Raw genomic sequence first — 57671 nt, 5'->3', positions numbered from 1 at the left:
GGGGGTGCTCCTCGGTGGGTCGGGTTCAGCGGGTGACGAGTACGCCGTGGACGGCGCGGACGATCAGGGCGAGGGAGTGGGCGCCGGCGTCGGGGGTGCCGAGGGACCGCTCGACGTGCGGGCGGGCGCGGCCGATCCGGGGGACGAGGTCGGCGGTGGCCTTCGCGGCCTGTTCGGCGGCGGTGGCGGCGCGGTCCCACGCGTCGGCGAGGGCGGCGCCCTCGGCGGTGGCGTCGGTGAGGGTCCGCGCGAACGGGACGAGGACGTCGACCATCGTCTTGTCGCCGACCTCGGCCCCGCCCAGGCGCTGGACGGCGGCGGAGGCTTCGGCGACACCGTGTGCCACGGTCCGCGCGGTGGGCTTCTCGGTGTCCCCGAGCGCGGTGCCGACGGCGTGCAGCAGGACGCCCCACAGGGCGCCGGAGGTGCCGCCGGCCCGGTCGGACCAGGCGTCGGCGGCGGCGTTGACCGTCGTACGGGCGCCGGCGCCCGCCCCGGCGGCGGCGACGGCGGCGAGCCGGGCGGCCTCGGAGCCGCGGCGCATGCCGATGCCGTGGTCGCCGTCGCCGGCGACGGCGTCGATCCGGCCGAGTTCGTCGGCGTGGGTGTCCACGATCTCGCTGATGGCGGTGAGTGCGGCGAGCGCGGTGGCCGCCGCCGTGCGGGACTCCTCGGTGGCGGCGGGGATCCCCGCGTCCGCCTCGCCCGTCGCGTCGGACGGTGCCGGGTCCGCGACCGGAGCGGCCTGCGCGGTGACCGCGCCCTTGCGGTAGGCGGGAGTGTCGGCGCCGGCGGTCCACAGGGCTTCGAGGTCCTCGTCCAGCCAGCAGAGCGTGAGCGAGATGCCCGCCATGTCGAAGCTGGTCACCAGCTCGCCGACCTCGGGTTCGACGGCCTCGACGCCGGCCTCGGCGAGAAGCTGTGCGACCCGGCGGTAGACGACGAACAGCTCCTCGTACTTGACGGTGCCGAGGCCGTTGAGGATGACGGCGGCGCGCGCGCCGCGCGGCCGGTCGACGCCCTCGGGGAGTTCGGCCAGCAGCGTGGAGACCAGCAGTTCGGCGGCCTCGTCGGCGCTCGGGACGTCCTGCTCGCCGATGCCGGGCTCGCCGTGGATGCCGAGGCCGACGGCCATCCGACCCTCGGCCACGGTGAACAGCGGGTCCTCGGCGCCGGGGAGCGTGCAGCCGCCGAAGGCGATGCCGAAGGAGCGGGTGCGGGCATTGGCGTGCCGGGCCGCCTGGACCACCTCGTCGAGGGAGCGGCCCTGTTCGGCCGCCGCGGCGGCGGCCTTGAAGACCGGCAGGTCTCCGGCTATGCCGCGGCGCTTGTCGCGCTCGTCCGCGCTCGCGCTGGAGATGTCGTCGGTGACGGCGACCGTACGGGTGTCGACGCCTTCGGCGGTGAGCTGCTGCGCCGCCTGTCCGAAGTGCAGTACGTCGCCCGCGTAGTTGCCGTACATGAGGACCACGCCGCCACCGGCGTGGGCGCTCTGCGCGACGGTGCGGACCTGCCGGGCCGACGGCGAGGCGAAGACGTTGCCGACCGCCGCTCCGTGCGCGAGTCCGGGGCCCACCAGCCCCGAGAAGGCCGGGTAGTGGCCCGAGCCACCGCCGATCACGACGGCGACCTGTCCCGGCGCGGTCGGCGCGGACCGTACGACACCCCCGGAGACGGGGCGCACCCAGCGGCGGTGGGCCGCCACGAACCCTTCGAGCGCCTCGTCGGCGAAGGCTTCGGGAGCGTTGAACAGGCGGGTCATGTCAGTGCACCTCAAGAAGCGGCTGGTCCGCGGGGTCGGAGGGGTTGGCGGGCCGGCGCCTGGCGAGCACGACCATCAGGACGGCCGACAGGAGCATGAAGCCGCCCACCACGAACATGGAGAGGGTGTACGAGCCGCTGAAGTCCTTGAGCCAGCCCGTGACATAGCCGGCCGCGAAGCCGCCGATGTTGCCCGCGGTGTTGATGAGGGCGATGCCCGCCGCGGCGGCGGCGCCGGTCAGGAAGCGGGAGGGGATCGACCAGAAGACGGGCAGCGCGGCGAAGATCGCGCACGCCGTCACGGTGATCACGGCGATGGTCGCGGCCGGGGAGTCCATGTAGAGGGCGATCGGGATGGAGACACCGCCGACGACGGCCGGTCCCGCGACGTGCCAGGTCCTGGTTCCGTGCCGGGTGGCGTGCCGGGACCAGAAGAAGAGGACGACGGCGGCCGGCAGGTACGGGATGGCGGTGATCAGCGCCTTGTCCATCACGCTGAAGGAGGTGCCGAAGCTCTCCTGGAAGCCCTCGATGATCGTGGGCAGGAAGAAGGCGAGCGCGTACAGGCCGTAGATGAAGCCGAAGTAGACCATCGCGAGGATCCAGACGCGGCCGTTGCGGAACGCCTCCTTCAGCGCGGCGCGGCCGTGGCTCTGGTCGGCGCCCGTCTTGGCGGCGTTCTCCGCGGCCAGCTCGGCGGTCAGCCACTCCTTCTCCGCCGGGGTGAGCCACTTGGCGTCGGCGGGCCGGTCGATCAGGTAGAACCAGGCGACGACGCCGAGGAGGATCGCGGGGATCGACACGAACAGGAACATCACGCGCCAGCCCTCAAGGCCGAACAGCCCGTGGTGGCCGATGAGCCAGCCCGCGAGCGGGGCGCCGAAGACCGTGGTGAGCGGCTGGGCCAGGTAGAAGAGCGCGAGCACCTTCGTACGGTGCCGGGTGGGCACCCACTGGCTCAGGAAGAGGATCGCCCCGGGGAAGAAGCCCGCCTCGGCGACGCCGAGCAGGAAGCGCAGCGTGTAGAGCTGCTCGCTGCTCTGCACCCAGGTGAACAGCAGGGACACGATGCCCCAGGTGACCATGATCCTGGCGAGCCAGCGGCGGGCACCGAAGCGGTGCAGCGCCATGTTGCTGGGGACTTCCAGAATGATGTATCCGATGAAGAAGACCCCGGAGGCGAATCCGAACTGCGCCGCGGTGAGCGCCAGGTCCTGTCCCATACCGTTCGGCTCCGCGAAGGAGACCGCCGTCCGGTCGAGATAATTCACGAAAAACATCAACGCGACGAACGGGACGAGCCGGATCGAGATCTTCTTGATCGCGGATCGCTCGACGGCGGATGACGCGGATGGCAACGCGGTGGCACCCATGGTGACTCCCTCGGCAGCGCCGGACAGCTCTGTCCGGACTCGGGTCACAGTCGGCGGCGATCATGGCTGAAACAGAGCGCAGCACCCGCTCCACCGGCTGATGTGTCTTCAACGTAACCCCCAGAAGAAAATTGGTCACCAATTGACCAATGTGGCGAGCGTCACTCTTAAAGTGATGCACGCCACTCTTGACAAAGGGCGGGGCGACTCGGCTACAGGCGGGTTCAGGACACCTTTGAACAGCGGGAACACCCATCTGGTGTACTGGTGACCGTGACCAGTCAGCCTGATCAGCAATCGCCCGCCTCGCCGGATCTCGCCCAGCTTCTGCGCCCCGTCGTGCGCGAGTCATCGGTGAGCGAGGTCGCCAAGCGGCTTCTCGACCACCTCTCCGCGGGCGACATCAAGCCCGGCACCCGGCTGCCCGCCGAGCGTCAGCTCGCCGAGGCCCTGGGGGTCGCGCGGTCCAGCGTGCGGGGCGCCCTCTCGGCCCTCGACGTGCTCGGCATCATCGAGATCCGCCCGGGCTCCGGCTCGTACGTGCGCGAGGGGACCTCGGAGTTCCTGCCGCGCGCCATCAACTGGGGGCTGATGCTCGGGCAGCGGCGCACCCAGGACCTGGTGGAGGTCCGTACGCACATGGAAGGTGTGTCGGCGCGGCTGGCGGCGGAGCGCGCCACCGCGCAGGACGTGGCACGGCTGGAGGAGCATCTGCGGCGGATGCGGGACGCCGGCACGGACGTCGCGGCGTTCATCGACGCGGACATCGCCTTCCACCTGGAAACGGCGAGCATCGCCAGGAACTCGGTGCTGAGCGACATCCTGCACTCCATCCGCGCGCTGCTCCAGGTGTGGATGGAGCGGGTCAGCGATCTGGAGGGGACCGTGAGCGGCACGCTGTGCGAGCACGACGCCGTCCTGGCGGCGATCCGCGCCCATGATCCGGACGCGGCCAACGAGGCGATGGCCGAGCACATGCGGATGGCCAGCGCACGACTGCGGGAGTCCATCGGCACGGCGGACGGCGCGGCGGAGCAGGACGCGTGAAGCGCCGCCCCGCGGCAGGCGGGGCGGCGCTCCGGAACACGGATCACCGAACGGCGGTCAACCGGGTGACCGTCACCAGTCGTACGGACCCCTGGGGCCCGCGCCCCGGTGCGACCCCGGCGCCGAGGTGGGCGCCGGTGGCGGGGTGTACGTAGGCGCCGGGGTGGGCGCCTGGGCCCTGCCGCCGTTCACGTCCCCGTACGCCGGCGGCGGGACGGGCCGGGACCCGGCACCGTTCCGTACGGGCTTCTTGCCCATCGGCCGGTCCCACTCGCCCTCGCCCAGGACGAGGAGAGGGTCGAACATCACCACGACGCCCGCCAGCACCAGAAAGACCGCGGGGCCGAGCAGCAGCGGGAACATGATCGAGGCCGGTGAACCGCCGCCCGCGGAGCCACCGGTGGCGCCCTGGAGGTGCACGCTGATCGCCGCCATGCCCGTGTAGTGCATGCCGGTCACGGCGACGCCCATCACGAGGCTCGCGCCGAGGCTGGGCAGGAAGCCGTGGATCGACACGGCGGCCCAGAGCGCGGCCGTCGCGGCGACGACGGCGATGACGACCGAGAGCACGACGGTCGTCGTCTCGTAGTCCAGCCGTCCGTGCAGCCGCATCCCGGACATGCCGATGTAGTGCATGGCCGCGACGCCGAGGCCGGTGATCGTGCCGGCGGTGGTCAGCGTGGCACGGGTCGCCCCTCGGTAGCCGACGATGAAGATCCCCACCCCGACCATGACGATCGCCACGAACAGGCTGAGCACGGTCGTGGGTACGTCGTAACCGACCGGCGCCTCCTCGACCTGGAAGCCGATCATGGCGATGAAGTGCATGGTCCAGATGCCCGAACCGATGGATGTCGCACCGAGCGCCAGCCAACCGGGCTTCCAGCCCTGCTCGGTGCGCAGGGACCTGGTGGTGCAGCGGAGCCCCAGGGCCCCGCCGAGAACTGCCATGAGATACGCCGCCACCGGTGTGACGACGCCGTAGTTGAACCCATCGACGGTGCCCTGCATACGTGAGCGCCCTTCCCCCGTGAGATTTTTGTGCAGAAAACGTGTGCACTCGTGGCGAGACTATGACTATGAGGAGTGGCGCAAAACATCCGCCCCATTACTTGTTGATAAAGGTGCATGGCCCCGGAGAGCCCAAGAGCCTCTATATCGGCCGATATCGGCACGTGTCCCGCACCCCGCTCAGTCCCGGAACCCTGGCCGGAATCGGCACCCCGGCCGGTCCCGGCACCCCGGCCGGATCCGGATCGACGGTGCGTCAGAAACCCTCGGTGCGCAGCCGGGACAGCGCCGCGGCCGTCATCGCCGTAATGCCGGTGGGCAGCGCGGTGCGGAGGTCGGGGGCGAACTCCGGGGAGTGGTGGGGCGGGAGGACGGCGAGCTTTTCCTCGGCCGTGCCCGGCGTCCGTGCCCACACCTTCGGGCCCACCACCCCGAACATCCAGTACACCAGCGCGATCCCCTCCTCCCCGTGGACGGGGAGGCCCGCGTCCCCGTACAGCGGAAAGTCCTCGGTCGCCATGGACGGGGGCCAGGACGCCACGCGCTCCGGGCCGAGGAGACGTACATGGGCGTGGCGTACGACGGCCGTGGCCGCCGGGTCGGGATGGGTGACCGGGGAGCGGGAGACGGTGCGGATCTCCGGGTCCCCGGGGCAGCCGGAGGCGGCGCACTCCGCCCGGACGATCCGCTCCACCGAGGCCGTCATCCGGTCGAGTGTGCGCTCGGACAGGGCGCGGACCGTGATGCCGAGCGTCGCCCGGTCGGGGACGAGGTTGCCTGCCGTTCCGGAGTGGAGGGACCCGACGTTCAGCAGGGCCGGTTCGGTCGGCGCGCACTCGCGGGAGACCACCGTCTGGAGCCGCAGCACCGCCGCGGCGGCGGTGACCAGCGGATCGACCGCGAGGTGCGGGGTGCCCGCGTGACCGCCCCGGCCGTGCACGACGGCCTCGATACCGGCGCTCCCCGCCAGCATCGGTCCGTACGCGTGGGCGACCATGCCGGCGGGCAACAGGGCCGTGTGCTGGGCCAGTACGGCGTCGGGCCGCCCGAACCGCTCGTACAGCCCGTCCGCCAGCAGGGCCCGCGCCCCGGCGAGGGTCTCCTCGGCGGGCTGGCCGACGACCACGACGGTGCCGCGCCAGCTCTCCCGGCCGCGGGCCAGCAGGGACGCGGCGCCCGCGGCGGCGGCCATGTGGAGATCGTGGCCGCAGGCGTGCGCGACGGGGCCACTGCTCGTGTACGGCAGGCCGGTCCGCTCGGTGACGGGCAGCGCGTCCAGTTCCGTACGGATCATGACGCGGGGGCCGTCGCCGTTGCGCAGCACTCCGACGACGCCGTGCCCGCCGATGCCGCCCGTCACCCTGTACCCCGCCCCGCGCAGCCACTCCCCCAGTCTTGCCGCCGTACGGCGCTCCTCGCCGGAGAGTTCGGGGTGCTGGTGCAGATCGAGACAGAACGCGACGGCGGGGCGCAGGACGTCCCGCAGTCCGTCCAGGACGGGGGTGTTCTCTCCGGGGTACGCGACGGGGCTCACCCGGTCCATCGTGCGGTGCCCCGGCCGCGTACCGCGTACAGACCGCTGACACGACCGGTCAGTGGAAGACCCGCCGGGGTGGCAGTGGGTTGGCAGTGGGGTCGGCTGGAATACGAGGGCATCACGGCACCGCCGCGGAGCAGCACGGCACAGGACCACCGGGGAACCCCTCGGGGCCTGGCGTGGAAACCAAGGAGTCACCATGGCCGACAAGAACGCCCTCGCCTCGCTCGCCGACGAGATCATGGAGCTGGAGTCGGAGACCTTCGAGATCTCGGACTACTCGGACGCCAGCGAGGTCGTGCTCGCGGGCTCCACGAGTTGCAGCTCCACGTCGACGTGCTCCTCCACCACGAGCACCACGTCCTGCAGCGCCTGATCCAGGCCGCGCCGTGAACCGGACGGGCGGCACCCGCGATCTTCCGCGCGGGTGCCGCCCGTTCGTGTGCGTGCGTGCGTGCCCCGGCGGCCTCTCAGGGGAAGGGGTGCGGCACGAGCCGGATCTCCCGCTCGGTCAGCTCCCGAGTGCGCAGCCCCGCCCGGTGGGCCGCGGTGCGCAGTCTCGGCATGCCCGGGGCCCGTCTGCGTGACCAGCCGAAGTCGATCGGCAGCAGACCGGGGACGACGGTGGCCACCGTGCGCAGCCCCATGCGGCGCTGCTCCGGTGTGGTCTGGTCGACGACGATCACGTCGTGGCCCGCGCGGACGAGTTCGTCGCGGCAGTGTGTCACGTCGTCGAGCAGGTCCCCGGTACGGGGGCGCAGCCGCTCCTCCCAGGTCCGGTAGATCTCGTCCGCCGGGCGGACGGCGGGCGGTTCCAGGTAGCCGCGGACGTGCTCGGCCATCCGCGGCAGCCCGTAGAGCTGGGCGTGGTCCTTCAGGTGCAGGACCTTCCCGAAGTCGTCGGCCATGGCCTCCAGTTCGGCGCGGCGCTCCGTCACCTGGCGGGGCAGGTGCGGGATGTAGGTGAGCACTTCGGAGAGGGCGCCCTCCAGGGCCGCAGCCGGGTCCAGGCTCGCGCCGGCGCCGAAGGAGAAGGTGCCGGGGCCGCCGTCACGCCGTACCGCGAGACCGGTGACGACCGGTACGGCGAGATCGATCCGGTTGTCGAAGGCGTGGACGTCGTAGCCCTGCGCCGCGGCCCGGTCGATCATGGTGCGTACCGTACGGTCCCGTACCGAGCCGAGGTCGATCTCGGTGAGCGGGGTGGCGCCGTACCAGGCGAGCAGGAAGGCGTCCCGCTCGATGAGTTCGAGGAGACCGCCGAGGATCGCCTCCTCCAGGCTGCCGCCGATGGCGCAGCCGTTGGAGCACTCGAAGACGAAGTTGTCGGAGGCGAGGCCCGCGCTGTAGTGGACGAGGCGGGCCGGGACGAGGATCGGGCGGTGGTCGCGCAGGGAGTGCCCCCGGACCCAGGGGATGGGCCGGTCCGGGTCGAAGGGGCTGACCAGCGGGTCGTCGCGGTAGGTCTCGGGCGGGTAGAAGCCGCAGTCGGCGGGCGAGAGGGCCGTGTCCCCGAGGTCGCGGTAGGCCGCGACGACGGGGGCGCCGCCGGTGCGCCGGTGGGTGCCCGCGTACCGTTCCAGACCCTCCAGGAAGGCGAGGTCGCGGCTGGCGTCGAAGCCGTTGGCCTGGCCGCTCCAGGTGACGTCGGTGAGGCCCGCGTAACCGCGCATGAAGACACTGCCGGCGACCGGTGCCGTGGTGGGCGAGGTGACATTGATCCAGGTGCCCGCGCCGAGCACCCCGGTGACGGGGTTGGCGAGCGCCGTCACCGGCATTGGGTACGCCGACGCCGGGCGCAGCCGGTAGACGCCCGGGGCGGGTTTGGGCCGGCTCACGAGGGTGAGCGGAGCCCCGCCGTCGGAGTCGGCGTCCGTACCGGCGGCGCGCGGCCCGCAGTGCGGGCAGAGCGGATCGGCGAGCAGGGGGTACGTCCGTACCTCCAACGTGGCCAGATCCAGCCGTGACACCTGGGGCAGGGACCGGTCGGCGGCGCCGGGCCCCGGCGGGGCCACCCGGTCCGAGAGGACGGCGGCGCGGTACAGCGCGTCGACCGCGTCGAGTAGGTAAGGGGTGAGATCCGGCCAGGGCCCGGCCGCGCGGGTGGCGGAGCCGGTTTCCAGGGCGTCGCGTTCGGTACGGGTGCGCAGCCGCTGCCAGCGCATCGCCAGGCACTGGCCGCAGGCGGGCGCGGTGCCGTCGCCGCCCCAGGGGCCCACCAGTACGTCACGCGAGGTGAGATGGACGGTGGCGGCGGGGCGGACCGCGGCGAAGGGGTCGCCGCCGCGGTGACCGAGGACATCGGCGGCGCCCAGCGGAACCACCGTGGGCGGCACCGGCACCGGCACCGGACCGGGCACGTGCACCGCGCCCGGTCCGGCGGCCGGCGTGTGGCGCGCGGTGAGGGCCCGCTGGAGCCGGAGGCGCGCCGCCGCCAGGGGGGTGCGGTCGCCGGGGGGCGACTGCGAGGGGCCGGCCGCGGCGCCCGCCGTCCGTACCGTGTCGGCCGTCATGCCGCGTTGCTCCAGCGGAACGTCTTCAGCGCGAGCGCCCCGAAGACCACGGTGAACACGGCCAGTCCGCCGCAGCCCAGGGCGATGTCGCCGCGGTCGCCCCGGCCGGTGAGGGCCGCGGACGCCGCGTCGTTGAGATAGCGCAGCGGCAGGACCCGCGAGAAGGTCTGGAGCCAGGACGGCATCATGTCGAGCGGCAGGAACGAGCCGGAGACGAAGGCCATCGGCACCATGAGGCAGTTGGCGACGGCCGCGACCGCCTCGGGGGTACGGGCGTACGAGCCGATGACCACGCCGATGGTGAGGAAGGCGGTGATGCCGAGCACCAGCACGGGCAGCGCCAGCGGCCACCGGGCGTCCAGCTCCAGGCCGAAGAGCGGCAGCATGGCCACCACGACGAACACCACCGCCTGCACGACGCCCACCCCGAGGGCGAGGACGTAACGGGAGGCCAGGACCGAGAGGAGCGGGGTCGGGGTCATCCGGATCAGCCGGAGCAGATCGTCACGGCGCCACTGCATGAGGGTGAAGGCGATGCCGAAGACGGCGGCGTTGGCGACACCCCAGGACATCACGCCCGGCGCGATGTACGAGATGTACGGGCGGCCGGTCTCCTCGACCTCCTGGCCCCGGAAGATCAGCCCGAAGACGACCAGGAACAGCAGCGGAAAGGCGAAGGTGAAGAAGAGGGTGGCCTTGTCCCGGATCTGCGCCCGGTAGCCGGCCCCCGTCAGGCTTGCGTACGCGCTCATCCCTGCTGCTCCGTCGTGTCGGTGTGGGTGGTGTCGGTGTGCGCGGTGTCGGTGTGGGTCGTGTCGGTGTGGGTCGTTCCGGCGGAGGTCGTTCCGGTGTGCTCGGCGCCGGTGAGCTGGAGGTAGACGTCCTCCAGCGTCGCGGTGCGGGTCTGGACACCGTCCAGGCCGATGCGCGCGTCGACGGCCTGGAGGACCTTTCCCGACGACGCCGTCTCCAGGACCAGGGAGCCGCCCTGCACGGTGACCCGGTCGACGCCCGGGAGGGCCACCGCGTCCTCCTCGGTCATCCGCTCGACGGGGATCATGAGGCGGGTCGGCGTCGCGGCGGCGGTGACCAGGCGGTGCGGGGAGTCCAGGGCGACGACGGAGCCGCCGACGAGGATCGCCACGCGGTCGCAGAGCGCTTCGGCCTCGTCCAGGTGGTGGGTGGTGTAGACGATGGTGCGGCCCTCGCTCTTGAGTCCGCGCAGCACCTCCCACAGATCGCGGCGGGCCTGCGGGTCCAGCGCGGCGGTGGGTTCGTCCAGGAAGATCAGCTCGGGCCCGTGGACCAGGGCGGACGCGATGGCGAGGCGCTGGCGCTGGCCGCCGGAGAGGTCCTCGACGCGTACGTCGCGGCGGTCGGTCAGCCCGACCGTCTCCAGGGTGCGGTCGGCGTCCTTTCGGCCGGCCCCGTACAGGGCGGCGACAGTACGGAGGTGTTCGCGGGCGGTCTGGCGTACGAAGAAGGCGGACGACTGGGTCTGCACCCCCAGCCGGGGAAGCAGGGCGACATCCCGGGGCCAGGGGGCCCGGCCGAGCACCGTGACGGTGCCCGAGTCCGGACGGCGCAGGCCCTCCATGATCTCGACCAGGGTGGTCTTCCCCGCGCCGTTGGGGCCGAGGAGCCCGAAGAACTCCCCGCGCCCGACGCGCAGGGAGACGCCGTCCACAGCCTGGTGGCCGCCGTATCGTTTACGTATCTCCTCGACGACGATCGCCGGATCGGCGGCTGACTCGTGCGGCACGGACGCCATGGTCCTGGCCTCGCTCATGTGGTTCTGCGCCCCTCTGGGGTTGTGGTTCGGTGAACTGGTGGTTCGGTGAACTGGTGGTCCGGTGAACTGGTGGTCCGGTGAACTGGTGGTCCGGTGAACTGGCGGATCAGTGAAGTAGCAGGAGAACGAGCCCCGTTGTCAGGGCCGCCAGGATGAGTGCGACGAGCAGGGCCGACCCCACGGCATAGCCGAGGTAGAGCGTCCTGGCCCGGCGCGGATACGCGGCGGCGTCCGGTCCGCCCCGCAGGCGCAGCCGCAGATAGCGCCCGCTCTCCGGGGCCAGAGCGGAGACGCGCAGTGCGTGACCGAGCATCGTGTAGCCGTCGAGCGGTGGCAGCGGAAGGAAGTTGACGAGTGCCTGGACGCTGCCGAGCAGCAGCAGTCCCGACAGGACGCGGCGGGTCGGGTCCCCCGGCGGGAGCGCGGCCCACCAGGCGAGGAAGGGCAGCAGGAACAGCAGATTGGCGAAGGCGCCGGCGCCCGCGACGGCCATCTGGCGCCGACGGCCGCGCAGATAGCGGTAGTTGTCGACCGTGCAGTACATGAGGGCCACCGGCAGCCGCCAGCGCACTCCGATCTCGCCGACGGTCCCGCCGTGGTGCCGTGCGGCGACTCCGTGGGCGAGTTCGTGCAGCGCGGTGGAGAGCCAGAGCAGGGTGCAGACGGCCACCAGGGGGACCGGCTGCCGGACCAGCCACCAGGCGTCCCGGGCCAGTTCGGGCAGATGGGTGGCGAGCAGGACCTCCATCGCGACCGTCAGGGCGGCGAGCGGGAGCAGGACGGGGGCGCGCAGCGCGGGGCGCAGCAGCCGGTGCAGCCGGGTGGTGGTGGCGTGGGCGTCGGCGACCAGCCGCAGGGTGCCCCGCAGCACGGTGCCGTCGAACGGCCCGCCGGTGGGGGGTTCCGGAGCCGGCCGGGGCGGTCCTCCGGCCAGCAGACCCCGGGTGCCGAGCAGGTGGAGCAGCCGCTGCCAGTGCGGGGCGGCGAGCCGTCTGCCGTATGTCCGGGCGTACTCGTCGCCGATCTCCGCGAGGCTGCGGACACCGTCGAGCCGGGAGATCAGGAAGTACTCCTTCTCCCCGACCTCGAACGACGCGCCCGCCGCGGGCTCCTTGATGAGGTGCACGGTGGCGGGGCCGTGCAGCAGTGCGGGACTGAGGAGGATGTCCGGTCTCAACGCCGGTCTGTGCGAGAGGAGTTCCCCCGGGGGCGTACTCATCGGACCGCCGCCCGGCCGCCCGGGCCGGGAGTCCCGTCGGGGGCCGTGTCGGGAGCCGCCCCCTCGCGCAGGACCCGGCCGAGGACGTGCGACAGGTACGCCTCGTCGCGGATGGTGACATGAAGCCGGTTGTTGGTCATGTGCATGTACGGGGACAGCAGCAGCGGCAGTGCGACGGCGGGGTCCGTCACCCGCTCGTCCCGTGTGCCGTCCCAGGAGCGGAACACCAGCTCACCCTGGACCGTCAACTCCTCGGCACGGGCCCGTAGTTCGAGGCAGTGGGCGGCCCAGCCCCGCAGGAGGACGGGGAGCCGGTCCAGCTCGCCCGTACGGACGGCGTGCCGAATGCCGGAGAAGCGGCGGGCGAGCCCGGGGGCCATGTCCGCGTAGTTCCGGTCGTACTCCTTCGAGCCGATGAAGCCGGTGCCGGGGAACGCGGTGTGCCAGAACTCGTAGTAGCGGTCGAGATAGGCGCCGAGTTCCTCCCGCTCGGGCAGGAAGCAGCCCGCCATGACCATCATCAACTGGGCGGCGGTGCCGAGCAGCACGGTGCGCAGATGAAGGTTCATGGTGTGGAAGGCGTCCATGACGAGGGTGCTGGAGTGGGCGAAGTGCCATTCGGCCAGCTCGATCCCGGCGGGTCCGCCGTACTTGCCGTACTCGGGCTCGTACGGTTCGTGGGAGAAGGAGTTGTTGGGGCGGAGGTTCATCCGGCCCTCGGCGTCCATGAACGCGCCGCGGTCGCCCTCCGGGAACTCGATCTCGAACAGGGTGTTGTAGAACTCGTTGAGGAAACCGGAGTCGACCTCGTAGAGCGCGGGCCGGGTGCGCAGGAAGCCACCGATGGCCTCCTCGGCCCGGCGGACGACCTCGGGGGTGGCCGCCGCGTCGGCGGGCTTGAGCCGGAGCCTGACGTGCGGGCCCTCCAGCCAGTAGTTGATGAAGAAGTGCCCGGCGAGCAGGCCGTCGGCGGTCAGTTCCGCGACCAGGGGCCGGACACATCTCACCAGCAGGGGCTGCGGGTTGGCCGCGTAGAAGATGTGGAGGGCCTGCCAGTCGCCGGAGGGGCCGGCGCCGGGGGCGGGGGTCAGCTCTGGCATGTCGGTGTGCCCTTGGTCGGTCGGTCCGGGGTCGAGGCCGGGTGCGAATGAGCAGTCGTGGTCGTGGGCGCAGTCACGGTCGTGGCCGTGGTGAAGGTTTCGACGGCCAGTTCCGCGACGTGGTGTCCGCGCGCCGAGCGGACGTGCAGACCGTCCTCGGAGGGGAGCATCTCGCGCAGGACGATCCGGTCGTCCGGGTGGTTCGGCAGTGCCTCGAAGGCGGTGAGCGAGAGCATGCTGTCGAAGTCCACGTACTGCGGTTTGGCGCCCGCGCCGCCCCGGGGGCCGCCGGACACCGTCGCGAAGACCCGGTCGGGCAGTGCGTGGGCGCGCCGCCAGCGCTGCCAGTCGAGGAACCGGTCCTGGTCACCGGAGCCCGAACCTGAGCCTGACGCCGAGCCGGAGCCCGACCCGGAGCCCGACCCGGCAGTGGCGCCGAGGCCGGGGCGGCGTACGGGCAGCGCTCCGGCCGTCGTGGCCCAGCTCCGGCGGCTGAGGACGACCTCGCCGTGCGTCACCCGGGGCCGCGAGGTGACCCCGTCCCGCGCCACGCCCTCCGGGACGCCGCCCCACACGTCCAGGGGCGCCATCGAGGTCGGCGACATCAGCAGCAGGGTGCGCGGTATCTCGGGCAGGGCGAGCGGCACGAGGTAGCCGAGGTACACGGGGATCACCTCGCGGCCGAGCCGTGTGGAGCGCAGGACCAGCCGGTCCGTGGCGGTGTCGTGCTCGACGTACAGATCGTCGAGGTGGATACGGCGCTCCACCGGGACGGAGCTGGACTCGCCGGGGCAGACGATCTGGTGACTGGTGAGCGGGCTGTGCAGATTGAGGTTGCTGGTGACCGCTCCCCCGGTGATCTCGGCCAGTACCGCGCCGTCGGGGGTGACGGCGGAGGCGGTGTCGCGCAGCCCTGCGGAGAACGCGCCCGGCCGCCCCGTCCCGTCCGGTGTGTCGTAGACGTGGGTGAAGCGGCTGAAGGGGAAGGAGAGTCCGCCGTAGGAGCGGTTGAGTACGATCAGCGGCGCGCCGTCCCGCTCCGTCCGCGCGAGTTGAAGATGGTGGCACTGGGGTACGAAGTCGCCCGCGACCGGGGCGAGTTCGTCCGCGACGAGGCTGAGGTCCCGCTCCCCGAGCCGGATCTCCGCCGCCTCGTCGCCGCCCTGCTCCCACGCCTGTCGCATCCGGTCGACGAACACCCGCCGGGCCGCGTCGAGGGCGCGGATGCCGGGCAGGCCGAGCCAGTTCTCCTCCGGGACATAGGCACCCCGGTCGTCGAACGGCCGCCTCTTGGCGGCGAACGAGAGGTACTGGTCGAAGAAGTCCTCGTGGAAGTCGTGGACGAGGCCCAGGAGATCGTCGCACCGGCCGCCGCTGCCGTGGCGCGCCAGGAAGAAGCCCTTGAAGGTGACGCGTTGCGGGAGGGTGAGGTCGAAGGCGGGCAGGATCCGTTCGACGGAACGCAGGGCCCCGCCGGCGAGCCCGCCGTCCGGTCCGGCCCACGCGTCGAGCCCGCAGGTGAGGTCGCGGCCCGCGCTGACGTCCTCGTACAGCAGGGTCTGCGGCAGTGTGGCGGCCTCGCCGCCGCTCAGCCCGCGCTGCGCGGCCCGCAGTCCGGCGCGCAGTTCCCGCAGCAGTTCGCCCCGCCCGGCCCGGTCGGCGGCGGGGAAGCGGTCGATGGCGCGCAGCGGGGCTTCGAGGGCGGCGGCGAGTCCGTCGGCCCAGGGGCGCCCGAGCGCGGTCAGGGCGTTCCGGAAGGAGCGCAGCGGATCGGGGCTGTGGACATCGGTGTCCAGGCACGGCACACGGATCATGCCGAGTTGGAGGAGGGCGGCCACATAGGTCTCGCAGTGCGCGGGGTCGGCGTCGTGCTCGGTGCGGAGCCGGTCGACCAGGTCGCGGTAGCGGGGTTCGGCGTCCCCGTCGAAGAGGCCGAGCAGTTGGTCCAGTGTGCCGCTGCGGCGCAGGAAGAAGAGCCGGTCCTTCACCGCGTCGAAGGTGACGGCCGCCGAGTCGTCGCCCGCGGTGATCCACTGGCGTACGTATCTGACCCGGTCGCCGTCGCGCTCCCAGCCCGAAGCCAGACGTACGGGCAGATCGCCCCGCCGGTCCGGATCGGCGAGGACGAGTTCGGCGAACCGCGCCAGCACGACGACATTGAGCCGGACGTGGCTCGTCCACCGCTCACCGAGCACGACGGCGGCCGGGCCACCAGGACCCTCGTCCTGGTGATCACCGGCGTCGTGGCCCGCGTCGTCGGCCGTGGCACCGTCGTCGAAGGTGCCGGCGGCGACGGCGGTGAAGGTGCTGAAGGGGCTGGTCTTGCACGCCGTCCGGTAGACGTACGAGAGCACCGACCGCTCGATCTTCCGCATCCGCCGGTCGGGAACCGCCCCGGTCCCCGACTGCGCCAGGTAACCGTCGAGTTGCCCCTCCAGGGTCGGGGAGGCGAGCTGGAGGCCGTGGCGCAGCCGGTCCTCGGCGAGCAGCCCCCGCAGCGCGGCACGCGTCCTGGCGAGTTCCGCGGCGAGCAGCGGTACGCCCTCGGTCCGCAGCTTCTCCAGCAGACGGCGCTCCCGCAGCCAGTCGGCGGTCGGCTCCACCGCGCCCGGGTCGAGCGCGCCGACCAGGCGCAGGGCGCCCTCGGGGTCGGCCGGCAGCCGGTTGTTGAAGATCTGGCGGCGCAGCGCGAGCAGCTGCCGGCGGTGCGCCGCGCCCTCTCCGTCCGGGTCGGTGTCGGTGGTGCGCACGAGTGCGTGGAGGAGGTCGCCGAGCGCGGCGCCCCGGCCGCGCAGCCGCTCCTCGGCCTCCAGGACCTCGTCGGCCCAGCGGCGGCTGTCCGCGCAGCGCAGCGCGCGGACGGACTCGACCGGCAGTCCCGCGACGCGCAGCATGAAGCGGCGCCCGGGTTCCCAGGTGGTGCGCGCCGTGCGCGTATCCGTGCCGGGTGTCATGACAGTGTCCCCCATTTCCCGGTCAGACGATCTCGTAGCGGAAGTCGGCCGGGTGCGGCCGCTCGTTGCCGAGCAGCATGATCAGCAGTGGTTGTTCACCGGTCCGTTCGAGGCCGAGTTCCTCGATGTACGAGATGTTGTCGAAGCCGAGCGCGACACCGGCTCCGAGCCCGAGCGCCGTGGCCACGGTGTAGAAGGTCTGGGCGACGGCCCCGATCACCCCGTTGACCAGCCGGTATCCGCGGTCTCCCACGGCGTCGAGGACGGCGGCGGTGCGGATGGTCGGGACGATCACCACACCCGCCTGTTCGAGGTTGTAGTTGGAGAGGAAGTAGGTGCGCTGGAGGAAGGGGCCCGGCGGTCCCGGCACCACCGGGAGCAGGGTGTGGGCGGTGGGGTCGTAGGCGTACGCGCCGGGCTCGACGCCCTCGACATGGTTGACGAACGCGTAGTGGGTGACGAGGCCCGGTGTGCCGGTGGCGGACGGTGGTGCGGGCCGCTGCGCCTCGCTGCCCAGCGAGGCGGTGGCGCAGGCGGCGAGGGTGGCGCCCAGTTGGGCGGGGGTGACGGGGCGGCCGGCGTCGAAGCGTCCGAAGCTGCTGCGGCGCTCGCGCAGGGCGTCGCGGACGCTCACCGGCGGCAGTTCGGCCGGGGGCAGCGGGACGGGGGCGCCGGTCGTCCTCGGTGGTACGGCGGCGGCCGGGGCCAGCGCACCGGGTGCGGGCCGGTCGGTGGCGGCTTCCGTCGTCGCGTGGTGGATGTGGCGCAGGGTCTCGAAGTCCAGCACCGTACGGGAGCGTTCGCTGTCGGTGTGCCGTACGGCCGGGGCCGCGGCGGTGGGCGGCAGGGCGGTGGGTCGTGGCGCGGGGGCGAGGGCGGGGGGCTCCGCGCCGTCCCAGGTCAGCGGGACGACGGCGAAGACGCCCTCCTCCTCGTTGTTCACGCCCAGCAAGCGGCTCAGCCTCATCTCGTCGAACCACAGCGCGGGTTCGACGCTCAGCCCCTGTGCGCGGGCCCAGAGACGCCAGGTCCCGAGGATCGCGCCGAGATCCATGGTCACCGCGTGGAAGGAGAAACTGTTGTATTTGAAGGCGTTCTGCCAGTACTTGATCCCTAGGACGAGGAACTGGTCCTGGCGCCCGTCCGCGTCGCCGAGTGCCGCGCGTACCTCGTCGCTCACGTCGCCGGTGAGCAGCCGCTGCATGGCGTGGTGGGGCGCGCTGTAGTAGTGGATACCGGGCGCGCGCGGCCCGCTGGGGCCGGAGATCCAGTACACACTGACCGGGTACAGTCCGCCGCCCGACGCGGTGCCGCGTGACCAGTTGGCCTGGGTGTAGTGGGGAAGCGCGGCGAGGTCGGTGTTGGTCTGGACGGCGAGCCTGCGTCCGGTCAGCCCGTACGAGTCCCGCAGCATCCCGGACAGCGTGTCCAAGGTGAACGCCCGTGCCGGAACCGCGGATTGATCCGCACCGACGGGTCCGTTCCGGCCCAGGCAGCCCGCCGCAACGGTGGCCTCGGCGGGGATGTCCGGGTCCGGCAGCGGGAACGACTCGACACCGGGGTAGAACTTCGTCTTCCTGGGCCGGTCCGCCCAGTCGGGGACGAAGTCGGCGGGCTCCATCGGGATCCGGCCGCGCTGCATGATCGCGGCCGCATAGTCATGGGCGTAGCCCACGGGACCCTCCTTTCTGCTGAACGGCTGGGTGGGTCATGGGAACGGGTGGGGGGCCGGGTTGACGTCCTCGGGCCGCAGGTCGTGCTCGCGCAGCCCTGCCGTACGCAGGGCGGTCCGCAGCCGGGGCATGGTGCGGGCGCGCTGCCGGGACCAGCCGAAGTCGATCGGCAGGAGTCCGGGGACCAGCACACTGACGGTGTGCAGGCCGAGTGCGCGCTGTTCGGGCAGGGTCTGGTCGACGACGACCACATCGAATCCGGCCGAGGCGACCGCGTCGACACAGCGCCGCAGGTCTTCCCCGAGGTCCCGGGAGGCCGTGGCTCCGGAAGGGTCCGGCCAGCGCAACTCGCTCACGGGGCGCGGCGGTTCGGCGGGGACGCCGCGCCGGTGCGGGCTGTGCGGGTCGAGGAGGAACCCGGCGTGCTCGCCCATCTCCGGTACGCCGTAGACGAGCGGGTGGTCGTGGAGCGCGGCCACCCGGTCGAAGTCCTGGGCCATGGCGCGCAGCCGGGGCTCGTCGCGCTCGGTGCGGCCGGTGAGGTTCACGGCGTCGGTGGCGATCTCGCAGAGCGCCGAGTCCAGCGCCGATTCCGGGTCGAGCCCGGCGCCCGCGCCGAAGCACATCCGGCCGGGGCCGCCGTCGAAGCGCTCCGCCACGGCGGTGACGACCGGGACGGGGAAGGTGATCCGGGTGTCGAAGAACCGGGCGCGGTAGCCGTACATCGCGAGCCGGTCGACCATGTGCCGGGTGGCGGGACGGGCGCTGGTGGCCGGGTCGATCTCGGGCAGGGGCTGCTGCCCGTACCAGGCGAGCAGGAACGCGTCGCGCTCGATCACCTCCATGAGCCCGAAGTAGATCGCCTCCTCCGGACAGCCCCCGGAGGCGCAGCCGTTGGAGCTCTCCTGCACGAACCGGTTCTCCAGACCGGGTGCATGGTAGTACGTCAGCACCTCGGGGACCAGGCGGGGCCGGTCGTCGCGGAGCGAGTACCCCCACACCCAGGGGATCTCGCGGTCGGGCGCGAACGGGCGGACCCGGGGGTTGGCGCGGTGGAACTCCTCGGCGTACAGGCCGACTTCCCTGGGGTCCACGGCGTCGGAGCCGAACTGGTCGAGGGTTCCGGTGACGCTGGTGACCCGGGAGCGCGCCCGCATCCCCGCGTACCGTTCCATCCCCTCCAGTACGCCGATGCGGTTGCTGCGGTCGTACGAGTCGGCGTGGCCGCCCCAGAACGTCTCGCGGAGATAGTCGCCGGCGCGCATCGAGAAGCAGCCGATGGTGGCGGAGGTGGAGGTGGAGGAGATGTCATGGACGACGGAGGGCCCCAGCGCACCGCACACCGGGTTGGCGAAGGCCGCGACGTCGATGGCGTACGACTCGACAGGGCGCAGCCGGAAGGCACCGGGGCGGTGTTTGGGTGCGGGGCGCGGGGTGATCCGTACCGCCTCGGCGCTGTCGGTACGGGGGGTGGCGCAGCGCGGGCACTCCGGGTCGGGCACCAGCGGGTAGCGCCGGACCGTGAGGGTGCGCAGATCCAGGAGGCGGATCTCGGGGAACGGCCCTTCGGTGGACGCGGGTTGGGCGGCCAGTGCGGTGATCAGCGCGGCGAGGGCGTCCACCGCGAAGGGCGTGGCGTAGGGCCATCCGCCCGCGGCCCGGGTCTCCCCGCCGCGTTCGAGGGCGTCGCGCAGCGCCACCGACCGTACGGCCTGCCAGCGGCGGGCCAGGCAGTGCGCGCAGCCCGCCGGACCCGGGGCGCCGGCGGCCGGTGGCAGGGGGCCGACGACGGCGTGCCCGGCGTACACCTGGACCGGGACGGCCGACTCGGGGCCGCCGGGCTCCGGGAGGTGCGTGTCCTCCGCGGCGCCTCCGGGCGCGAACGCGTCGCGCGTGCCGAGTGCGGTGACGGTCACCCCGGGGCCGCCGAATCCGTCGAGTGCGCGGCGGAGCGGGCCGAGCAGTGCCTGCCCCGCCGGGATGTCCCGCCGGGGACGGCGCGCCCGTCCGTCCGGGCGGGCGTCGAGCGTGCTAGACGCCACGGGGTTCCTCCGTGGTGAGGAGTACGCGGGCGGTCCTGATGCCGGCGGTGGCCAGGTCGGCCGAGCCGGTGTCCACCCTCAGGGCGTCGCGGCCCGTCGCCTTCAGCCGGTCGAGCACCTGGGACCAGGGAGTCCGCGTACCGGCGACGACGGGGGCTTCGATGTCGGTGTGACCGGCGGGTCGGATCGTCGACGCGTCGAGGTCACGCAGGAGTGGGTCGCCGGTGTCGAAGGGTACGGCGGTCTCCTCCCGGCCGAGCTGCACCCGGCCGAGCAGGTCGCGTACGGCGGCGACGGCGGCGCGCTGCCGGCCGGTGTCACTGCCGACGACCCAGAGTCCCGCTCCCCTGGCGAGCAGGACATGGACGCCGGAGCGGTCGCCCTCGCCGAGGTCGAGCAGTTCCAGGCCGATGTCGAGAACGGCGGCGGACCGTACGAGGAAGGTGAGTTCGGCGTCCTCGCCCTCCGTGAGCGCGGCCGGTGCCATCCGGTGTGCCGGGGCGCCGCGCAGGGTGCGGGAGAGCGCGTCGTGGGCGAGGGCGGAGAGCAGTCCGTCGGCGGCGGCCTCGGCCGTCGACATGCCCGCGCCGGTCCCGGCGCCGGTCGGTTCAAAGAGCCGGTCGGTGTTGTGCGGTCCGAAGGTCCGTACGGCCCCGGCGGGCACCAGGACCCGTTCCCCGGTGAGGAGGGAGGTGGCCGGGGTCCAGGCGGCCGTCCGCCCGCCGGCCGCTGTCGCGCCCGGGCCGATGGCGAGCGCTCCGGGCTCGATGACACGCAACCGCTCCCGCGCGGAGCCGAGTGGGCGTTCCGTCACCACATCGGTGGTGGGGACGACATGTTCGGCGTACACACCGGCCGCCGCGTTCAGGGCCCGCAGCCGGGCGCCCGCGACATGGTGCACGTCGAAGGCGGCGACCCGGCGCGGGGTGCCGTGTCCGAGGCCGAACTCGACCACACTGGCCTTCAGTGGTATCTGGGTGAGCGGCTCGTCCGCGAACCGGGTGAAGACGCCCACCCGTGGCCGGACGAGCGTCGAGCGGCGGTTCAGCTCCTCCACGAGTTCGTCGGCCTCCCGGGCCGTGTCCGCCGTCGGCATCGGCGGTGTGCCGTCGCCCACCGACCGCAGATCGACCGGGAGTTCACCGGCCGGCTCGGCGTCGGTGGCCGTCGCGCCACGGTCCGTCGCGCGGGTGGCGGCCTCGGCGCAGAGCGGGCAGCGGGGGTGCGGCAGCAAGGGTTCGGTGGTGACGTCCAGGGATCTCATGTCCTGGATGATCAGATGGCCGGCGGTCTCGGCGGGCAGGGCGCCGGTGGTGAGGCGGAAGATCTCGTACCCCAGCAGATTGCCGATCATCGCCGACAGCGGCCCGCTGGGGAGTTCACCCACCGGTACGGCGCCGGGCAGCGCGAGGCCGTGCCAGATGTCGGCGGCGGCCGCCGCTCCGTCGTGGGCGCCGACGCGCAGCACGGCGCAGGACCAGCAGCCGGCGGTCCCGGCCGTCATCAGCGGCCCCACAACGGCCTGTTGGCCGTAGGACCAGGCCGGGAGCAGGGTGCGGCCCTCGGGTACCCCGGCCCGCAGCAGGGGGAAGAGCCGCCCCGGCACGGCGGGGCCTCCGGTCGTCACGACGATGTCGTACGAGGCGAGATCCGCCCAGCTCACCGCGGTGTCGGGCACCTCGGGGCCGATCCGCGGGAGGTCCACCGGGCAGCCGTCGGCCGCCGCTTCGCGCGCCTCGGCCTCGATCGCCCCGATGTTCTCCGCGCCGAGCGCAGGACGCACACCGATGGTGGCACAGCCGTTGCGGATCAGGCTGAGCACACACCAGCGGGCGACGAGGTCGTCACCGAGCACGGCCACCCGCGCGGTACGGAAGCGCTCGAAGCGGCGTTCCGCGTCGTCGGCGTAGTGGTCGACGTAGGAGATCTGCGGGGCGAACCGGCGGGCCGCGTCGGGCGGTGTGCCGGGGGTGCCGTCGGTGGGCGCCGGGGGTGGGACGGGACGGGCGAAGTCCCGTTCGTAGAGGCTCTTGACCAGCTCACCCACCATGGCGCGCTGCTGGTCGCCGAGTCCCGCGCAGATCTCCGTGACCGAGTGCTCCCCGGTGAGATGCGGGACGATCAGGGTGGCGAAGCGGTAGGCGGACCGGGCGGTGAGCTGGAACCCGCCGTCCGCGTTGTGGAACAGCACACCGTCCGGTGTCTCGGTGAACAGGACATCGCGGCGGATGCGCGGACTGGTGGAGGCAACGGCTTCGTAGGTCGCTGAGCCCATGAGAGATGACACCCCTGGATACGTGGTCAAGGTGGCTTGGTCGTAAGGGAGTTGGAGAATGAGGGAGTTCAGGAATTCAGAAGTTCGAGAGCTCGGGAGTTCGGGGAGTTCGGGGAGTTCGGGAGTTCGGGAGTTCGGAGCAGCGAGGTTCGGGCGGGAGACACGGCAGGAGAGGGCGGGGATCGCTCTCAGTGGGGCACGGTCGCCGCCTCGCGGTCGTTCCGGTCGCCGGCCTGCCGACGCGCGTAGATTTTCAGCAGAAGATGGATGCGGTACGGGCCGGGCGGCCCTTCTTCGAGCAGCCCGGCGTCGGCGAGCCGCTCCAGCGCCTCTTCGGCCTCGGGCGAGTCGCCGAGGGCGTGGGCGGGGACCAGCAGTCCTTCGTGGTCCCCGAGCCTGCGGAAGGCTTCCCGCCAGCGGGGTTCCAGCCGGTCCAGGGCCCGTCCGAACACCTGCGGTACGGACATCCTCGGATCGTCGGCGAGGGAGAGCCTGGCCGGCAGGTCCTCGGCCAGCCAGCGGACACAGTCCTCGACACGCAGCCCGGGGCGGGTCAGCAGCCGGGCGGCGGCGATCCGCAGGCTGAGCGGGAAGTGGCCGCAGACGTGGGCGAGTTCGTCGGCGGCGGCCGGTTCCGCGGCCACCCGTGCGGCGCCGAGCGCCGCGGTGAGCAGCTGCCGGGACTCGGCGGGGTCCAGGGGGGAGAGCCGGTGGACGCTGCCGCCGTGGGTGGCCATCAGCCCGGCGAGACCGCGTCGGCTGGTGACGATCGCGGCGCCGCCCGTCACCTCGGGAAGCAGGGGGCGCACCTGGTCGGCGGTGGTGACGTCGTCGAGGACGAGCAGGATCCTGCCGTCGGCGGTGCCGGGCCGGGGCAGGTGGGCCATCGCCTCGGCGGGGGTGAGGGCGGTGCCGTCCGGGTGGGTCATGGCGATGACGAACACACCGCCGGGGAAGCTGTCCTGGGTGTCATGGGCACACTGCCGGGCCAGCGCCGTCTTTCCGATGCCCGGCGCTCCGGAGAGGACCACGAGGGTGGTGCCGGGGGAACACTCCGTCAGCCGGGCCGTGATGTCCGCCCGCTCGGCCGACCGGCCCGCGAAGGACGGCACCGGCGGTACGGGGAGCACCGGAGGCCCGGGGAGCGCGGCAGGCCCGGGGAGCATGCGCGGTGCGGACGGTACGGGCCGCACCGTCACCCGTACCCCGTCCCCTTCCGCACGGTCGCCGTCGTCCCGGTCCGTGACCGGCGCCGCGCCGCGGACCGGAGCGGCGATCGCCAGGGGTCCCGCAGGCTGGTCGAGGGCGGGCGGACCGAGGTCGTCGCCGCGCAGGATGGACAGTTCGAGCCGCTGGAGCGAGGGGCCCGGGTCGATGCCCAGTTCCTCCTTGAGCCGGCCCTTCACGGCGCGGTACTCGGCGAGCGCCTCCGACTGCCGCCCCGTGCGGTACAGCGCCTCGATGAGCTGCTCGGAGAAGCGTTCCCGGCCGGGGTGGCGGCGGGCGGCCTCCCAGAGATCGACCAGGACCTGGCGGCACCGGCCCAGCGTCAACTCGATGTCACAGGCCCGTTCGAGGGTGCGCAGCCGCTCCTCGGTGAGCCCCGGCACCTCGTCGCGGTGGAGCATCAGCGAGGGCACGTTGGCCAGCAGGGGCCCCTGCCACAGGGTCAGGGCCTCCTTGAGCCGGTACAGCTCGCCCTCGGCGTCCCCGGCCGCGTCAGCCGCCCGTACGAGCATCCGGAACCGCACCAGGTCCAGGGTGCCGGCGTCCACGTTCATCCGGTAGCCGCCGGGCACCGCCTCGATGACATCGCCGGAGACCCCGTACTTGACGAAGATCCGGCGCAGCCTGAGCACACAGCTCTGGAGCGCGGCCCTGGCCGTCGCCGGCTGGTTCTCGTCCCACAGGGCCCTCAGCAGATAGCCGGTGGAGACGACGGATCCGGGATGGAGGAGCAGGGCCGCCAGCAGGCTGGACGGTTTGGACGGTTTGAGCACAACGACGTCATGACCCTCGGCAATACTCAAAGGGCCCAAAAGCTGGAAACGCACACGACCCCCGCCCCTCGAATCAGCACTCGGGTCCATGACGCATGAAAGTGCCGAAAGATGGGCACCTCACGCCGCCAGGACATCCACAGAACGAATTTCTTCGTTTTCTTCTGTGGTACAGACCTCTGCCGGACCTCACGGATTTCCTACTCCCCCGTATCCGCATGGCCGAGCAGCCCAGCACCTTCGGTGCGGGCCTGCTCAACGGAGCGATACGTCCAACTGTGCCGAGAGGCATTAACTGCGCTTTACCAAGAGATGAATAACAGTCGACACATCCTGGAGAGTTTCCACAATGCTGTCGCCAAGAACTTGTTGGGGATCCTAGTAACTCGTCGAGGGAAAGTCGACCCTCCGGCACCCACATCGTTCCGCATTCCGTACGGACACCCCCATGAGCCACTGCGCAATCGGAAAGAAGGCGCTTATTGAGCATGAATACGATCCGCCCCCGCGAACAGGAACAAAAAGGGAGGTCCCGCGGAGCGTGTGCTCCGCGGGACCTCCCAGGGTGTCCGGTTTCAGTCCGCCGGCCCCCGCGCCGCGCCCGGCTCCGCCGCGGTCAGGACGACCGTGACACCGCGCGAGCGCAGCCCCTCGACAACGCGGGGGTCGGCCGCCCGGTCGGTCACGAGGGTCCAGTCCGCCCTGAGCGGGGTCCAGGTGTGGAAGGGGCGGCGGCCCAGCTTCGCCGCGTGCGCGAGGACGTACACCCGGTCCGCGCGCCGCGCCATCAGCTCCTTGAGCCGCGTCTGGCGCAGGTCGGCCTCGCAGATGCCGTGTTCGGGCGAGACCCCGTCCGTCCCCAGGAAGAGCCGGTCGAACGTCAGGCGTTCCAGGGCCGCTTCGGTCAGCGGCCCCACGAACCCCTGGCTGAGCGGGCGCAGTGTGCCGCCCAGACACTCGACATGGACCGACGCGACGTCCGCCAGCTCCTGCAGGGCCGTCAGACCGGTGGTGGCGACGGTGACGTCCTTCGCCGCACGCAGTTCGTGCGCGAGGGCCCCGACCGTCGAGCCCGCGTCGAGCAGCAGCGACTCCCCGGGACGTACCTCGGCAGCCGCCCACCGCGCGATGGCCTGCTTGGCCTCGAACGCCTCGCCCGTGCGCTGCCGCAGTGACGCCTCGGGGTGGGCGGCCAGCGCCATGGCGCCGCCGTAGGTACGGGCGAGCTGTCCGTCGACGGTGAGCTTCGCCAGGTCGCGGCGGATGGTGGACGCCGTCACACCGAAGTGCTGTGACAGCTCCTCCACACTGGCGAGCCCGGTCGTCGTGGCGAGGTGGACGATGCGGTCGCGCCGCGCCTTCGATCCGATGGGGGCCATCGCTCCTGCGTCCTCCGGTAGGGGTGTCCTCCGGTAGAGGTGTCCTCCGGTACGAGTGTTCTCCGGTACGAGTGTTCTCCGGTGGGGCGACCGGTGGTCAACGGGCCGGAGCGGTCGCCATCTCGGCGGCCTGGCGCAGCGCCTCGACCATGCTGCCGGCCTCGGCCCGGCCCGTACCGGCGATGTCGAAGGCGGTGCCGTGGTCGACGGAGGTGCGGATGACGGGCAGTCCGACGGTCAGGTTGACGCCCGCTTCGATGCCCATGACCTTGACGGGGCCGTGGCCCTGGTCGTGGTACATGGCGACGATCAGGTCGTAGTCGCCGCGCGAGGCGAGGAAGAAGGCGGTGTCGGCGGGGAGCGGTCCGACGGCGTCGATGCCGTCGGCGCGCAGTACCTCGATGGCCGGGACGATCTTCTCCTCCTCCTCGCCGTAGCCGAACAGGCCGTTCTCCCCGGCGTGCGGGTTGATGCCGCACACCCCGATGACCGGCTCGGGGACACCGGCGCGCACCATCGCCTCGTGGCCGCGGCGCACCGTCCGTTCGACGAGGCCGGGCTCGATCCGGTGCACGGCGTCGATCAGGCCGATGTGCGTGGTGACATGGATGACCTTCACCTTCGGTGTGGAGAGCATCATCGACACCTCCTCGATACCGGTGAGGTGCGCGAGGAGTTCGGTGTGTCCGGGGTAGAGGTGGCCGCCCGCGTGCAACGCCTCCTTGTTCAGCGGCGCGGTGCAGATGCCCTGCACGTCGCCGCGTACGGCGAGTTCGGCGGCGACGCGCACGTACTGGTAGGCGGCGTCGCCCGCGACGGCGGAGAGCCGGCCCCAGGGCAGGTCGGCGGGGAGCAGTCCGAGGTCGATGACGTTGACGCGTCCTTCGGTGAACTCGGCCTGCTCCACGGTCTCGACGGAGACGATCTCGCAGGTGAGGCCGAGGATGTCGGCGGCCTGGCGCAGACGCAGCGCGTCGCCGACGACAACGGGGCGGCAACGGCGCACGGTGTCCGCGTGGAGCAGCGCGGGGACGATCACCTCGGGGCCGATGCCCGCGCCGTCGCCCATGGTGACCGCGATGAGCGGGAGCGGCCGGCCGGCGGTGTCGGTCGGCTCCGCGGGGGCGGTCGTCGGGGCTGCGTTCACAGGAACTCTCCTTGCGGTACGGGTGACACGGGCGGTGGGGGGACGGACGCGCGGTGCTCGGCGCCCGGTACGGCGGGATCGGTCGTCAGGAGGGGGTCGTCCGGCCGCAGGGCGCGGGCGATGAGCAGCAGGGATCCGGTGTCGCCGTAACTCCCGGGGCGGGTGACGACCGTACGGCCGTCGGAGGCGAGGGAGCGTACGGCGCCGTGGTGGATCTGGCCGGACGGGAGGAGGTGGGTGATGCCGAGCGCGTCCAGCACGCGCCGCGCCGTCTCGCCGCCGGTGAGGACGAGGTCGGCGGGTCCGGGCGCCGCGGCGACGGTACGGGCGAGGCCGGCCACCACCCGGCGGGCGGCGCCGGGGCGCACACCGTGGGTGTGGTCCACACTGACGACCGTGATGCCATACGGATCCACGGTGAGCGGGAGGCACGCGCCGGGTGCGGCGAGCAGGTCCGCCGACAGTGCGGTGTGGAAGGCCCCGACGGCGACAAGTTGCGCGATCTGCGCAACGGCGGCGGGTTCCGCGGTGCCGACGACCACGAGCAGCGGCCGGCCGGCCGTACGGGCGGGCTCCGCTGACGGGCCGTCCGGTGACGGCCCGTCCCCCGACGCTCCGCCCTCGGCGTCGAGGAGGCGGCCGAGGGCGGCGGCGAGTCCGCCCGTCCCCATCAGCCGTACGCCAGGTCCCAGCCGGAGCGCGGCGGCGGCGATCGCGTCGAGGTCGGCGTCCGTCTCCGCGTCGCACACCGGCCGTCGCCCGGCCAGGGCGAGCGCGCGCAGGTGCTCCGTCAGCTCCTGGGCGGGGCCGCGTACGGCGGTGAGCGGGACCGGTGCCGTACGCGGGTCGCCGAGCGCGGCGGCCACCGACGGCGGCGCGGGCAGCGGTTCGGCGCGCCAGGCGTCCGTGGCGTGCAGCGGGGTTCCGTGCAGGTGGACGACGCCGTCGCGGACGGTGCGGCCGGCCACCGGCAGCGCGGGGGCGATGACGAGCGCGGCGGCGCCCTCCGCGTAGGCGGCGGTCTCGGCGGCGAGGTTGCCGCGCAGCAGGGAGTCCGTCTTCTTGATCAGTACGGTGGAGGCGTCGGCGCCCCGTACCGCCTCCCGTACGGCGGAGGCGGCCGGTTCCGCGCCGAGCTGCCGGGTGTCGAGGTCCACGACGAGCGCCTCGCCGGGAGCGGGCCGTTCGGTGACCGCGGGGCCCAGGACGATCCGGGCGGGGCGGCGCAGCGCGGCGGCCGTCTCGGCCGCGCCGGACAGATCGTCCGCGAGGGCGAGCACCCGCAGCGCCCGGGGCCCGCCGGGCGGCCAGGACGCGCCGTGCGGCTCGGGACCGGCCTGGTGAGGGAACACGGATACCTCCTCGGGCGACCCGGGGCGGGCTGCCTCGGTGCCCGATGATGGCACAGGTTGCGCGAAGTGCGCGAGACCTCTTGCGCGGAACACGCAATCGTGCCACCTTGTGCGGCGCGACACCTGTTGGTGCGATACGGACCGGCCACCACGCCGGCCGGACCGGCACCGACGACTGGGCCCCGTCGCGAAACAGGGCCCAGGAGCCGCTGGACACCTGGGTCCAGCACCCCGGAACCCAAGAAGGTCGACGATGACCCCTACTCCCCAGAGCGCTCCCCCCGACGCTCCCCCGCGTGCGGCGGTCGACCGCCGCACCCTGCTGCGCTGGAGCGCCGTCGGCGGCGCCGGCCTCGCCCTGGCCCCGCTGTCCGCCTGCGCGGGGCCCACCGGCGCCCCTGGCCCCGGCACGCTCACCCTCGGCCTGAACCGTTCGCTGGTGAGCCTGGACAACAAGCTCAACCAGTTCGACGCCGCGGTCACCGTGCAGCGCGCCGTACGGCAGGCCCTCACCCGTATCGGCCCCGGCATGAAGCCGCAGCTCGTCCTCGCCGACCGCTTCGAGATGGCGGAACCCACCGTGTGGACGGTGCGGCTGCGCGAGGGCGTGTGCTACTCGGACGGCAGCCCCGTCACCGTCGAGGACGTCGCCACCGCCCTGAAGATGTACGGCAAGGTCAACGGCTCCTTCCTGCTCGGGCTCTTCCCCGAACTGCCCACGGTGGAGAAGACCGGCGCCCGTACGTTCCTGCTGCACACCGGCAAGCCCGTACCGGTCCTCGACCGGCTGATGGCCAACATCCACATCACACCGTCCGCCGCCAACCGCCCCGAGGAGCTCCAGAGCGGCCTCGGCTCCGGTCCGTACCGCGTCCTCAAGGCGAACGCGGGCGCCGGCGAGTACACCCTCGGCCGCAACCCCGCGTACTGGGGGCGGCGCCCGCGGATCGAGACCGTACGGGTCAGGTTCGTCCCCGAGGAGTCCAGCCGGGTCGTCGCGCTGCGCAGTGGTGAACTCGACGTCGTCGACACCCTCACACCGGACTCGGCCGAACAGCTCACCGGACTCCCCGGCGTCCGGGTCGAGCAGACCGCCGGCGTCCGGATGTGCCAGCTCTTCTACAACTTCCGCAAGCCGAAGGGAAGCCCGCTCGCCGACCCCCGGATACGCAAGGCCCTCACGTACGCGATCGACGGCAGTGCCCTGGTCCAGGACGTGCTGAACGGCTCGGCCGAGGAGGCCGGCGGTGTGGTGCCGCTCGCCCTCGAAGGCGCGGTGCGCACCGGCGGTTACGCGTACGACCCCGGCAGGGCACGCGCCCTGCTCAGGTCGCTGGGCGCCACGGACCTGCGGATCAGGATCATCTGGGAGTCCGGGGAGTTCGCGGCCGACGCCTCCGTCATGGAGGCGGTCGTGGACATGCTGGGCTCGGTCGGTGTCCGCACCTCGCTCCGCCAGTTCGAGCCGGGCGGCGACATCCTGGCCTGGCGCCAGGGCAAGGCCGGTGACTGGGACGTCATCGGCAACGGCTACGGCAGCCCCACCGGCCAGGCGCTCACCATGCTCCAGGGCATGTACGGCGGCACCCCCGCGAAGGAACGCAACCGCGACGCCTTCATGGGGTACGTCGTCCCGCACGTCGAGAAGCAGCTCACCGCCGCCTCCACCCAGGTGGACGACGCCGAGCGCAACCGGCAGCTCGCCGTGGTCCAGAAAGCCGTCTGGGAGACGTGGCCCAGCCTGTGGGCCTTCGCGCCGAAGACCCTGCTGGCCCGCAGGACCCGGGTCCGCGGCCTGTCGCTGCTGCCGATCAATTCCTACGACCTGTCCGCCGTACGGCTGGAGGGCTGAGCCGTGCCGAAGTATCTCGCCCGCCGGCTCGGCCAGAGCCTGCTGACCGTCTTCCTCACCCTGACCACGGTCTTCCTGCTGGTCCGGCTCGCGCCCGGCGACCCCGCCGCCGCCTACGCCAGTCCCAACGCGACCACCGCCGATCTCGCCAGGATCCGCGGCCAGTTCGGCCTCGACCAGCCGCTGTTCGCGCAGTACGGCATCTTCCTGCGCGATCTGTTCACCGGCGACCTGGGCACCAGCTACTCCTTCCACGCCCCGGCCCTCGACGTGGTCCTGGACCGGATGCCGTACACCATCACCCTCGCCGTCTCGGCCATCACGGTGACCACCCTGGTGGCCGTCCCGCTCGGGGTGTGGATGGCGCGCCGCGCCGACTCCAAGCGTGAGCTGGGCGCCAATGTCCTGACCATCACCGGTCAGTCCATGCCGGACTTCTGGACCGGTGTGATGCTGCTGACCGTCTTCGCCGTGCTGCTGCCGGTGCTGCCCGCCTCCGGATTCACCTCCTGGAGCGGTCTGGTGCTGCCCACGGTCACCGTCGCCGTGCTGCAACTGGCCCTGATCTCCCGGCTGGTGCGGCGCGAGATGACCACGGCGCTGAACTCCCCGTACATCATGGTCGCCCGCTCCCGCGGCTTCTCCGAGTCCACCCTCACCTGGCGCTACGCCCTCGCCAACTCGGGGGTGCCACTGCTCACCGCCCTCGGCACCCGCTTCGCGGCGCTCCTCAACGGCGTCGTCGTGGTCGAGGTGGTCTTCGGCTGGCCCGGGGTCGGCTCGCTCGTGGTGCGCGCCCTGGAGACCCGGGACTATCCGCTCATCCAGGCCACCGTCCTGGTCACCGCGGTCCTCGCGATCCTCGTCCAACTCCTCGTCGACCTCGCCTACCCGCTGCTCGATCCGCGGGTGCGCCTCGGAAAGGCGGCCTGAGACATGACCACCGCCCCGCGTACCGCCGCCTCTTCAGGACCCGCCCCCGCCGGCCCCGCGCCCTCCGGCGCCCGGCCGAGCGCGGTCACCGCCCGCGATCTCGCCCGTGCCACCGCCACCCGGCAGCGGCGCGGCGCCCGGTTCAAACTGTGGGCGGGCACGGTGTGCACCGCGCTCGTCGTCCTGCCCGTCGCGCTGGCGGCGCTGCTGCCCCTGCCCGGCGCCGACGCGCAGGATCTGTCCCGGCGCCGGCTGCCGCCGCTCAGCGACGGCCACCTCTTCGGTACGGACCAGCTCGGCCGGGATCTGCTCTCCCGGATCCTGCACGGCGGCCAGGTGTCGCTGACGGTCGGCATCCTCGCCGTCCTCGTCTCCGGGGTGATCGGCGTCGCGGCGGGCGCGGCGGCCGGGTTCTTCGGCGGCTGGGTCGACGCGGTCGTCTCCCGGCTGCTGGAGGCCCAGCTCGCGCTGCCCCTGCTGATGATGCTGCTGCTCGTGGTGGCCCTCTTCGGCCCCTCCGTCACCGTCATCACCTGTGTGATCGCGGTCGCCCAGTGGCCGGAGGTCGCGCGGCTCACCCGCTCGCTCGTCCTCGTGGAGCGGGAGAAACCGTATGTCGCCGCCGCCCGCGTGCTGGGGCTGCGCGGCTGGTCGGTCCTGGGCCGCCATGTGATCCCCAATGTGATCCGCCCGGCCAGCCTGGTCGTCCTGCTGCTGCTCGCCCAGGCCGTTCTGCTGGAGAGCGCGCTGAGCTTCCTGGGGGCGGGCCCGCAGCGGCCGTTCGCGACCTGGGGCCGGATCATCTCCGACGGCCAGGACTACATCACCACCTCCTGGTGGCTGGTCACCCTGCCGGGCCTGGTCATCGCCCTGCTCGTGGTCGGCGTCAACCTGATCGGCGACGGCCTGCGCGACCGTACGCGTGCGGTCAGGGCGCCGCGTGGAGCGCGCGTACCGCGCGGGTCGCGCCTGGCGCGCGCCAAGAAGGGAGCCTGAGCCATGGCCCGGACAGAGACAGAGACCGGGGCCGGGGCCACGACCGGCCCGGGGACCGGCGACGTCCCGCTGCTGGACGTCGAGAACCTCCAGGTCGAACTGATCACCGCGCACGGGGTGATCCGCGCCGTCGACGGGGTGAGCTTCACCGTGGGCCGGGGCGAGACCGTCACCCTGATCGGTGAATCCGGCTCGGGGAAGTCGACCACCGCCATGGGCGTGCTGCGGCTGCTGCCCGAAGGGCTCGCGGTGCTGTCCGGCGCCGTACGGATCGGCGGCCGGGATGTCCTCACCGACCCGGCGGCGGCCCGCGCGGTGCGCGGGCGCACCGTCTCGCTGATCCCGCAGGACCCGATGACGGCGCTCAGCCCCGTCCACACGATCGGCCGCCAGCTCGGCGACGCGCTGCGGCTGCGCCACCCCGGGATGTCCCGCGCGGAGGTCCGGGAGAGGGGGACGGAGCTGCTGGCACAGGTCCGTATCCCGCAGCCGGAGACCCGCTGGAAGGCGTATCCGCACCAGTTCTCCGGCGGCATGCTCCAGCGCATGCTGATCGCGGTCGCGCTCGCCGGTGAGCCGGAGCTGCTCATCGCGGACGAGCCGACCTCCGCGCTGGACGCCACCGTACAGGCGGGCGTTCTCGATCTGCTGATGGAGCTACAGGAACAGGAGTCCCTCGGGATGCTGATGATCACGCATGATCTGGGGGTGGCCCGCGTCGTCTCCGACCGTATCCATGTCATGAAGGAGGGCAGATTCGTGGAATCGGGTCCCGCCGCGCGCATCGTGGACGAGCCGGCCCAGCCGTACACCCGCGCCCTGCTCGCCGCCGTGCCACGGCTCGGCACCTGGGACGAGGACGCGCTCACCGGCGCCGCGCCGCAGGGGGCGGCGACATGAGCGCCCCCGCGCCGGCCGCGGGAGCCGGGGAAGCCGGGGCCGCCGCCGTGCCCCTGCTCAGCGTCGAGGACCTGGTCGTCGAGTACCCGACCGCGCGCGGCCCGTTCCGCGCCGTCGACGGGGTGAGCCTCACCCTGGAGCGCGGCGGCGCGCTCGCCGTCGTCGGCGAGTCGGGGTGCGGCAAGTCGACCCTCGCCCGCGCGCTCGTACGGCTGCTGAAGCCGGCGTCGGGCCGGATCGTCCTGGACGGCACGGACATCGCGGCGCTCCCGGAACGTCGGCTGCGCCCGCTGCGGCGCCGGGTGCAGATGGTCTTCCAGGACCCGTACGGCTCGCTCGACCCGCATCTGACGGCCGAGCAGATCGTGGCGGAGCCCCTGCGCCTCTCCGGTGTCGGGGACACGGCGGAGCGCGCCCGGCGCGCGGCCGAGCTGATCGACCGGGTCGGCCTGCCCTCCACCGCGCTGCACCGCAGGCCCCCGGAGTTCTCCGGCGGGCAGCGCCAGCGCATCGGCATCGCCCGCGCGCTCGCCTCCCGGCCCGATCTGCTGGTGTGCGACGAGGCGACCTCCGCCCTCGACGTGTCCGTGCAGGCCCAGGTGCTGGAGCTGCTGCGGGAGCTCCAGAGCGAGACGGGCATCGCCTATCTCGTCATCGCCCACAATCTCGGGGTGGTCCGGGAGATCAGCACCGACGTCGTGGTGATGAACGCCGGCCGGGTCGTCGAGCGCGGTCCGACCGCCTCCGTCCTCGCCTCCCCCGCCGAGCCGTACACCCGGGCGCTGCGCCGGGCCGCCCTCGACCCCACCACCGTCCGGGGTGTCAAACCCCGGTACGTCCTCAACCCCGCGCTCCGTACGGAGCCGTCCCCCGCGACAGCGGCCCCCGCGGCCGCTTCGCCCGCCCCCGCACCGGAAGGCAACCGCTCGTGACCACCGGCATCGACCTGCCGCAGCTCCCCCGCCCGCTGTCGAGGCTCGTGCTCGGCACGATGACCTTCGGCGACACCGTCGACCGCGCCGGCGCCGCCGCCATGCTCGACACCGCGCTGGACGCGGGCATCACCGGCGTCGACACGGCGAACGGCTACGCGGGCGGTGAGAGCGAGCGCATCCTCGCCGAACTGCTGCCGGGCCGCCGCGACCGGATCGTGCTGGCGACCAAGGCCGGCATCCCCCACCCCGACCAGGACGGGCATGCCCCGCTCTCCGCCGCCGGGATGCGCGCCGCGCTGGAGGGCAGCCTGAAGCGGCTGGGCACCGACCACGTCGACCTGTTCTATCTGCACCAGCCGGACCGGGCCACGCCGATCGCCGAAACCCTCACCGCCGTCGCGGAGTTCGCCGCCGAGGGCAAGATCCTCGCCCTCGGCGTCTCGAACCACTCGGCCTGGCAGATCGCCGAACTCGCCCGCACCGCCGACGCCCTGGGAGCGCCGCGCCCCGTCGTCGCCCAGCAGCTCCACAATCTGCTGGCGCGCCGTCTGGAGGAGGAGTACGTCGAGTACGCGAAGTACGCGGCCGTCACGGGCCTGCGCACCATGGTCTACAACCCGCTCGGCGGCGGGCTGCTGACGGGCCGTCACACCTTTTCCCGTACCCCGGACTCCGGCCGGTTCGGGGACTCCCGGCTGGCCGCGATGTACCGCGAGCGCTACTGGGACGAGCGGCTGTTCGCCGCCGTGGAACAGCTCACCCGGATCGCCGCCGAGGCGGGCGTCCCGCTCACCGAACTGGCGCTGCGCTGGCTGCTGGACCGGCCGTCGACCGACGCGCTGCTGCTCGGCGGCTCCCGCACCGAACATCTGCGGGCCAACATCACGGCCGCCGGGGCCGGTCCGCTGCCCGCGGACGTGACAGCGGCCTGCGACGAGGTCGGCGCCGCCCTGCGCGGCCCGATGCCCGCGTACCACCGCTGACCGGCCCCCGCACCCCCTACCACCATCAAGGAGCCCTCCTCATGACCCGCGACACGTCCGGTACGCCCGCCGCCTTCGCCGCCGCGCTGCGCGCCCGCGAGCAGCTCGTCGGCTACTGGTCCGTCCTCGACTCCCCGGTCTCCACCGAGCGCATCGCGCGCCTCGGTTACGACTATGTGGCGCTGGACGCGCAGCACGGTCTGATCGAGTACGCGGGCCTGCTCGCCTCACTCACCGCCATCGACACCAAGGGGTCCACCGCCGTCGGCCTGGTCCGGGTCGACGCCAATGACGCGACGCCGATCGGCAAGGCGCTCGACGCGGGCGCGGCCGGTGTCATCGTGCCGCTCATCGACAACGCCGGGGACGCGGCCGACGCGGTGGCCGCCGTACGCTACCCGCCGCTCGGCCGGCGCTCGTACGGCCCGATGCGTTCGGGGCTGCGGATCGGCCCCAACCCGGCCGAGGCGCACGAGCAGACCGTCGTCCTCGCGATGATCGAGACGGCGGAGGGACTGGCCAACGTCGAGGAGATCTGCGCCACCGAAGGGCTGGACGGCGTCTATGTCGGCCCTTCCGACCTGCGGATCGCCATCGGCGGTGCCACCTCGACCGACCCCTCGGTGGCCGACCGGTTCGAGGCCGCGCTGGTCACGGTGCGGGAGGCCGCCGCGGCGGCCGGTATCGCCGCGGGCATCCACAACGCGGACGGGGCCAGCGCCGCCAAGCGGCTGGCCGAGGGGTACACGTTCGCGACCGTCTCCAGCGATCTGACGCATCTGGAGCAGATCGCCGGCCGTCATCTCGCCGACGCCCGCCCGTCCGGGGACGCCTGATGGCCGCCGAGACCGAGCAGACGGCCGGAACCGGGACATACGGCGGCGCGGACGGTGTGCTGCGTCCGCACCCCACGGAGCCGGGGCGCGCGGAGGCCCGGCTGTCGGCGCCCGCCGTGCAGAACCACGCCGCGAATCTGACGGTGCTGCCCGGTGGCGACCTCGGCTGCGTCTGGTTCGCCGGTACGCAGGAGGGCGTCGCCGACATCTCCGTCTGGTTCGCCCGGCTCGCCCCGGACGGCGCGGCGTGGTCGGAGCCGGTCCGGCTCTCCGGCGACTCCGGCCGCTCCGAGCAGAACCCGGTCCTCTTCCCCGCGCCCTCGGGCGACCTGTGGCTGCTGCACACCGCTCAGCGCGCGGGCCATCAGGACACCGCCGAGGTACGGCGGCGGGTCAGCCGGGACGGCGGAGCGACCTGGGGCGAGTCCCTGGTCCTGTTCCCGGCCACGGACGAGGGCGGGGTCTTCGTACGCCAGCCGGTCACCGTACTGCCGTCGGGGCGCTGGCTGCTGCCGGTGTTCCGGTGCCTGACCACGCCGGGCGAGCGCTGGTCGGGCGGCCGGGACACCAGCTCCGTGATGGTCAGTGACGACGGCGGGGAGAGCTGGACGGAGCGGCCGGTGCCCGCCTCCACCGGGCTGGTGCACATGAACGTCCAGCCGGGTCCTGACGGTTCGCTGGTCGCGCTGTTCCGCAGCCGCCGGGCGGACGCCGTGCACCGCTGTGTGTCGTGGGACGACGGGGAGAGCTGGAGCGCGCCGGAGCCGCTGGACGTGCCCAACAACAACTCGTCGATCCAGTTCGTGCCGCTGGGCGACGGCCGGCTCGCGCTGGTCCACAACCACAGCAGCGCGGCCGACGCGACCGAGCGCCGGGAGTCGCTCTACGACGAGATCGACGACGAGGGGGTGAGCGAGGAGGGCGGCCAGGTGGCTCCGGCCGGTGCCCCCGATGCCGACGCGGCCTTCTGGGGCGCCCCCCGCGCCCCGCTGACCCTCGCCGTGTCGTCGGACGGCGGGCTGACCTGGCCGGTTCGGCACGATCTGGCGACCGGTGACGGGTACTGCCTGACCAACAACTCCCGGGACGGGCTCAACCGCGAACTGTCCTATCCGTCGGTCGCCCGCTCCGGGGACGGGACGCTGCACGTCGCGTTCACCCGTCACCGCCGCTCGATCCAGTACGTCAGGCTCGCGCCGGAGTGGACCGACGCGCACCTGTCCGCGTAACGGCCGCGCGTGCCGGGACCGCCGCGCCGTACGGGAGGTCAACCGTACGGCGCGGACCAGACACGGCGCTTGGGGAGGGGCCGGGCGTAGCCGCCCGCGCGGCTCGTGGTGAGTCCCAGCGCGACCAGGGACTCGGCGAGCCGGACGGCCGCCGCGACCCCGTCCACGACGGGCATGCCGAGGCGCCGCGCCACCTCGCCCACCGTACGGTCGAGCCCGGTCATGCCCGCGCAGCCGAGGACCAGTACCTCGGCGCCCGCGTCCCTGGCCCGTTCCGCGGCGCTCAGGAACGCCTCGGCGGTGCGCCCCTCGTCGGCCAGGTCGAGAACGCCCAGGCCGGTGCCCACGACGGCGGCGCAGTGCGCGCCGACGCCCGCCGCGTGGAGGCTGTCCTCGATCTGGCCGCGGGTGCGGTCCAGGGTGGTGACGACGCCGTACCGCCGCCCCAGGAGGCAGGCGAGATGGGCGGCGGCCTCGGTGATGTCCACGACGGGCACGTCGACGAGTTCCCGGGCGCCCTCGCGTCCGTGCTCGCCGAATCCGGCCATGACGACCGCGTCGTACGGCTCCTTGTGGCGGCGCAGGGCGTCCAGGACAGCGGCGGCGGAGAGATGGCTGTCGAGCCAGCCCTCCGCGGACTCGGGTCCCCAGTCGGGGGTGAGCCCGGTGACGGTGGTGCCCCGGGCCGCCGCGCCCCGGGCGCCCCGGACGATCTCCTCGGTCATCGCCTCGGTGGTGTTGCAGTTGGTGACGAGGATCCGCACGCTGTCAGACCTCCACCGGTCGCGGTCCTGGCTCGTCCAGGGGCGGTTCCTCCAGGGGCGGTTCCGCCGGGGGCGTGGCGGCGCGTTCCGCGCGGCAGAGCACCGAGTAGAGGAGGCCGGAGGTGACGGTTCCGATGAACCAGGAGTACGGGGCGACGTCGGCGAAGTACGGGACGAGCGCGCACACGGCGGCGACGGCGGCCGTCGGCAGGAACGCCCAGAGCGCCTTCGGGTTGAACCCCTTGCGGTAGTAGTAGCGGGAGCCCTCCCGCGCGTCGAAGAGCTGGTCCACGTCGACGCGTCCGCGTTTCACCCAGTAGTAGTCGACCATGATCACGCCGAACAGGGGGCCGAGGAAGGCGCCGAGGCCGCCGAGGAAGTAGTTGACGACCGCGGGGTTGGAGTAGAGGTTCCAGGGGGTGACGAGCAGCGCGGCGACGGTGCTGATCATCCCGCCGACCTTGAAGCTGATCCTCTGCGGCCAGACGTTGGCCAGGTCGTACGCGGGCGAGACGAAGTTGGCGACGATGTTGACGCCCATCGTGGCGATGGCGAAGGTGAGCGCCCCGAGCGCCAGGACCCAGGTGTTGCCCGCCTTGGCGACGAGCAGGGCCGGGTCGGTGATCGCCTCGCCGAAGACCTCGATGGAGCCGGCCGTGACGATGACGGAGACGATGATGAACGCCGTCGAGTTGATGGGCAGGCCCCAGAAGTTGCCGCGCCTGACGGTCCGGTAGTCGGGTGCGAAGCGCGAGAAGTCGCAGAAGTTGAGCATGAGCGTGCCGTAGATCGACAGGATCAGGCCGATCGCGCCGAACCACTGGGCGAACTGCTTGCCGGTGGAGACGGGGTGCGGGGTGGAGGTGAGCGAGATCGTCCAGCCCGCCTTGGCGAGGATCCACACGGCGAGCACGATCATCACGAGCCAGATCGCCGGGCCGCAGAAGTCCTGGAACTTGCGGACCGACTCCATGCCGCGGTTGATGATCAGCGCCTGGGCGGCCCAGAGGATCAGGAACGAGGTCCAGCCGAGCGCGTCGAGCCCGAGGAAGGAGTGGCGCGTCCAGGAGACGAGGTCGGGCAGGGCCGCGAGCAGCATCACATTGACGGCGACGGAGGCCAGATAGGTCTGTATCCCGTACCACATGATGGCGATGACGGCCCGGATCAGGGCCGGGATGTTGGCCCCCCAGACCCCGAAGCTGATCCGGCTGACCACGGGGAAGGGGACGCCGTGCCGCTGGCCGACGCGGCCCATCATGTTCATCCCGAAATAGATCAGGACGAAGCCGACGAGCAGGGAGGTGAAGATCTGCCAGACGTTCAGGCCGAGCACGAGCAGTCCGGCGGCGAAGGTGTAGTTGCCCAGGTTGTGGACGTCCGACATCCACAGCGCGAAGAGGTCGAAGACCTTCCACTTGCGGTGGGCGGCGGGGGCCAGGTCTTCGTTGGTGAGGCGCGGGTCGGGGACGAACGCGGGGGCCGCGACGGGTTCTGCGCGGTCTGCGAGGGACATGGGGCCTCCCGGCGGGGACAGGGGACGGCACTGTTTGGTATACCAAACAGTGCTCGCTATGGTCTGCCCCGGATCGCCGCATGGCATGTCCCTGTCGTTACGGCTCGGTAAATCACCTCCCGGATCAGGGATCATGGCAGGTATGACCACCGCCGAACCGCTGGGGGCCGTCCGCGAGCGCGTACTCGCCGAACTGCGGCAGGACATCATCGCCGGGCGGCTGCGCCCCGGCGACCGGCTCGTCGAACGTGAACTCGCCGAACGCTTCACGGTCTCCCGCGTCCCGGTGCGGGAGGCCATCCGCGCGCTGGTCGCCGAGGGCTTCGTACTCTTCGAGACCCCGCGCCGCACGGTGGTGCGCCACCTCACCCGGACCGACGTGGCGGAACTGTTCGAGCTGCGGGAGGCCCTGGAGGTGTACGCCGCCGGCCTCGCCGCCGAGCGCGCGGGCCGCGACTCCCTCGCCGAGTTGGAGGAACTGCTCGACGCCGCCGCGACCGCCACCCGGATCCCCGATCCCGAACGGATCACCGACATCAACACCCTTTTCCACGACCGGATCCTGGCCATGGCGGGCAACAGCCTGCTCATCTCGGTGATGCGGCCGGTCGAAGGGCGGCTGCGCTGGCTCACCCGGCAGAACGACCGGTGGCCTGGGCTCCTCGCCGAACACCGCGAGCTGTACGGGGCGATCGCCTCCGGGGACCCCGGGCGGGCGCGCGCGAGCGCCCTCGCCCATGTCCGGGCCAACCACCGCTCCACCGTACGGCGGCTGTTCGGCCCGGAGGCCGCGACCGGGGAGCGCCCCGAGGCGGGGTAACGGCCCGAGCGGTACGGCTAGCCGCGGGCGCCCGGCATCCGTACGACCGCCGTCCCGCCGTCCAGATCCACCGTGGTGCGGTGCGGCGGGGCGCCGTCCTCCTCGTCGTCGCGCAGCAGCAGCGCCGACTGCCGCTCCTTCAGCTCGCTCTGCTTGCCCGGCGAGAAGCTCGCGTGAAGCTGCTCGAAGCCGGTGGCCGATATCTGCCCCTGCCGGGCTCCGTTGCGCCAGGGCAGCATCCCCGCCCGGCCGGCGCGCAGCAGAAGCTGGTCGACGAAGGCCACCACCGTCAGCGCGATGACCAGTCCGGGCAGCGTCATGAACACCACGGTCTCCATCGCCCCAGTATGGGCGGGAGCACGGAGCGGCGGGAAGGCCCGGCGGCTTCCCGCCGCCGACGGCCGCGGTCCGGTGCGGAACCGTCCGGCCCCGTCCGGACGTTCACCGAGCGACGTCACACCGGACCGTCCGGGTCCGGGTGGGCCCTCGACCGGACAGGCGGTGCCGATGAGCGAGTTGACGGCCGGCGGGAATCTGGCCCTGCCGGACACGGAGCTGTCGATCCGGGTACCGGGCCCCTTCGACCTCTCCGTCCTTGTCACCGGCGACAGCGGAAAGGTCGGCGGCGACGGCGACTTCGTCTTCTACAACCAGCCCTCCGCGCCCGGCGTCCGGTTGCTGCCCGGCGGCGGGATCAGCGTGGATCCGCGCGGGCTGCGGGCGGGCGCGAGCCGCCTCACCGTGGTCGTGAGCGCCGCCGATCCGGCCACCCCGCTCGGTGCGCTGCCGCCCCCGGCGATGACCGTCACCGGACCGGGCCCCGGCGTCCTCACCCGGTTCACACCGGCGCGCCAGACACACGAGACGGTGCTGCTCCTGGCGGAGGTGTACCGGCGCGGCCCCGGGTGGAAGCTGCGCGCGCTCGGGCAGGGGTACGCGGACGGGCTGGCCGGGATCGCCCGGGACTTCGGCGTCGATGTCGCGGAGGAGCCGGCCGGGCCGAGCGCCCCCGCCGGGACCGCGCCGTCCGCGCCGCCCCCGACCGGTACGGCGGCCGAGTTCGACGCGATCGTCCGCGCCCGGCGCCGGGCGGCGGGCCTGCCCCCGCTCGCTCTGGACGGCCGGCTGACGGCCGCGGCGGCGGCCCACGCGGCGGCGATGGCGCGCGGGCGGCGGCTCGACGCGGAAGGGCCCGACGGGCTCTCGCTCTTCCAGCGCGTCACCGCGGGCGGCTACCGCTATCTGCGGCTCGAACAGCATCTCGTCTCCGGGCCCCGCAGCGCCGCCGAGTTCGTGGAGTACTGCCTGAGCGACCCGGCCAGGCGCGCGCCGCTCCACGACGCGGACCTCACCGACGCGGGCATCGGCAGCGCCACGGACCCGGGCTCCGGCGAGACGTACTGGACGGCACTGTGGGCGCGGCCCCTCACCGTACGGACCCTGACGGCGACCGCCGCCGAGGTCCGCTCCCTCACCAACGCCGAACGCGCGGCGGCCGGGCTGGCGCCGCTGGCCGACGACCCGCGTCTGACGACGGCCGCGCAGGCGTTCAGCACCGACATGGCGGACCGCGCGTTCTACTCCCACACCTCCCCGGAGGGCCTGCAGCCCTGGGACCGCGCCGCCGCCGCGGGGGCCCGGCACCGCGGCATCGGGGAGAACATCGCGTGCGGCCAGCGGAGCCCGCGCGAGGTCGTCCAGGGCTGGATGGACAGTCCGGGCCACCGCGCGAACATCCTCAAGCCGGGCTTCACCCACCTCGGCGTCGGCTTCGCGGACGGCGGCCCGGCCGGTACGTACTGGACCCAGCTCTTCGGCCAGGCCGGCTAGGGCGTGTTTCGAAAGTAGCGCCGTCCGCCCGTAGGGCGGGGCTCGCGGCGTCTGGTGCGTGCGATCGCAAGGCGGAGGATCGTCCTCGTACTGGGCGTACTTGGACGACTCCGACAACGCAGCGAGCGTGCGTGCCAGGCGTCGCGAGCCAGGCGGGACTTTCGAAACACGCCCTAGTGCCCTTCGGCGCTCACCGCGCTCACCATGAAGGTGTCCCCGCAGACCACGGGGGCGGAGGTGGCCAGGGTCATCGCGTCCTTGGAGCCCGGCGGATAGATCTGGAGCAGGCTGGGCCGGGGCCAGCAGCTCGATCCCTTGATGCCCTTGTTCAGGGTGTGCAGCGTGATGTGCGCGGCGGCGCCGGGCGCCAGGGTCACGGCGGGGAGCTGCCCGCCCTCGCGGGTGGCCGGGGTGCCGATGGGGGCGCCGTCGCCCGCGAGGAGGGAGACGCCGGGGAAGCCCCGCAGGGTGCAGGAGCCCGGCCCCTTGTTGATGAGCCGCAGGTCGTAGTAGATCTGGCCCGCGCCGGGGTTCGGGGCGCTCAGGCTCAGGCCGAGGCGGGCCGCCGTACACCGCGACGACGTGGCCTGAGCCTGTCCCGATGTCGGTGGTGCCGACGAGCCCGGTGTGGACGGCGAGGCCGAGGACGGGGCGGGTGGTGCGCTCGACGCGCCCGCCGTACCGCTCCCCGCCGTGGCGTCCCCCGCCGTACCGCCGCCGCCCGTGGGCGTGGTGGCCGAGGCCGCGGGAGGGGTGGAGGTCGCGGAGCCGCCGGAGGCTTCCCCGCCGCTGTCGCAGGCGGTGGTCGCGACGGCCAGCAGCGTCGCGCTCGCCGCCATGGCGGCTATGCGCCATCCCCCGCGGTGTCCCCCGGCCCGCGCCGCCGCGCCCCGGCGCCGGGGCCGCCGGGGTGTCGCCCCGGAGGTCTGGGAGTGATCGGACATGTGCTCCACCTGTCCCTTCGCATCGTGGGTATACCCGCCACAAACGCACCCATCGCACATATACCCGGAAGTCCGGGGAAATACGGCGAGGTCCCGCCCCGAGGACCGCGGGACGCCCGCCCGCACGTGTGCCCGGTCAGGGCGGGCACAACCGCGGCGGGGGTGTGAGACTCAAGGGAGGAGGTGGTCGCTGATGGTGGGCGAACCCCCCGCGGACGGCCCCGCGGCGGCGTCCGGGCCGGCATCCCCCGCAGGGCCGGGACCCGGCGAGCGGCTGATCGAAGAACTCCTCGCGCGGGCCCACACCGCCGCCCCGATGGAGCTGCCCGGCCTGGTGAACCGGTGCGCGACCGCGATCGGCCTGGAGTGGATCGTCATCTATCTCGTCGACATCCAGCAGCGCCACCTCGTACCGCTCACCGAAGGGCCGCCCTCCATCGAGGTGGACACCTCCGTCGCGGGCTCCGCCTACCGCTGGCTCGATCTGCGCGTCGAGGAGTGCCGGGAGGGCGGGCTCATGGCCTGGCTGCCACTGGTCGACGGGGCGGAACGCCTCGGCATCCTCGGTATCCGTACGGACGCCCTCGACACCGCCCGGCTGCGGCGCTGCCGCATGCTCGCCTCCGTACTCGCCATGGCGATCACCTCGAAGCGCGCGTACAGCGACAGCTACGCGCGCCACGCCAGGACCGAGGCCATGGACCTGCCCGCGGAGATGCTGCGCGGCCTGCTGCCGCCGCGCACCATCGGCTGCGACCGCGCCGTCTCGACGGCGGTGCTGGAGCCCGCGTACCACATCGGGGGTGACGCCTTCGATCACGCGCTGACCCCGTCCACCCTGCATGCCGCGATCTTCGACGCCATGGGCCACAATCTGGCCTCGGGGCTGACCACCACCGTGGCGATGGCGGGCTGCCGCAACGCCCGCCGCGCGGGCGCCGAGCTGACGGAGCTCGTCGACACCATCGACCAGGCGCTCGGGCGGTGGCTGCCCGACCAGTACTGCACCGGGATCGTCACCCAGCTCGACCTGGCCGAGGGCGTCTTCCGCTGGTGCAACTGCGGACATCCCCCGCCGCTGCTCATCCGTGGCCGCCGGGTCCTGGACCGGGCGCTGGAGCGGCCCGCCCAACCGCCGATGGGGCTGCCCTCCCAGATGGCCACGGCCGTCCGCACCTCGTACGAGACCGTGCTCGAACCGGGCGACCGGGTCCTGCTCTACACGGACGGGGTGACGGAGTCCCGGGTCGAGGGTGGCGCCGAGCTCGGGCTGGGACGGTTCACCGACTCCATCATCCGCGGCGCGGACGCCGGGGAGCTGGCGCCGGAGGCGCTGCGCCGGATCATCCACACGATCCTGGACCGCCAGGGCAACCAGCTCCGCGACGACGCCACGCTGCTCCTGATCGAGTGGCGGCCACCCCGTCCGTGACGACGCCCGGACCGTGCCGGGGGCGCGGCGGTACGAACAGCAGCCCGAGCGTGATCCAGACGTAGGCGTTGGCGCCGAGGAAGGCGTCGGGGCCGGTCGAGTCCCACCGCCACAGCCAGACGACGCTGCTGCACAGCACCACGTACAGGGCGACGCACCCGGCCGGCCGGACGCGGCGCCCGCCGTCCGGTGCCGCCGACGCCGCGTCCGCCAGGACGATCAGCGCCGGGATCAGCCAGACGAGATGGTGCACCCAGGTCACCGGGGAGACCAGACAGGCGGCGAGCCCGGTGAGGGCGAATCCGGCACGGTCGTCGCCGGCGCGCACGGCCGCGCGGGCACGGTACGCCCAGACGGCGAGGACCGCGAGGACGCACACCGCCCAGAGCACGCGGCTCGGATGATCGGGCTGGAGGCGGGCCAGGACGCCTTGGAGCGACTGGTTGGAGACATAGCCGAGCGCTCCGACGCGGTCCGTGTGCCACAGGGCGTCGGTCCAGAAGGCCCGGGACGCGGCCGGGTCCACGAGTGCGGCGAAGAGGGTGGCGCCGCCCGCCGTGGCGGTCGCGATCGCGGCCTGCCGCCGGCGGCCGGTGATCAGCAGATAGACGATGAAGAGTCCGGGCGTGAGCTTGACGGCGGTCGCCAGGCCGATGCCGATACCCGCGTACCGGCCCCGCCCGGTGGCGAGGAGCCGCGCGTCGGCGAGGACGAGCGCCACGAGGACGAGGTTGACCTGGCCGAAGCTGAAGGTGTCGCGGACGGGTTCGAGGAGCGCGAGGAGACAGCCGACGACGGTGAGCGTGAACCACTCGTGACCGGCCGCTTCCTTACCCTCCCTGCCGGCGGCGCGCGTACGGGCGGCGAGCGCGCGCCGGACGACCGGGGCGGCCAGCCAGTGCAGCAGCAGCGCCGAGGCCACGGCGCTCAGCGCGATGCTGGTCGCGACCGCCACGGGCCAGGAGACCAGCGCCATCGGCGCCATCGCGACCGCGGCGAACGGCGGGTAGGTGAAACCGTACCGGGTACCGGGTTTGAGGTAGTCGTAGATCCGGCCGCCGTGGACCCAGTCGTCGACCGCGCCGTAGTAGACCGCCACGTCGAAGAAGTCCCGGTGCAGCGGGACGGTCGCCAGGAAGACGGCGGTGGCCACCACCAGGCAGCCCGCGGTGAGCACCCGGCGGGCGGGGCTCGCCACCGCCCGGTGCAGCGCCCTCGTGGTCATGACGCGGTCGGTCATGACGCGGTCGGTCATGACGCGGTCCGGGTGCGGGCGGGCAGCGTCGCCGGGTCCGACATCTCGAACATCCACCACAGGGCGAGCAGTCCGAGCGCCCCGCCGCCCACGGCGAGCGTCACCTGCAGCGCGTCCGGCGGGGAGCCGCTGGGCAGCAGGGCCAGGGCCAGGACGCCGCTGCCGGCCGCCGTCCAGCGGCGGATCCGGCCGTCGGGCGCGGCGGCGGCGATCAGGAACAGGCCCCACAGCGCGTACCAGGGGCGGAACGCGGGCCCGAGCACGAAGACCGCGAGCAGGCTCAGCGCCAGCGCGTACACCGGTCCTGGGCGCGCCCGGCGCAGCCACAGCACCGCGATCGCCACGGCGGTGGCCGCCAGTCCGCACCAGCGCCACGCCGGTACGGCCAGCTCGCCGAGGCCGGTGCCCGCCGCGTCCAGCAGCGCGCCGCTGAGCCGGCCGAGTGCGCTGGTGAGGGACCAGTTGTCCGGCGACACGGGGGTGGAGAGGGTGGCGAGCCAGCCGTACCCCGTGCCGGTCACGGCCGTCACCAGGACGGTGGTGGCCAGGGCGACGGCGCAGGTCAGCGCCGTCGCCCTGGCCACCCGGAGTCGGCCGGACAGACGGGCGGACCACAGGACGGCGACCGCGAGCAGTCCGAGCGCGGCGGGGGCCTTGACCAGCGCGGCGAGGGTGACGAGGAGGGCGGCGCACAGGGGCCGGGCGCCGGCGGCCCACGGAGGTCCGGCCCGCGGGACGGGCCCGAGCGCCACGACCAGCCCGGCTCCGAGCAGCCCGAGCATCAGGGCGTCGTTGTGGGCTCCCGCGACCAGGTGCAGCAGGACGAGCGGGTTGAGCGCGCCGAGCCAGAGCGCGGCGGGCCTCGGGACGCCGCAGCGGTCGGCGAGCGGCGGCAGGCAGAGGGCCATCAGCCCGACGCCGAGCAGGGCGACGAGGCGCATGCCGAGGACGGCGGCGGAGACATCGGTGGGGGCGAGTCCAGCCGGAAGGAGATCGGTGGCCCCGGCGGAGACGGCAAGGAAGACCGGGCCGTACGGCGCCGGGGTGTGCAGCCATACGGGCGCGACCTCGGCGGCGAGCGGTCCGCCCAGCAGCGCGGGCCCGTGGGCGTAGACGTCGATCCGCGCGTCGACCATGGCCCCCTGCGCGAGATAGCTGTAGACGTCCCGGCTGAACAGCGGCGGTCCGAGCAGCAGCGGCGTCGCCCATACGGCGAGGGTGGTGAGCAGTTCGCGGGGTGCGGGCGGGCGCGGGGAGCGTACCGCACGGCCCAGCCACCACCAGGCCGCGACCAGCAGGACGAGGCCGAAGTAGGCGCACAGCAGGCCCAGGGCGCCCCGGCCCGAGGTGGCCGGCGGCGTGTCCCGGAAGGGCAGGGCGCCCGCGGTCAGTCCGCCGGCGGTCAGCGCGACGGTTCCCACGAGCCCCACGATCCGGCACCGGTCCGGGTTCACATCGGCGTTCAGGGCGAGCATCTGTGGAGGCTCGCAGGAGGGGGTGGCCGACAGGCGACGCCGCCGCCACGTCCCGGTGGCAGCCGTCTGGCCACCGCCTGAAGCCGCGCGCCCGGCCCGGCCGTTCCGCCGGGTCCGGGCGCGCCGGCCGTGGTCAGTCGCGCGGCGGGAGCGTCCCGTCACGTGTGAGCTTGGCGTACCAGTGCGCGCTGGACTTGGGGGTGCGGCGCTGGGTCGCGTAGTCCACGTACACCGCGCCGAAGCGCTTGCTGTAGCCGTATCCCCACTCGAAGTTGTCGAGCAGCGACCAGAGGAAGTAGCCGCGGACGTCCGCCCCCGCCTCGATCGCCCGGTGGACGGCCGTGAGGTGGTCGTGGAGGTAGGCGATCCGCTCCGGGTCGCGGACCTCGCCCTCGGGACCCGCGTAGTCGTCGAAGGCCGAGCCGTTCTCGGTGATCATCAGGGGCAGTCCGGGGTGGTCGTCCCGTACGCGCAGGAGCAGTTCGTACAGCCCGCTCGGGTCGATCGTCCAGCCCATGGCCGTCCGGTCGCCGGGGGTCTGGTGGAAGGCGACGTGGCTGGCGCCCGGCCAGGGGCTGTGGTCGCTCGCGCCGTGCCCGTCGGCGCCGTGGACGGGTGGTCCGTCGTGGTGGGAGACGAGCGTGGGCGAGTAGTAGTTGACGCCGAGGAAGTCGAGCGGCTGGTGGATCCGTGCCGTGTCGCCGTCCCTGACGAAGGACCAGTCGGTGACGGACGAGGTGTCCTCGACGAGATCCGCGGGGTAGGCGCCGTTCAGCATGGGGCCGGTGAAGATCCGGTTGGCGGTGCCGTCGATCCGGCGGGCGGCGTCACGGTCGGCCGCGCTCCCGGTGAGCGGCCGTACGTGGTGCAGGTTGAGCGTGACCGACACCTGGGCGCCGGCCGACAGCCGCTCCCGCAGCGCCTCGACGGCGAGTCCGTGGCCGAGGTTGAGGTGGTGTGCGGCGCGCAGCGCGTCGGCGGGGTCGGTACGGCCGGGGGCGTGGACACCGGAGCCGTAGCCGAGGAACGCGCTGCACCAGGGCTCGTTGAGGGTGGTCCAGGTCTTCACCCGGTCGCCCAGGGCGTCGGCGACGAGGCCCGCGTACTCGGCGAAGCGGAACGCGGTGTCCCGCTCAGGCCAGCCGCCCGCGTCCTCCAGGTGCTGGGGCAGGTCCCAGTGGTAGAGCGTGACGACGGGCTCGATGCCCTTGGCGAGCAGCGCGTCGGTGAGCCGCCGGTAGAAGTCGAGTCCCTTCTGCGAGGCGGGCCCGCTGCCGGTGGGCTGCACGCGCGGCCAGGAGACGGAGAAGCGGTACGCGGAGACCCCGAGGGCGGACATGATCTCGATGTCCTCGGGCCAGCGGTGGTAGTGGTCGGTGGCGATGTCTCCGGTGTCGCCGTTGCGTACCCTGCCCGGCGTGTGGGAGTAGACGTCCCAGATGGAGGGGGTACGGCCGTCCTCCTGGACGGCTCCTTCGATCTGGTACGCGGCGGTCGCGGTGCCCCAGAGGAAGTCGGGCGGGAAGCTCAGGGGTGCCGCAGGGTCCAGGGCTCGCCCGGTGAGAGGTGCTGAGGTGGCCACAAGGGTCCTTCCGCAGAGATCGAACGGTGTGGTGCGTCGAACGGTGTGGTGCGTCGAATGGGTGGGGAGGCGTCAGCCCTTGACGGCGCCCTGCATGATGCCGCCGACGATCTGCCGGCCGAAGACGAGGAACATCGCCAGCAGCGGCAGGGTGCCGAGCAGCGCGCCGGCCATGATCACCGACTGGTCGCGGACATAGCCCGCGCTGAGCTGGGTGAGGGCGACCGGCACGGTCGGGTTGGTCATGTCCAGCGCGATGAAGGGCCAGAAGAAGTCGTTCCAGGCGTGCACGAAAGTGATCATGAAGAGGACGGCCATCGGGGGCCGGGCGATCGGCAGGACGATGGACCAGAAGATCCGCAGCGAGTGGGCCCCGTCGAGGCGTCCCGCCTCGATGAGTTCGTCGGGCAGGGCCTCCTTCAGATACTGCCGCATGAAGAACACCCCGACGGCGCTCACCAGCGTCGGGAAGATGACGGACGGGAGCTGCTGCCCCCAGCCGAGGTCGGCCATCATCATGAACAGCGGTACGACACCGAGTTGCGGCGGCACCATCATCGTGCCGATCACCAGCATCAGCAGGATGTTGCGGCCCTTGAAGCGGAGCTTGGCGAAGGCGAAGCCGGCCAGGGTGGCGAAGAAGACGGTCGAGAGGGCGATCACTCCGGCGACGATCAGGCTGTTGACCATCGCCCGGCCCATCGCCGCGTCCGTCCACGCCGTCCCGAGGTTCTTGAACAGGTTCGGTCCCGGCAGGAACGGCGGCGGGGTCTGGGAGATCCGGGTGTTGTCGGTCGACGCGGCCACCATCGTCCAGTACAGCGGGAAGAGGGAGACCAGCGCGGCGAAGCCGAGCAGGGTGTACGCGAGGGGGCCCGCGTGGTGCTGGCGCCCGGCGCCCGGCCGCAGGATCCGGCCGAACCGGCGCCGGGCGGGAGCCGGTGGAGGGTCGGTCCGGTCGCGTACGCCCGCCCGGACCTGTGCGATGTCGGTGGTCATGGGGGTGCTGCTCCCTGGTCAGGACGTACGGGACGTGAAGCGGGCGATGGCGCGCTGGAGGACGAAGACGAGGATCAGGATGAGGAACATGGCCCAGGCGATCGCCGAGGCCCGCCCCATCTGGTAGTTCTTCCAGCCCTCTTCGTAGAGCAGCAGGCCCAGCGTCTGGTACTGGTTGTCGGCGCCGCCGCTGATGCCGTTGGGCCCCTGCCCGAAGATCAGCGGTTCGCCGAAGAGCTGGGTCGCGCCGATCGTGGAGAGCACGATCGTGAAGATGATCGTCGCGCTGATGCCCGGGACGGTGACGGTACGGAACTGCTGCCAGCGGGACGCGCCGTCGATGGCGGCGGCCTCGTACAGGTCCTTCGGTATGGCCTGCATGGAGGCGAGGTAGAGCAGGGCGTTGTAGCCGGTCCAGCGCCAGATCACGATGGTGGAGATGGCGAACTGGGCGGGCCACTTCTGGCTCTCCCAGTCGATGTTGTCGATGCCGAACAGCCCGAGACCCCAGTTGATCATGCCGAAGTCGCGCTCGAAGAGCATGGTGAAGACGAGCGCGGCGGCGCCGATGGAGGTCGCGTACGGGGTGAGGACGGCGACCCGGAAGAACACCGAGCCGCGGAGCCGGTAGTTGAGCAGATGCGCGAGTCCGAGGGCCATCAGCAACTGCGGGACGGTGGAGATGACCCCGATGGTGAAGGTGTTGCTCAGCGCGTTCCAGAAGCGGTCGTCCTCGAACAGCTCCGTGAAGTTGGCGAGCCCGCGCCACTCCATGGTGTCCATCGTGGAGAGCTCGACGCGGTGCAGCGAGATCCAGAAGGTGTAGAGCAGCGGGTAGAACCCGAAGGCGGCGAAGATCAGGAAGAACGGGGCGATGAAGCCGTACGGCACCGCCCCGAGGTCCAGGCGGTGCAGAAGGTTGCGCCGCGACTGCCGGGGCGCCCCGCCGCCGGCGCCGCCCTTCGCGGGGGGACCGGCTGACGCGGGGTGCGGCTGCCCGCCGGTGGGGGCTGCCGGGGTGGAGGTGGCCACGCGGGCTTCCTTCCGTGGAGTTGTTCGGTGGGGCGGGCCCGGCCCGGCGGCGGTGGTACGCGCACACCGGCCGCCGGGCCGGGCCTCGGGGTCAGAGCGGAACGGCCGGAGTCACCTCAGGCCGGGAACGGCACAGCGGGCCGGGCCGGGCCGGCGTCAGCGCGCCAGCTTCTCGATGCGCTCGTCCGTGGTCTTCCACGCCTCGTCCGGCTTCTTGCCCTGCTCCACGAGCTGGATCCCCGCCGAGAAGGTGTCCTTGATGCTGCCGTCCTTGCGTCCCAGGATCTGCTCGTCCGGGATCTCCTTGGCCGCGGCGCCGAAGATCTGGCCGATCGGCGCGTCGCTGAAGTACGGGGAGGTCCCCGAGGAGACCGCGGGCATGTCGATCGCCGTCTTCGAGGACGGGAAGTTGCCGAGCTTCTCGAAGATGTACGCCTGCTGCTCGGGCGCGGTCAGCCAGGCGACGAGCTTCTCGGCCTCCTTCTTGACCGGGCTCTTCTCCATCACACCGAGGAAGGAGCCGCCCCAGTTGGCGCCCTTCGGGGCCTTGGCCACGTCCCACTTGCCCTTGTTCGCGGGGCCGGCCTTCTCGCTGATGTGGGCGAGCATCCAGGCCGGGCAGACGGTGGTGGCGAAGGTGCTGTTGGACAGGCCCGGGTCCCAGCCGGGCTGGAACTGGCGGAGCTTCGCGGTCAGTCCGGACTCGGCGGCGTCCGTCGCGAGGGTCCAGGCGTCCTTGACGACCGGGTTGTCCTGGTAGACGAGCTTGCCGTCCTTGTCGTAGAACTGCTTCTCACCGCCGTAGATCATCGCGTTGAACAGCCCGCTGGAGGTGTCCATGTACGAGACCTTGTCGTCCTTGGACTTCGCCTTGAAGGTCCGCCCCGTCTCGACGTACTTGGACCAGTCCCCCGCCCACAGATTCGCCACCTCCTCGCGGTCGGTGGGCAGTCCGGCCTGTTCGAAGAGGTCCTTGCGGTAGCAGACCGCCATCGGGCCGATGTCGGTGCCGAGGCCCAGCAGCTTGCCGTCGGCGGTGGTGACCTGGCTCGACTTCCACGGCAGGAAGTGGTCGAGGTTGGCGGTCTTGGAGAGGTCGGCGAACTTGTCGGCCTGGGTGTCCACCAGTTCCTTGGCGCGGCCGATCTCTATGCCCTGGACGTCCTTGAGGCCGCTGCCCGCGGCGAGGTGGGTCTGGAGGGCGGTGTAGTAGGTCTGCTCGTCACCGGTCACATCCGCCTCGATCAGGATGTCCGGGTTCTCCTTCATGTAGCGGTCGAGGAGATCGGTCTCCTTGTACCCCATGACCCCGAACAGGCCCAGGCTGATGACGGTCTTGCCGTCCTTCGTACGCGCCTTGTCCGTCTCCGAGCCGCCCGAGCAGCCGGCGACGAGGACGAGGGACACCGCAACCGAGGTAACGGATGCGAGGGTGGAACCGAAGCGTCTGCGGGCAGTGCCCATGTGGATTCCTCCTGGCAGCGGCGCACAGGCGGGCGCTGCTGCGGCTCACGGTCGACTGGATGGGAGACCCGCTCCACGACAAAATTGGGAGCGCTCCCAGCGGGTTGTGGAAGACTCTCGGTGAACACGGTCCCGTGTCAAGAGTCGAAGTCGGTTCCGTTGCGTGAATGTGTCCGAACTCCGGCCGTCCGCAACCGGATTCCCCGGAGGCCAGCACAATCTCCTGGTGAGCGCACCGGCGCCGACCAGGGGCGAGAGTCAGGAGACGTGATGAGCAGCCGTAAACCACCAGGCCGGAGGCCAACTCTTGAAGCCGTGGCCCAGCTCGCGGGCGTGGGCCGCGGTACGGTCTCGCGGGTCGTGAACGGCGCGCCGGGCGTGAGCGCGAAGGCCAGGACGGCCGTCGAGGCGGCGATCGCGCAGCTCAACTACGTGCCGAACCCCGCCGCGCGCTCGCTCGTCACCAGTAGGACCGACAGCATCGCGCTGGTGATCCCCGAGTCGGAGAGCCGGCTGGCCTCGGAGCCGTACTTCTCCGCCGTCATCCGCGGGGTGAGTACGGAACTCGCCGACACGGAGATGCAGTTGCTGCTGATCCTGGTACGCAACCAGCGCGAGCGGGACCGGCTGACCCGGTTCGTGGAGGCGCACCGGGTGGACGGCGTGCTGCTGGTCTCGGTCCACCAGGACGACGCGCTGCCGGAGTTCCTGGAGAAGCTGCAGATACCGACCGTGCTGGCGGGGCGGCGCTCCCCCGCCGAGCCGCTGAGCCATGTCCGCTCCGACAACGCCGGCGGGGCGGCCCAGGCGGTGCGCCATCTGCTCGGCCGGGGGCGTACGGCGGTCGCCACGATCACCGGGCCGCTCGACATGGACGTCGGCGACGGACGGCTCCAGGGCTGGCGCGACGCCCATCTCGAACGGGGCGCGGCGGTGGACGAGTCCCTGGTGGCCCTGGGGGACTTCACCGAGGAGGGCGGCCGGGCCGCCATGCGGGAACTCCTCGAACGGCGGCCGGATCTCGACGCGGTCTTCGCCGCGTCCGATGTGATGGCGGCGGGCGCGCTGACCGAACTGCGGGCGCGGGGCCGGCGTGTCCCGGAGGACGTGGCGGTCATCGGTTTCGACGACTCGATGGTCGCGCGTCACACCGTGCCGCCCCTGACCAGTGTCGACCAGCCGTCCGAGGAGATCGGGCGGACCATCACCCGGCTGCTGCTCGACGAGATCAGGGACCCCGCCCGGCCCCGGCGGCAGCTCGTCCTGCCGACGACACTCGTCCACCGGCGGAGCGGCTGACGCGCGGTCGGCGTGTCCCGGGTGTGTCACGAGGCGGCGCGACACGCCCGGGGCGGGCCTACGGTGGCAAGCGGTGCGGGAGGTACGGGGCGCGTGGGCCCCGGCCCGCTCAGCCGCCGGTCGCGAACGCGTCCACCCCGGTCAGCTCGGCGGAGAGGCGCCACAGGCGCGCCGCCTGCTCCGGGTCGGTCGCGTAGCTCCGTACGCCGGTACGGGGGCTGCCCTCCGCGGTGGTCTCCGCGATGTCGCAGTCCTCGCAGTAGACGCCGCCCGCGTCCGCGAGCCGGGGCGAGGTCGCCGCCCAGACCTGGGTGGCCGCGCCCTGCTCCGGTGACTTGAAGGACGGGTTGAGCGGGTTGCCGTCCTCGTCGATCCAGCCGGCCGCGACCATCTCCTCCCGGGTCAGGTGGCGCTGGAGCGGGGTGAGGATGCCGCCGGGGTGCAGGGCGAACGCCCGTACGCCGGACTCCCTGGCCAGCGCGTCGAGGTGGACGGCGAAGAGCACGTTGGCCGTCTTCGCCTGGCCGTACGCCTGCCACTTGTCGTAGCCGTCCTCGAACCAGGGGTCGTCCCAGCGGATCGCGGAGTTGTGGTGTCCGGTGGAGGACACCGAGACGACGCGCGCCCCGCCGGGGGCGATCGCCGGCCAGAGCCGGTTGACGAGCGCGTAGTGGCCGAGGTGGTTGGTCGCGAACTGGGCCTCCCAGCCGGGGCCGACCCGGGTCTCGGGGCAGGCCATGACCGCCGCGTTGTCGATGACGATGTCGAGTGTGCGGTCCGTGGCGAGGAAGCGTTCCGCGAAGTCCCGGACGCTGTCGAGGTCGGCGAGGTCCACCTCGTCCACCTCGGCGTTCTCGATGCCGGCCAGTGCCTTCCGTGCGGTGTCGGGCCGCCGGGCGGGCACGACGACCCGGGCACCGGCGCCGGCGAGCGCGCGCGTGGTCTCCAGGCCCAGGCCCGAGTAGCCGCCGGTGACCAGGGCGAGCGTGCCGTCGAGATCGATGCCGCGCAACACGTCCCGGGCGGTGCTCGTGGCGCCGAACCCCGACCCGATCGGGTGCTGCGGCGTCCGGTGGGGTGCTGCCTCGTTCTGTGGCGTTGTCATGCGACGCAGGCTACGAATTGGAGCGCTCTCGAAGTCAAGCGCACCGGCGGGCACCGGGCTCGGTTCACCCCACCGGGCGTCCTGCTGCGCGAGAGTCGAATTCACCAGCGGGCCCGGGCGCGCGAATCGCCCACGATCGGGTCAGTGATGCGTGGCCCGTACGGGTCGACTGCTAGGCAGGGACGTTCTTGTCCGTACCGGAGCTCTGGAGTCACCCATGTCGATCGATGCCGTTCTCGCCCAGGACCAGGAATCGCCCCGCGCCCACCCCCTCATCCCCGGGCAGGCGTACGACGGGGGCGCGCGTGGAGCGGCCGGCCCGGTCGAGGAGCGGGACCTCACGTTCGACGGGTTCCGCTACACCTGCCGCGTCGTGCACCGCGACGCCCCGCTGACGGAGCCGGTGGTGGTGCTGGGCGGCTCCTCCCAGGACCGTAACTCCTGGGTGCGGCACGAGAAGTGGCTGAGCCCGGTGGGGCAGGTGATCACGGTGGATCTGCCGGGGTACGGTACGGCGGACTTCCTGCCCGCCGCGTACGGCGTGGACTTCCTCGCCGCCGTCGTCCGGCACCTGCTCGACGAGTTGGGCGTCCCGCGCGTCAACATGGTCGCCGCCTGCTTCGGCGGGGCGATCGGGCTGCGGTTCGCCCAGCACTACCCGGCGATGGTCGCCCGGCTGATGCTGGTGGGCATGACGCCCCGGATCCCGACGGACTACGCGGCGGCGATGGAGCGGTGGGCCGTCATGATCGACCGCGGGGAGACCGCGACCATCGCCCGCGAGCTGGCGGAGCGCTTCATGTCGCCCCCCGGCACCGGGGTGGTACGCAAGCACGCCGCCGTCTCCCGGCTGGTGTACCAGCAGATCGCCGGCCAGGACCCGGAGCAGCTCGGCAAGTCCGCCGAGCACAACACCCGGCTGATGCGGCACGAGTGGTACCGGCCGGAGCCGGTCCCCGCCGTACCGAGCCTGGTGGTGACCGGCGAGCACGATACGCTGACCACGCCCGCGATGGGGCGCGAGGTGGCCGCGGCGTTGCCCGAGGCGCGGTTCCTGACCATCGACGAGACCGACCATCTCGCCCCGGTGGAGCGGATCCCGGACTTCGCCGATCTGATGGCGCGCTTCTGCACCGACCGGCCGCTGGACGGGCTGCCGTACGCCTGCCGTCCCGAGGTCCTGGGCACGACGGTCGCCGCACCGGCCCGTGGCGGCTTCGGTGGCCGGGCCGCGCTCTGACCGCCGCCGCCCGGGCCTGACCGCGGCCCGGGTACGGCCGCAGCGGGCCGGCCGGGGCCCGCCGGCGGGCGCCGACCGCGTCCGGGCCGGGCGCGCCGCTCCGTATGCTACGCGGCGAGTTCGCGCACCGTGGCCATGTCGCTGAACGGCAGGAGCCGGTCCCCCACGATCTGGTACGGCTCGCTCCCCTTGCCCGCGATCAGGACGATGTCGTCCTGCCCGGCCGCCTCCAGCGCGAAGGCGATGGCCGAGCGGCGGTCGGCGAGCCGCTCGAACGGGGTGCCGGTCGCGGCGAGTCCGGGGGTGATCTGGTCGAGGATCGTCAGGGGGTCCTCGCCCCGGGGGTTGTCGGAGGTGAGGACGCACAGGTCGGAGTGGGTACCGGCGATCTCCCCCATCCGGGCCCGCTTGGTGTTGTCGCGGTCCCCGCCGCAGCCGAAGACGGTGATGACCCGGCCGCGGGCGAAGCCGCGGATGGTGGTGAGCACCTTCTCCAGGGAGTCCGGTGAGTGCGCGTAGTCGACGATGACCGCGCTGCCCCGCGGGGTCTCGTACCGCTCGAAGCGTCCCGGGACCGGCGGCATCCGGTCGAGCGCGCCGACGAGGCCGGACAGGTCGTGCCCGAGCAGATGGCAGGCCGCCACGGTGGCGAGGGCGTTGGCGACGGAGAACCGGCCGGGCACGGGGATCGCCGCCGGGTACTTGCGTCCCTCGTGGTGCAGGGTGAAGCGGGTGCCGAAGGCGTCCATGGCGAGATCGGTGGCCCGGTAGTCCGCCTCGGTGTCGAGGGCGTACGTCGTCACCGCGCCGGGCATCAGCGCGGCGATCCCGGCGCCCACCGGATCGTCGGCGTTGACCACCGCGCGCTCGCACAGCCCCTGGAACAGCCGGAGTTTGGCGTCCCGGTAGTTCTCCATGGTGCCGTGGTCGTCGAGGTGGTCCTGGGTCAGATTGGTGAAGATCCCGACGTCGACGTAGGCGTGGTCCACCCGGTGCGTCAACAGGCCCATGGAGGTGGCCTCCAGGACCACCGTGGAGACCGCCCGGTCACGCATCCGCCCCAGCAGGTACTGGAAGTCCGGCGACTCGGGCGTGGTCAGGACGGAGCGGGGCATGGGGATCAGCTCGTCGCCGATCCGGCTGCCCGCCGTCCCGATCACCCCGACCCTGGTGCCCTCGGCGAGCCGCAGCACGGACTCGACCATGTACGACACCGAGGTCTTCCCGTTGGTGCCGGTGACGGCGACCATGTCCATCCCGCGCCCCGGCTCGCCGTGGTACCGGGAGGCGACGACGGAGGCGGCGGTACGGGTGTCGGCCACCCGTACGACACACACGTCCGTGTCCGCCCACACCGGCGCGTCGGCGCCGGGCGCCGCCGCGTCGACGAGGACCGCCACCGCGCCGCGCGCGAGGGCGGGTCCGATGGCCCCGGGGCCGCCCTCCCGGTGGCCGGGGACGGCGACGAAGAACGAACCGGGAGTGACCCGGTGCGTGTCGAAGCAGGTGCCCGCGGTGATCACCGTCTCCGGGTCGCCCCGCAGGATCTCGTGGTCGTACCCGGCGAGCAGTGTGCTCAGCTTCACGGGGGTCCTCTCGTGGTGGTGGGGGTGCGGGGCACCGCGAACCGGCCCGGAGGGCAGCGTTCCACGGGGTGACAGGAGGAGAGGGGGATCCGGCGGTGGTGTACGGGGCACGGGCCCGCCCGGGCGGGATCCGGACGAAGGGCCCTAACCGTGGCCGTGCAGGGCGAGAGCGGCGGCCTCCGGCGCGGACACGGGGCCGGGCGTCGTGGTGGCAGCGCGGGCGACGGCCTCGCACCGGGCGCAGGGGGCCTGTCGCAGGCACTCCCTCACACCACGTGAACAACCCATGAGGCGAGTGTACGGCCGCGGCGGCGCTCCGGTGACCGGGCCCGCGGACACGGCGGTGGGGGGGGGGGGGCGGCCCCGCCCCCCCCCCCCCCCCCCCCCCCCCGGGGGGGGGGGGGGGGGCCCCCCCCCCCCCCCCCCCCCCCCCCGCCCCCCCCCCCCCCCCGGCCCCCCGGGGGGGCCCCCCCCCCAACCACCACACAC

General features: G+C 72.8%; 45 protein-coding genes. 15 read left to right on the top strand and 30 right to left on the bottom strand.

The window, feature by feature from the left end; translation table 11 throughout:
* Window positions 1–25: 25 nt before the first annotated feature.
* On the bottom strand, window positions 26–1762 hold the full coding sequence (locus ACIBJC_RS31470; protein ID WP_399298329.1) for a dihydroxyacetone kinase family protein: 1737 nt from the start codon (window positions 1760–1762) through the stop codon (window positions 26–28).
* A gap of 1 nt (window position 1763) precedes the next feature.
* Window positions 1764–3134 carry an MFS transporter gene (locus tag ACIBJC_RS31465; RefSeq protein ID WP_399298327.1) on the bottom strand — a complete coding sequence of 457 codons (1371 nt, stop codon included), beginning with the start codon at window positions 3132–3134 and terminating at the stop codon, window positions 1764–1766.
* A gap of 267 nt (window positions 3135–3401) precedes the next feature.
* On the opposite strand from ACIBJC_RS31465, the gene ACIBJC_RS31460 reads away from it, so the two are divergent.
* Complete coding sequence (locus tag ACIBJC_RS31460; RefSeq protein WP_399298325.1) at window positions 3402–4181, top strand: FadR/GntR family transcriptional regulator; 780 nt, start codon at window positions 3402–3404, stop codon at window positions 4179–4181.
* Between the two features lie 72 nt (window positions 4182–4253).
* Here the strand turns inward: ACIBJC_RS31460 and ACIBJC_RS31455 are convergent, their stop codons facing one another.
* Entirely contained in the window at window positions 4254–5192 is a 939-nt protein-coding gene (locus tag ACIBJC_RS31455) for an MHYT domain-containing protein (protein WP_399298323.1), read from the bottom strand.
* A gap of 256 nt (window positions 5193–5448) precedes the next feature.
* On the bottom strand, window positions 5449–6735 hold the full coding sequence (locus tag ACIBJC_RS31450; protein WP_399298321.1) for an amidohydrolase: 1287 nt from the start codon (window positions 6733–6735) through the stop codon (window positions 5449–5451).
* A 193-nt stretch (window positions 6736–6928) separates the two neighbouring features.
* On the opposite strand from ACIBJC_RS31450, the gene ACIBJC_RS31445 reads away from it, so the two are divergent.
* The gene (locus tag ACIBJC_RS31445; RefSeq protein ID WP_399298319.1) at window positions 6929–7105 is read left to right on the top strand and encodes a thiazolylpeptide-type bacteriocin; all 177 of its coding nucleotides are present in this window, start codon (window positions 6929–6931) and stop codon (window positions 7103–7105) included.
* A 94-nt stretch (window positions 7106–7199) separates the two neighbouring features.
* Here the strand turns inward: ACIBJC_RS31445 and ACIBJC_RS31440 are convergent, their stop codons facing one another.
* The 13 genes from ACIBJC_RS31440 to ACIBJC_RS31380 all read right to left on the bottom strand — a co-directional run bounded on the left by ACIBJC_RS31440 (window position 7200) and on the right by ACIBJC_RS31380 (window position 28175).
* A complete protein-coding gene (locus ACIBJC_RS31440) occupies window positions 7200–9242 on the bottom strand; it encodes a TOMM precursor leader peptide-binding protein (protein WP_399298317.1) in 2043 nt (680 codons plus the stop codon).
* Window positions 9239–9994 (bottom strand): ABC transporter permease, encoded by a 756-nt coding sequence (locus tag ACIBJC_RS31435; RefSeq protein ID WP_399298315.1) that lies wholly within the window; start codon window positions 9992–9994, stop codon window positions 9239–9241. The genes ACIBJC_RS31440 and ACIBJC_RS31435 overlap by 4 nt, the downstream gene beginning before the upstream one ends.
* Window positions 9991–11031: an ATP-binding cassette domain-containing protein gene (locus ACIBJC_RS31430; RefSeq protein ID WP_399298313.1), complete on the bottom strand. Its 1041-nt coding sequence runs from the start codon at window positions 11029–11031 to the stop codon at window positions 9991–9993. The genes ACIBJC_RS31435 and ACIBJC_RS31430 overlap by 4 nt, the downstream gene beginning before the upstream one ends.
* A 109-nt stretch (window positions 11032–11140) precedes the next feature.
* A complete protein-coding gene (locus tag ACIBJC_RS31425) occupies window positions 11141–12253 on the bottom strand; it encodes a peptidase M50 (protein WP_399298311.1) in 1113 nt (370 codons plus the stop codon).
* Window positions 12250–13353: a lantibiotic dehydratase C-terminal domain-containing protein gene (locus ACIBJC_RS31420; RefSeq protein WP_399298309.1), complete on the bottom strand. Its 1104-nt coding sequence runs from the start codon at window positions 13351–13353 to the stop codon at window positions 12250–12252. The genes ACIBJC_RS31425 and ACIBJC_RS31420 overlap by 4 nt, the downstream gene beginning before the upstream one ends.
* Complete coding sequence (locus ACIBJC_RS31415; RefSeq protein ID WP_399298306.1) at window positions 13341–16307, bottom strand: lantibiotic dehydratase; 2967 nt, start codon at window positions 16305–16307, stop codon at window positions 13341–13343. The genes ACIBJC_RS31420 and ACIBJC_RS31415 overlap by 13 nt, the downstream gene beginning before the upstream one ends.
* A gap of 22 nt (window positions 16308–16329) precedes the next feature.
* On the bottom strand, window positions 16330–17982 hold the full coding sequence (locus ACIBJC_RS31410) for a SagB family peptide dehydrogenase (RefSeq protein ID WP_399298304.1): 1653 nt from the start codon (window positions 17980–17982) through the stop codon (window positions 16330–16332).
* A gap of 33 nt (window positions 17983–18015) precedes the next feature.
* A complete protein-coding gene (locus tag ACIBJC_RS31405) occupies window positions 18016–19944 on the bottom strand; it encodes a TOMM precursor leader peptide-binding protein (protein WP_399298567.1) in 1929 nt (642 codons plus the stop codon).
* A 67-nt stretch (window positions 19945–20011) separates the two neighbouring features.
* Entirely contained in the window at window positions 20012–22297 is a 2286-nt protein-coding gene (locus ACIBJC_RS31400; protein WP_399298302.1) for a TOMM precursor leader peptide-binding protein, read from the bottom strand.
* A gap of 188 nt (window positions 22298–22485) precedes the next feature.
* Window positions 22486–24297 (bottom strand): BTAD domain-containing putative transcriptional regulator, encoded by a 1812-nt coding sequence (locus tag ACIBJC_RS31395; RefSeq protein ID WP_399298300.1) that lies wholly within the window; start codon window positions 24295–24297, stop codon window positions 22486–22488.
* A gap of 575 nt (window positions 24298–24872) precedes the next feature.
* Window positions 24873–25676, bottom strand: a complete 804-nt coding sequence (locus ACIBJC_RS31390; RefSeq protein WP_399298298.1) for a DeoR/GlpR family DNA-binding transcription regulator — start codon at window positions 25674–25676, stop codon at window positions 24873–24875.
* A gap of 97 nt (window positions 25677–25773) precedes the next feature.
* Window positions 25774–26823: a 4-hydroxythreonine-4-phosphate dehydrogenase PdxA gene (pdxA, locus tag ACIBJC_RS31385; protein ID WP_399298296.1), complete on the bottom strand. Its 1050-nt coding sequence runs from the start codon at window positions 26821–26823 to the stop codon at window positions 25774–25776.
* Complete coding sequence (locus tag ACIBJC_RS31380; RefSeq protein ID WP_399298294.1) at window positions 26820–28175, bottom strand: four-carbon acid sugar kinase family protein; 1356 nt, start codon at window positions 28173–28175, stop codon at window positions 26820–26822. Before ACIBJC_RS31380 ends, pdxA begins: the two co-directional genes overlap by 4 nt.
* 253 nt (window positions 28176–28428) lie before the next feature.
* Between ACIBJC_RS31380 and ACIBJC_RS31375 the strand changes: the two genes are divergently transcribed.
* From ACIBJC_RS31375 to ACIBJC_RS31340, 8 genes are read left to right on the top strand one after another with little or no spacing between them, the layout of a single operon-like run.
* Window positions 28429–30027, top strand: coding sequence for an ABC transporter substrate-binding protein (locus ACIBJC_RS31375; RefSeq protein ID WP_399298292.1), 1599 nt, complete (start codon window positions 28429–28431; stop codon window positions 30025–30027).
* 3 nt (window positions 30028–30030) lie between these two features.
* Complete coding sequence (locus ACIBJC_RS31370; RefSeq protein ID WP_399298290.1) at window positions 30031–30960, top strand: ABC transporter permease; 930 nt, start codon at window positions 30031–30033, stop codon at window positions 30958–30960.
* A 3-nt stretch (window positions 30961–30963) separates the two neighbouring features.
* Window positions 30964–31956: an ABC transporter permease gene (locus ACIBJC_RS31365; RefSeq protein ID WP_399298288.1), complete on the top strand. Its 993-nt coding sequence runs from the start codon at window positions 30964–30966 to the stop codon at window positions 31954–31956.
* 3 nt (window positions 31957–31959) lie between these two features.
* On the top strand, window positions 31960–32856 hold the full coding sequence (locus ACIBJC_RS31360) for an ABC transporter ATP-binding protein (RefSeq protein ID WP_399298286.1): 897 nt from the start codon (window positions 31960–31962) through the stop codon (window positions 32854–32856).
* Window positions 32853–33788, top strand: a complete 936-nt coding sequence (locus ACIBJC_RS31355) for an ATP-binding cassette domain-containing protein (protein ID WP_399298284.1) — start codon at window positions 32853–32855, stop codon at window positions 33786–33788. Before ACIBJC_RS31360 ends, ACIBJC_RS31355 begins: the two co-directional genes overlap by 4 nt.
* Complete coding sequence (locus ACIBJC_RS31350; RefSeq protein WP_399298282.1) at window positions 33785–34774, top strand: aldo/keto reductase; 990 nt, start codon at window positions 33785–33787, stop codon at window positions 34772–34774. Before ACIBJC_RS31355 ends, ACIBJC_RS31350 begins: the two co-directional genes overlap by 4 nt.
* 41 nt (window positions 34775–34815) lie before the next feature.
* Window positions 34816–35610 carry an HpcH/HpaI aldolase/citrate lyase family protein gene (locus tag ACIBJC_RS31345; RefSeq protein WP_399298280.1) on the top strand — a complete coding sequence of 265 codons (795 nt, stop codon included), beginning with the start codon at window positions 34816–34818 and terminating at the stop codon, window positions 35608–35610.
* Entirely contained in the window at window positions 35610–36839 is a 1230-nt protein-coding gene (locus ACIBJC_RS31340) for an exo-alpha-sialidase (RefSeq protein ID WP_399298278.1), read from the top strand. Before ACIBJC_RS31345 ends, ACIBJC_RS31340 begins: the two co-directional genes overlap by 1 nt.
* Window positions 36840–36877: 38 nt before the next feature.
* Here the strand turns inward: ACIBJC_RS31340 and ACIBJC_RS31335 are convergent, their stop codons facing one another.
* Both ACIBJC_RS31335 and ACIBJC_RS31330 read right to left on the bottom strand, forming a co-directional pair.
* Window positions 36878–37603 (bottom strand): aspartate/glutamate racemase family protein, encoded by a 726-nt coding sequence (locus tag ACIBJC_RS31335; RefSeq protein WP_399298276.1) that lies wholly within the window; start codon window positions 37601–37603, stop codon window positions 36878–36880.
* Between the two features lie 4 nt (window positions 37604–37607).
* On the bottom strand, window positions 37608–39119 hold the full coding sequence (locus ACIBJC_RS31330) for an NCS1 family nucleobase:cation symporter-1 (protein WP_399298274.1): 1512 nt from the start codon (window positions 39117–39119) through the stop codon (window positions 37608–37610).
* Window positions 39120–39261: 142 nt separating this feature from the next.
* Here ACIBJC_RS31330 and ACIBJC_RS31325 point away from each other — a divergent pair, with 142 nt between their 5' ends.
* On the top strand, window positions 39262–39939 hold the full coding sequence (locus tag ACIBJC_RS31325; protein ID WP_399298272.1) for a GntR family transcriptional regulator: 678 nt from the start codon (window positions 39262–39264) through the stop codon (window positions 39937–39939).
* Window positions 39940–39956: 17 nt separating this feature from the next.
* On the opposite strand, the gene ACIBJC_RS31320 is transcribed toward ACIBJC_RS31325, so the two are convergent.
* Complete coding sequence (locus ACIBJC_RS31320; RefSeq protein ID WP_399298270.1) at window positions 39957–40277, bottom strand: DUF6191 domain-containing protein; 321 nt, start codon at window positions 40275–40277, stop codon at window positions 39957–39959.
* 169 nt (window positions 40278–40446) lie between these two features.
* Between ACIBJC_RS31320 and ACIBJC_RS31315 the strand changes: the two genes are divergently transcribed.
* Window positions 40447–41769: a CAP domain-containing protein gene (locus tag ACIBJC_RS31315; RefSeq protein ID WP_399298268.1), complete on the top strand. Its 1323-nt coding sequence runs from the start codon at window positions 40447–40449 to the stop codon at window positions 41767–41769.
* Window positions 41770–41942: 173 nt separating this feature from the next.
* Here the strand turns inward: ACIBJC_RS31315 and ACIBJC_RS31310 are convergent, their stop codons facing one another.
* Window positions 41943–42713: a DUF4232 domain-containing protein gene (locus ACIBJC_RS31310; protein ID WP_399298266.1), complete on the bottom strand. Its 771-nt coding sequence runs from the start codon at window positions 42711–42713 to the stop codon at window positions 41943–41945.
* Between the two features lie 193 nt (window positions 42714–42906).
* On the opposite strand from ACIBJC_RS31310, the gene ACIBJC_RS31305 reads away from it, so the two are divergent.
* A complete protein-coding gene (locus tag ACIBJC_RS31305; protein ID WP_399298264.1) occupies window positions 42907–44145 on the top strand; it encodes a PP2C family protein-serine/threonine phosphatase in 1239 nt (412 codons plus the stop codon).
* Here ACIBJC_RS31305 and ACIBJC_RS31300 read toward each other — a convergent pair.
* From ACIBJC_RS31300 to ACIBJC_RS31275, 6 genes are all read right to left on the bottom strand, one after another.
* On the bottom strand, window positions 44057–45400 hold the full coding sequence (locus ACIBJC_RS31300; RefSeq protein ID WP_399298262.1) for a glycosyltransferase 87 family protein: 1344 nt from the start codon (window positions 45398–45400) through the stop codon (window positions 44057–44059). The genes ACIBJC_RS31305 and ACIBJC_RS31300 overlap by 89 nt on opposite strands.
* Window positions 45397–46875: a polyprenol phosphomannose-dependent alpha 1,6 mannosyltransferase MptB gene (gene mptB, locus ACIBJC_RS31295; RefSeq protein ID WP_399298260.1), complete on the bottom strand. Its 1479-nt coding sequence runs from the start codon at window positions 46873–46875 to the stop codon at window positions 45397–45399. Before mptB ends, ACIBJC_RS31300 begins: the two co-directional genes overlap by 4 nt.
* A gap of 133 nt (window positions 46876–47008) precedes the next feature.
* Window positions 47009–48457 (bottom strand): GH1 family beta-glucosidase, encoded by a 1449-nt coding sequence (locus ACIBJC_RS31290; RefSeq protein WP_399298258.1) that lies wholly within the window; start codon window positions 48455–48457, stop codon window positions 47009–47011.
* A gap of 72 nt (window positions 48458–48529) precedes the next feature.
* Window positions 48530–49456 carry a carbohydrate ABC transporter permease gene (locus ACIBJC_RS31285; protein WP_329822772.1) on the bottom strand — a complete coding sequence of 309 codons (927 nt, stop codon included), beginning with the start codon at window positions 49454–49456 and terminating at the stop codon, window positions 48530–48532.
* A gap of 18 nt (window positions 49457–49474) precedes the next feature.
* Window positions 49475–50488, bottom strand: coding sequence for a carbohydrate ABC transporter permease (locus ACIBJC_RS31280; protein WP_399298255.1), 1014 nt, complete (start codon window positions 50486–50488; stop codon window positions 49475–49477).
* A gap of 156 nt (window positions 50489–50644) precedes the next feature.
* Window positions 50645–51952 (bottom strand): ABC transporter substrate-binding protein, encoded by a 1308-nt coding sequence (locus ACIBJC_RS31275; protein WP_399298253.1) that lies wholly within the window; start codon window positions 51950–51952, stop codon window positions 50645–50647.
* 270 nt (window positions 51953–52222) lie between these two features.
* Between ACIBJC_RS31275 and ACIBJC_RS31270 the strand changes: the two genes are divergently transcribed.
* Window positions 52223–53251, top strand: coding sequence for a LacI family DNA-binding transcriptional regulator (locus ACIBJC_RS31270; protein ID WP_399298251.1), 1029 nt, complete (start codon window positions 52223–52225; stop codon window positions 53249–53251).
* Between the two features lie 109 nt (window positions 53252–53360).
* Here ACIBJC_RS31270 and ACIBJC_RS31265 read toward each other — a convergent pair whose 3' ends face one another.
* Window positions 53361–54356 carry an SDR family NAD(P)-dependent oxidoreductase gene (locus ACIBJC_RS31265; RefSeq protein WP_399298249.1) on the bottom strand — a complete coding sequence of 332 codons (996 nt, stop codon included), beginning with the start codon at window positions 54354–54356 and terminating at the stop codon, window positions 53361–53363.
* Between the two features lie 217 nt (window positions 54357–54573).
* On the opposite strand from ACIBJC_RS31265, the gene ACIBJC_RS31260 reads away from it, so the two are divergent.
* Window positions 54574–55596: an alpha/beta fold hydrolase gene (locus tag ACIBJC_RS31260; RefSeq protein WP_399298247.1), complete on the top strand. Its 1023-nt coding sequence runs from the start codon at window positions 54574–54576 to the stop codon at window positions 55594–55596.
* Window positions 55597–55703: 107 nt separating this feature from the next.
* Here the strand turns inward: ACIBJC_RS31260 and ACIBJC_RS31255 are convergent, their stop codons facing one another.
* Together ACIBJC_RS31255 and ACIBJC_RS31250 are read right to left on the bottom strand one after the other, a co-directional pair.
* A complete protein-coding gene (locus ACIBJC_RS31255; RefSeq protein ID WP_399298245.1) occupies window positions 55704–57182 on the bottom strand; it encodes a UDP-N-acetylmuramoyl-L-alanyl-D-glutamate--2,6-diaminopimelate ligase in 1479 nt (492 codons plus the stop codon).
* 144 nt (window positions 57183–57326) lie between these two features.
* A complete protein-coding gene (locus ACIBJC_RS31250; protein WP_399298243.1) occupies window positions 57327–57470 on the bottom strand; it encodes a hypothetical protein in 144 nt (47 codons plus the stop codon).
* Between the last annotated feature and the right edge of the window lie 201 nt (window positions 57471–57671).

The sequence above is a fragment of the Streptomyces sp. NPDC050509 genome (genome assembly GCF_044457965.1).
In the GTDB taxonomy this organism is placed as follows: domain Bacteria; phylum Actinomycetota; class Actinomycetes; order Streptomycetales; family Streptomycetaceae; genus Streptomyces.
Note: the sequence above shows the minus strand (reverse complement) of the source record. Positions and strands in the feature narration are given on the sequence as shown.

Coding starts and splice junctions, on each gene's coding strand:
- ACIBJC_RS31470 (WP_399298329.1), bottom strand. CDS start 1,762: ATGACCCGCCTGTTCAACGCTCCCGAAGCCTTCGCCGACGAGGCGCTC.
- ACIBJC_RS31465 (WP_399298327.1), bottom strand. CDS start 3,134: ATGGGTGCCACCGCGTTGCCATCCGCGTCATCCGCCGTCGAGCGATCC.
- ACIBJC_RS31455 (WP_399298323.1), bottom strand. CDS start 5,192: ATGCAGGGCACCGTCGATGGGTTCAACTACGGCGTCGTCACACCGGTG.
- ACIBJC_RS31450 (WP_399298321.1), bottom strand. CDS start 6,735: ATGGACCGGGTGAGCCCCGTCGCGTACCCCGGAGAGAACACCCCCGTC.
- ACIBJC_RS31445 (WP_399298319.1), top strand. CDS start 6,929: ATGGCCGACAAGAACGCCCTCGCCTCGCTCGCCGACGAGATCATGGAG.
- ACIBJC_RS31440 (WP_399298317.1), bottom strand. CDS start 9,242: ATGACGGCCGACACGGTACGGACGGCGGGCGCCGCGGCCGGCCCCTCG.
- ACIBJC_RS31435 (WP_399298315.1), bottom strand. CDS start 9,994: ATGAGCGCGTACGCAAGCCTGACGGGGGCCGGCTACCGGGCGCAGATC.
- ACIBJC_RS31430 (WP_399298313.1), bottom strand. CDS start 11,031: ATGAGCGAGGCCAGGACCATGGCGTCCGTGCCGCACGAGTCAGCCGCC.
- ACIBJC_RS31425 (WP_399298311.1), bottom strand. CDS start 12,253: ATGAGTACGCCCCCGGGGGAACTCCTCTCGCACAGACCGGCGTTGAGA.
- ACIBJC_RS31420 (WP_399298309.1), bottom strand. CDS start 13,353: ATGCCAGAGCTGACCCCCGCCCCCGGCGCCGGCCCCTCCGGCGACTGG.
- ACIBJC_RS31415 (WP_399298306.1), bottom strand. CDS start 16,307: ATGACACCCGGCACGGATACGCGCACGGCGCGCACCACCTGGGAACCC.
- ACIBJC_RS31400 (WP_399298302.1), bottom strand. CDS start 22,297: ATGGGCTCAGCGACCTACGAAGCCGTTGCCTCCACCAGTCCGCGCATC.
- ACIBJC_RS31390 (WP_399298298.1), bottom strand. CDS start 25,676: ATGGCCCCCATCGGATCGAAGGCGCGGCGCGACCGCATCGTCCACCTC.
- ACIBJC_RS31375 (WP_399298292.1), top strand. CDS start 28,429: ATGACCCCTACTCCCCAGAGCGCTCCCCCCGACGCTCCCCCGCGTGCG.
- ACIBJC_RS31365 (WP_399298288.1), top strand. CDS start 30,964: ATGACCACCGCCCCGCGTACCGCCGCCTCTTCAGGACCCGCCCCCGCC.
- ACIBJC_RS31360 (WP_399298286.1), top strand. CDS start 31,960: ATGGCCCGGACAGAGACAGAGACCGGGGCCGGGGCCACGACCGGCCCG.
- ACIBJC_RS31355 (WP_399298284.1), top strand. CDS start 32,853: ATGAGCGCCCCCGCGCCGGCCGCGGGAGCCGGGGAAGCCGGGGCCGCC.
- ACIBJC_RS31345 (WP_399298280.1), top strand. CDS start 34,816: ATGACCCGCGACACGTCCGGTACGCCCGCCGCCTTCGCCGCCGCGCTG.
- ACIBJC_RS31340 (WP_399298278.1), top strand. CDS start 35,610: ATGGCCGCCGAGACCGAGCAGACGGCCGGAACCGGGACATACGGCGGC.
- ACIBJC_RS31330 (WP_399298274.1), bottom strand. CDS start 39,119: ATGTCCCTCGCAGACCGCGCAGAACCCGTCGCGGCCCCCGCGTTCGTC.
- ACIBJC_RS31325 (WP_399298272.1), top strand. CDS start 39,262: ATGACCACCGCCGAACCGCTGGGGGCCGTCCGCGAGCGCGTACTCGCC.
- ACIBJC_RS31320 (WP_399298270.1), bottom strand. CDS start 40,277: ATGGAGACCGTGGTGTTCATGACGCTGCCCGGACTGGTCATCGCGCTG.
- ACIBJC_RS31315 (WP_399298268.1), top strand. CDS start 40,447: ATGAGCGAGTTGACGGCCGGCGGGAATCTGGCCCTGCCGGACACGGAG.
- ACIBJC_RS31310 (WP_399298266.1), bottom strand. CDS start 42,713: ATGTCCGATCACTCCCAGACCTCCGGGGCGACACCCCGGCGGCCCCGG.
- ACIBJC_RS31305 (WP_399298264.1), top strand. CDS start 42,907: ATGGTGGGCGAACCCCCCGCGGACGGCCCCGCGGCGGCGTCCGGGCCG.
- ACIBJC_RS31300 (WP_399298262.1), bottom strand. CDS start 45,400: ATGACCGACCGCGTCATGACCGACCGCGTCATGACCACGAGGGCGCTG.
- mptB (WP_399298260.1), bottom strand. CDS start 46,875: ATGCTCGCCCTGAACGCCGATGTGAACCCGGACCGGTGCCGGATCGTG.
- ACIBJC_RS31285 (WP_329822772.1), bottom strand. CDS start 49,456: ATGACCACCGACATCGCACAGGTCCGGGCGGGCGTACGCGACCGGACC.
- ACIBJC_RS31275 (WP_399298253.1), bottom strand. CDS start 51,952: ATGGGCACTGCCCGCAGACGCTTCGGTTCCACCCTCGCATCCGTTACC.
- ACIBJC_RS31270 (WP_399298251.1), top strand. CDS start 52,223: ATGAGCAGCCGTAAACCACCAGGCCGGAGGCCAACTCTTGAAGCCGTG.
- ACIBJC_RS31265 (WP_399298249.1), bottom strand. CDS start 54,356: ATGACAACGCCACAGAACGAGGCAGCACCCCACCGGACGCCGCAGCAC.
- ACIBJC_RS31260 (WP_399298247.1), top strand. CDS start 54,574: ATGTCGATCGATGCCGTTCTCGCCCAGGACCAGGAATCGCCCCGCGCC.
- ACIBJC_RS31250 (WP_399298243.1), bottom strand. CDS start 57,470: ATGGGTTGTTCACGTGGTGTGAGGGAGTGCCTGCGACAGGCCCCCTGC.